This is a genomic window from Streptomyces sp. bgisy130 (assembly GCF_057708345.1).
The window spans coordinates 1-44,974 of sequence record NZ_JBYISA010000050.1; the positions used below are offsets into that span (position 1 = coordinate 1).

Annotated in this window: 32 protein-coding genes; 18 read left to right on the forward strand and 14 right to left on the reverse strand. The window is 72.0% G+C overall.

Annotated elements, in window-relative coordinates:
- Positions 1-338 precede the first annotated feature (338 nt).
- Genes AC3EUV_RS34720 through AC3EUV_RS34740 form a run of 5 tightly spaced genes read right to left on the reverse strand, consistent with a single transcriptional unit; the run spans position 339 to position 6,114 of the window.
- On the reverse strand, positions 339-1,649 hold the full coding sequence (locus AC3EUV_RS34720) for a DUF58 domain-containing protein (protein WP_435604643.1): 1,311 nt from the start codon (positions 1,647-1,649) through the stop codon (positions 339-341).
- A 9-nt stretch (positions 1,650-1,658) separates the two neighbouring features.
- The gene (locus AC3EUV_RS34725) at positions 1,659-2,624 is read right to left on the reverse strand and encodes an AAA family ATPase (RefSeq protein WP_432140946.1); all 966 of its coding nucleotides are present in this window, start codon (positions 2,622-2,624) and stop codon (positions 1,659-1,661) included.
- Positions 2,605-3,834 (reverse strand): DUF4350 domain-containing protein, encoded by a 1,230-nt coding sequence (locus AC3EUV_RS34730; RefSeq protein ID WP_435604644.1) that lies wholly within the window; start codon positions 3,832-3,834, stop codon positions 2,605-2,607. Before AC3EUV_RS34730 ends, AC3EUV_RS34725 begins: the two co-directional genes overlap by 20 nt.
- The gene (locus AC3EUV_RS34735) at positions 3,831-4,523 is read right to left on the reverse strand and encodes a DUF4129 domain-containing protein (protein ID WP_435604645.1); all 693 of its coding nucleotides are present in this window, start codon (positions 4,521-4,523) and stop codon (positions 3,831-3,833) included. The genes AC3EUV_RS34730 and AC3EUV_RS34735 overlap by 4 nt, the downstream gene beginning before the upstream one ends.
- Before the next feature lie 4 nt (positions 4,524-4,527).
- Positions 4,528-6,114, reverse strand: coding sequence for a DUF7847 domain-containing protein (locus AC3EUV_RS34740; RefSeq protein WP_435604646.1), 1,587 nt, complete (start codon positions 6,112-6,114; stop codon positions 4,528-4,530).
- A gap of 152 nt (positions 6,115-6,266) precedes the next feature.
- Here AC3EUV_RS34740 and mtnA point away from each other — a divergent pair, with 152 nt between their 5' ends.
- The 7 genes from mtnA to AC3EUV_RS34775 all read left to right on the forward strand — a co-directional run bounded on the left by mtnA (position 6,267) and on the right by AC3EUV_RS34775 (position 14,971).
- Entirely contained in the window at positions 6,267-7,436 is a 1,170-nt protein-coding gene (gene mtnA / locus AC3EUV_RS34745) for an S-methyl-5-thioribose-1-phosphate isomerase (RefSeq protein ID WP_435604647.1), read from the forward strand.
- Entirely contained in the window at positions 7,433-8,110 is a 678-nt protein-coding gene (gene mtrA, locus AC3EUV_RS34750; protein WP_042155333.1) for a two-component system response regulator MtrA, read from the forward strand. The genes mtnA and mtrA overlap by 4 nt, the downstream gene beginning before the upstream one ends.
- 1 nt (position 8,111) lies before the next feature.
- Positions 8,112-10,226, forward strand: a complete 2,115-nt coding sequence (gene mtrB / locus AC3EUV_RS34755) for an MtrAB system histidine kinase MtrB (RefSeq protein WP_435604648.1) — start codon at positions 8,112-8,114, stop codon at positions 10,224-10,226.
- Positions 10,216-12,099 (forward strand): LpqB family beta-propeller domain-containing protein, encoded by a 1,884-nt coding sequence (locus AC3EUV_RS34760; RefSeq protein ID WP_432140940.1) that lies wholly within the window; start codon positions 10,216-10,218, stop codon positions 12,097-12,099. Before mtrB ends, AC3EUV_RS34760 begins: the two co-directional genes overlap by 11 nt.
- A gap of 166 nt (positions 12,100-12,265) precedes the next feature.
- Positions 12,266-12,994: a ComF family protein gene (locus tag AC3EUV_RS34765; RefSeq protein ID WP_435604649.1), complete on the forward strand. Its 729-nt coding sequence runs from the start codon at positions 12,266-12,268 to the stop codon at positions 12,992-12,994.
- Positions 12,995-13,288: 294 nt separating this feature from the next.
- Complete coding sequence (gene hpf / locus AC3EUV_RS34770) at positions 13,289-13,975, forward strand: ribosome hibernation-promoting factor, HPF/YfiA family (protein ID WP_435604650.1); 687 nt, start codon at positions 13,289-13,291, stop codon at positions 13,973-13,975.
- A gap of 234 nt (positions 13,976-14,209) precedes the next feature.
- The gene (locus tag AC3EUV_RS34775) at positions 14,210-14,971 is read left to right on the forward strand and encodes a response regulator (RefSeq protein ID WP_042155329.1); all 762 of its coding nucleotides are present in this window, start codon (positions 14,210-14,212) and stop codon (positions 14,969-14,971) included.
- Between the two features lie 95 nt (positions 14,972-15,066).
- On the opposite strand, the gene AC3EUV_RS34780 is transcribed toward AC3EUV_RS34775, so the two are convergent.
- Positions 15,067-16,293 carry a winged helix-turn-helix domain-containing protein gene (locus AC3EUV_RS34780; protein WP_432140938.1) on the reverse strand — a complete coding sequence of 409 codons (1,227 nt, stop codon included), beginning with the start codon at positions 16,291-16,293 and terminating at the stop codon, positions 15,067-15,069.
- A 114-nt stretch (positions 16,294-16,407) separates the two neighbouring features.
- Positions 16,408-17,058 (reverse strand): GNAT family N-acetyltransferase, encoded by a 651-nt coding sequence (locus AC3EUV_RS34785; RefSeq protein WP_435604651.1) that lies wholly within the window; start codon positions 17,056-17,058, stop codon positions 16,408-16,410.
- Positions 17,059-17,308: 250 nt separating this feature from the next.
- Between AC3EUV_RS34785 and secA the strand changes: the two genes are divergently transcribed.
- Complete coding sequence (gene secA, locus AC3EUV_RS34790) at positions 17,309-20,140, forward strand: preprotein translocase subunit SecA (protein ID WP_432140936.1); 2,832 nt, start codon at positions 17,309-17,311, stop codon at positions 20,138-20,140.
- 94 nt (positions 20,141-20,234) lie between these two features.
- Here the strand turns inward: secA and AC3EUV_RS34795 are convergent, their stop codons facing one another.
- A complete protein-coding gene (locus AC3EUV_RS34795) occupies positions 20,235-21,005 on the reverse strand; it encodes an Rv3235 family protein (RefSeq protein WP_432140935.1) in 771 nt (256 codons plus the stop codon).
- 40 nt (positions 21,006-21,045) lie between these two features.
- Here AC3EUV_RS34795 and AC3EUV_RS34800 point away from each other — a divergent pair, with 40 nt between their 5' ends.
- The 4 genes from AC3EUV_RS34800 to AC3EUV_RS34815 all read left to right on the forward strand — a co-directional run bounded on the left by AC3EUV_RS34800 (position 21,046) and on the right by AC3EUV_RS34815 (position 28,147).
- A complete protein-coding gene (locus AC3EUV_RS34800) occupies positions 21,046-21,171 on the forward strand; it encodes a hypothetical protein (protein ID WP_432140934.1) in 126 nt (41 codons plus the stop codon).
- Between the two features lie 263 nt (positions 21,172-21,434).
- Positions 21,435-21,941 (forward strand): DUF6912 family protein, encoded by a 507-nt coding sequence (locus AC3EUV_RS34805; RefSeq protein WP_435604652.1) that lies wholly within the window; start codon positions 21,435-21,437, stop codon positions 21,939-21,941.
- Positions 21,942-22,035: 94 nt separating this feature from the next.
- The gene (locus tag AC3EUV_RS34810; RefSeq protein WP_435604657.1) at positions 22,036-22,698 is read left to right on the forward strand and encodes an HAD family hydrolase; all 663 of its coding nucleotides are present in this window, start codon (positions 22,036-22,038) and stop codon (positions 22,696-22,698) included.
- A 487-nt stretch (positions 22,699-23,185) separates the two neighbouring features.
- Positions 23,186-28,147, forward strand: coding sequence for an NAD-glutamate dehydrogenase (locus AC3EUV_RS34815; RefSeq protein WP_432140932.1), 4,962 nt, complete (start codon positions 23,186-23,188; stop codon positions 28,145-28,147).
- Between the two features lie 90 nt (positions 28,148-28,237).
- Here the strand turns inward: AC3EUV_RS34815 and AC3EUV_RS34820 are convergent, their stop codons facing one another.
- Complete coding sequence (locus AC3EUV_RS34820; RefSeq protein WP_432140931.1) at positions 28,238-29,026, reverse strand: ABC transporter ATP-binding protein; 789 nt, start codon at positions 29,024-29,026, stop codon at positions 28,238-28,240.
- On the reverse strand, positions 29,019-29,954 hold the full coding sequence (locus AC3EUV_RS34825) for an ABC transporter permease (RefSeq protein WP_435604653.1): 936 nt from the start codon (positions 29,952-29,954) through the stop codon (positions 29,019-29,021). Before AC3EUV_RS34825 ends, AC3EUV_RS34820 begins: the two co-directional genes overlap by 8 nt.
- A 137-nt stretch (positions 29,955-30,091) precedes the next feature.
- Between AC3EUV_RS34825 and AC3EUV_RS34830 the strand changes: the two genes are divergently transcribed.
- Positions 30,092-30,715, forward strand: a complete 624-nt coding sequence (locus AC3EUV_RS34830) for a TetR/AcrR family transcriptional regulator (protein ID WP_432140929.1) — start codon at positions 30,092-30,094, stop codon at positions 30,713-30,715.
- A 181-nt stretch (positions 30,716-30,896) separates the two neighbouring features.
- On the opposite strand, the gene AC3EUV_RS34835 is transcribed toward AC3EUV_RS34830, so the two are convergent.
- Positions 30,897-33,209 carry a bifunctional glycosyltransferase/CDP-glycerol:glycerophosphate glycerophosphotransferase gene (locus AC3EUV_RS34835; protein WP_435604654.1) on the reverse strand — a complete coding sequence of 771 codons (2,313 nt, stop codon included), beginning with the start codon at positions 33,207-33,209 and terminating at the stop codon, positions 30,897-30,899.
- Between the two features lie 402 nt (positions 33,210-33,611).
- On the opposite strand from AC3EUV_RS34835, the gene AC3EUV_RS34840 reads away from it, so the two are divergent.
- The 4 genes from AC3EUV_RS34840 (at position 33,612) to AC3EUV_RS34855 (ending at position 37,260) form a co-directional block, all read left to right on the forward strand.
- Positions 33,612-35,585: a glycosyltransferase gene (locus tag AC3EUV_RS34840; RefSeq protein WP_435604655.1), complete on the forward strand. Its 1,974-nt coding sequence runs from the start codon at positions 33,612-33,614 to the stop codon at positions 35,583-35,585.
- 185 nt (positions 35,586-35,770) lie between these two features.
- Complete coding sequence (locus tag AC3EUV_RS34845; RefSeq protein ID WP_387245861.1) at positions 35,771-36,151, forward strand: hypothetical protein; 381 nt, start codon at positions 35,771-35,773, stop codon at positions 36,149-36,151.
- A gap of 121 nt (positions 36,152-36,272) precedes the next feature.
- On the forward strand, positions 36,273-36,545 hold the full coding sequence (locus AC3EUV_RS34850; protein WP_018091225.1) for a DUF1876 domain-containing protein: 273 nt from the start codon (positions 36,273-36,275) through the stop codon (positions 36,543-36,545).
- A 55-nt stretch (positions 36,546-36,600) separates the two neighbouring features.
- Positions 36,601-37,260 (forward strand): class I SAM-dependent DNA methyltransferase, encoded by a 660-nt coding sequence (locus AC3EUV_RS34855; RefSeq protein ID WP_432140926.1) that lies wholly within the window; start codon positions 36,601-36,603, stop codon positions 37,258-37,260.
- 87 nt (positions 37,261-37,347) lie between these two features.
- Here the strand turns inward: AC3EUV_RS34855 and galE are convergent, their stop codons facing one another.
- The 3 genes from galE to AC3EUV_RS34870 form a co-directional block, all read right to left on the reverse strand.
- A complete protein-coding gene (gene galE, locus AC3EUV_RS34860) occupies positions 37,348-38,325 on the reverse strand; it encodes a UDP-glucose 4-epimerase GalE (RefSeq protein ID WP_432140925.1) in 978 nt (325 codons plus the stop codon).
- A gap of 52 nt (positions 38,326-38,377) precedes the next feature.
- A complete protein-coding gene (locus AC3EUV_RS34865) occupies positions 38,378-40,030 on the reverse strand; it encodes a glycosyltransferase family 2 protein (protein ID WP_432140924.1) in 1,653 nt (550 codons plus the stop codon).
- Positions 40,031-40,294: 264 nt separating this feature from the next.
- A complete protein-coding gene (locus AC3EUV_RS34870; RefSeq protein ID WP_432140923.1) occupies positions 40,295-43,939 on the reverse strand; it encodes a bifunctional glycosyltransferase/CDP-glycerol:glycerophosphate glycerophosphotransferase in 3,645 nt (1,214 codons plus the stop codon).
- Between the two features lie 249 nt (positions 43,940-44,188).
- Here AC3EUV_RS34870 and AC3EUV_RS34875 point away from each other — a divergent pair, with 249 nt between their 5' ends.
- On the forward strand, positions 44,189-44,875 hold the full coding sequence (locus AC3EUV_RS34875; RefSeq protein WP_435604656.1) for a class I SAM-dependent methyltransferase: 687 nt from the start codon (positions 44,189-44,191) through the stop codon (positions 44,873-44,875).
- Positions 44,876-44,974: the final 99 nt, after the last annotated feature.

The following is a 44,974-nucleotide window of genomic DNA, read 5'->3' on the forward strand; positions in this document are numbered from 1 at the left end:
TCGGGAACGAAAGTTCCCGGGGGGCTTTTTCGCGTTTTCGGCGGCATGGAAATCGGTCGCCTGATGGGTGGGGGTTGCTTGTCGGCCTGGCCTGACCACGCCAAGCAAGGCCAGACTGATCGGTTGCCGGCAAAGAGGCGTGGCTGACGCCCTGTCCCTTGGCATTCCTTAGCAGCGTTCTTCCCAGGCCCGCAGCAGGGCCTTGAGGTTTGCTCGCCCCCAGTAGGGCGTTGTCGCCAACCGTGTGACGGCGTGCCCCGGGAAGCCACGTATCCGGTGGAGGTGCCTGCGGGCTCCTGTCCCTCGGGCATAGGTCGAGGCTGAGGAAGGAGCCGGTTCTACAGACGGCCGGAGGACTTCAGGGTGAGGTAGGCGTCGGCCAGGTCGGGGGCCAGAAGGGACGGGGTGGAGTCGATGACGGTGATGCCGTGGTGGCGGAGGCGGTCTGCGGTGCGGCGGCGGGCGGCGCGGGTTTGTTCCGCGGCGGCGGCTGCGTAGACGGCCTGGGGGGTGTGGCGGCCGGCGGCCATTTCCTCGATGCGGGGGTCGGCCACGGCCGCGACGATGAGTTCGTTGCGTTGGGTGAGGCTGGGAAGGACGGGCAGGAGGGCTTCCTCCACGGGGGCCGCGTCCAGGCCGGTGAAGAGCACGATCAGGGACCGGCGCGGGGTGCGGCGGTGGATGGTGGCGGCCAGGCCGCGGGCATCCGCCTCGACCAGTTCGGATTCGAGGGGAGCCAGGGCGTCGGTCAGGGCCGGGAGGAGGTCGCGGGCCGTGCGGCCCTGGACCGAAGCGCGTATGCGGCGGTCGTAGGCGAGCAGATCCACGCGGTCACCGGCGCGGGCGGCAAGGGCGCCGAGCAGTAGGGCGGCGTCCATGGAGGCATCGAGGCGGGGGATGGCGCCGACGCGGCCCGCCGAGGTACGGCCGGTCTCCAGGACGAGCAGGATGCGGCGGTCGCGCTCAGGGCGCCAGGTGCGGACGGCGAGGTTCTGCCGCCGGGCGGTGGCGCGCCAGTCGATGGAGCGGGTGTCGTCGCCGGGGGTGTAGTCGCGGAGGCTGTCGAATTCGGTGCCCTCGCCGCGGGTCAGGATGCTGGTGCGGCCGTCGAGTTCGCGGAGCCGGGCGAGCTTGGCGGGGAGGTGTTTGCGGCTGGTGAAGGGCGGGAGGACGCGCAGCGTCCAGGGGACGCGGTGGCTTCCCTGCCGGGCTGCCAGGCCGATTGGGCCGTAGGAGCGGACGGTGACGCGGACCGCGTGGTGGTCACCGCGGCGGGTGGGGTGGAGCGTGGTGGTGAGGCGGCGGCGTTCGGCGGCGGGGATGCGCACGGTGTGGCGGGAGGCGGGGATGTCCGTACCGGGGCGGAAGGAGCTCGGGGGCCAGGCGTCACGGATCTGGGCGCGCAGGGTGCGGCGGCTCGGATTGGTGAGCGTGAGGTGTGTGTGGGCTTCGCCTGTTAGTCGAACAGTTGTTTCACCGGTTCGGGTGAAATGGAGCTTTCGCACTGGCGCGGCGAGCGCGAGATCGCACAAGATTGCTACTAGCAAGGCGAGTTGGACGGTGAGGATGCCGAGCCAGCTGGGCAGCACGAAGCCGACGAAGAGGGCTCCGCATGCGGAGATGAGGGCGGTGCGTCCGGTGAGGGCCACGGTGTCGTCTCAGCGGGGGACGGGGAGATGAGCGAGCACGGCGTTGATTACGGAGTCTGCGGTGACTCCCTCCATCTCCGCTTCGGGGCGGAGCTGGACGCGGTGTCGGAGCGTGGGAAGAGCAAGCGCCTTGACGTCGTCGGGGGTGACATAGTCCCGGCCGGTGAGCCAGGCCCAGGCTCGTGAGGTGGAGAGCAGGGCGGTGGCGCCGCGGGGGGAGACGCCGAGAGAGAGCGAGGGGGATTCGCGGGTGGCACGGCAGATATCGACGATATAGCCGGTGACTTCGGGGGAGACGGTGGTCTTGGCGACCGCGTCTCGCGCAGCGTCGAGGTCAGCGGTGGAGGCGACCGGGCGCAGTCCCGCGGCACCGAGGTCGCGGGGGCTGAAGCCGGCCGCGTGCCGGGTGAGGATGTCGATCTCGTCATGGCGGGCGGGGAGCGGCACGGTCAGCTTCAGCAGGAAGCGGTCGAGCTGGGCCTCGGGGAGCGGGTAAGTGCCCTCGTATTCCACGGGGTTCTGGGTGGCGGCCACCAGGAACGGCTCGGGGAGGGGACGGGCTGTGCCGTCGACGGTCACCTGGCGCTCTTCCATCGCTTCGAGCAGGGACGCCTGGGTTTTCGGAGGCGTGCGGTTGATCTCGTCGGCGAGCAGCAGGTTGGTGAAGACGGGGCCCGGCTGGAAGGAGAACTCGGCGCTGCGGGCGTCGTAGACCAGCGAGCCGGTGACATCGCTCGGCATCAGGTCAGGGGTGAACTGGACGCGCTTGGTGTCGAGTTCGAGAGCGGCCGACAGGGCGCGAACGAGCAGGGTCTTGGCGACTCCGGGGGCACCTTCGAGGAGCACGTGACCGCGGCAGAGGAGGGCGACGACCAAGCCGGTGACGGCGGGGTCCTGGCCTACAACGGCCTTGGCTATCTCGGTGCGCAGCTCCTCCAGGGAGGCTCGGGCGCTGTCAGCGGTCGGGGTGCTCACGAGGGGCGTGCCTCTCTTGGGAAACGATCGAGGATTCGAGTGCGTCGAGTTGGTCGGCCAGGTGGACCAAGGCCTTGTCGTCCGTGGGGGCCGCTCCGAAGAGCAGGTGGTGAAGGTCTGCGTCGACGCCGGGGGCGGAGGTCAAGTGGGCGTGAAGGGCCGGGAGAAGGACGTCGGGGGTGTGGGCGTGTGTCGGGGACACGCCGATGAGGGGGGCGAGTCGTGTGCGGGTCGCGGAGCGCAGCACGGCCGAGGCCCGGTCGCGGGCGTTGGCCTGCTCGTAGAGGCGGGCGTGGCCCTCGGTGGTCTCGGCGGCAGGGACGGTGACCGGGAGCCTTTCCGGCACCAGCGGGCCGAGTCGGCGGGCGCGCCACACGGCCGTGAGGACGGCGGCAAAGGTGAGTTGGAGCAGGGCCCAGTACCAGCCGGACGGGATGAGATCGAGGAAGCCGCGCTCGTTGTCCTGAGCAGCGGACGGGTCGCTCATGGAGGGGAGGTACCAGACCAGATGCTTGTGCGTACCGAGGAGTTGAAGGGCCAGCGAGGCGTTGCCGTGCTCGGCGAGGTGGTGGTTGTAGAGAAGGTCGGGGGAGCCGAGGAGCACGGTGTCGCGGCCGGAGCGGGGGGCCGGCAGACGCAGCAGGGTGGGCTGGTCGCGGCTGAGGTAACAGCGATCGGCGCCTTGGACGGACGTGGTGTAACTGCGGCCGCCCAGGGCGGCGTTACCCGCACGTCGGGCCTCCGGGAGGGAACAGGCGGGCCGGCGGGCCGAGAGGCGGGCCGGCGAATCCGTCTGGACGCCAGGCGCGAAGGTTTCGAGGGACGAGGAGTCGGGGGTGAGGAGGACGATGCGACCGGGGGTGTGGGCGGTCGCGGTGTGCAGACCCGTCAGCTGATCTTGCGTCAGCATGTCGGGACGGGTGACGAGGAGTGTGGTGCCGGGGCCGGCCGCCGCCGCGGCTTCCTCGGAGGTGGTCACGACCCGGGTGGATACGCCGTGAGAGGCCAGGAGTTGGGCGAGGGCCCGGCTACCGGTCCGGTCGGCGGAGCGGGGGTCGAGCCGCCCGTGCTGTTCGCCGGACTGAAGGGCCGCGATCACCATGCCGCTGATGACGAGCAGCAGGAGCGCGAGCAGCGGTCCGCGCGACCGGGTCCACAGGCTGCGAACGGTGGGCGGGAGCGCGGAGGCGTCCGGGACTGCCGTGGTCATCCGCGGCTCCTGGTCGGGGTGGTGACCAGGTCGGGCTTGGCGTATTGCAGGTCGCTGTCGAGGCTGGCCAGAAGGGCGTATGCCGGTTCCGTGCCGGGGCGGCCGCCGTATGTGACGTCGTCGAAGGTGCGTGCCGCGGTACGCAGCCGGTCGGCGTACGCGGGGAGTGCCCAACCCGCCTCGGTGGCCGCCTCGTCGGCGGTGCGGCCTGGGCCGGGGGTGAGCAGGGTCCGTTCTTCGAGGGCGAGGACAAGGGCGCGCATGCGGTCCTGGATCGCCTGGTTCCAGTGGCCTTCGGCGGCGTGCCGGTCGGCGGCCGCTCGGTGTGTGGCGGCGGTGCGGGGGGTGTCGGAGAAGAGTGCGCCGCTGGTGGTCGGGGTGCGGCGCACGGCGCCGAGCCGAAGCCGGAGGGCGATCAGGAGCAGCAGGACGAAGGCCGCGATGACGAGAATCCCGATCCAGCCACCCGGTGTGGCGTCGGCGGCCGCGCTGAAGAGGTCGTTGACGCGTTGCCAGAGCCAGTCGAGGGCACGCTGGATCGGGTTGGGGTCGTGCTGGTGGTACCGCGGATCGGACAGCTCGCGTTCGGCCGCCTCCCGGGCGGGAAGGCGCGGAGTCCGCACCGGTATGTCGTCGTCGGGGCGCGCCATGAGTTGTGCGAGCGCGGCCCCGTTCCCCCCTGTGGTCACCGCATCAGCTTCCCGGAGTGGCGTTGTTGGGGTCTTGCCCGGGGCCTTCGGCCGGGGTGGTCTTGGCCGGGGCGTCCTTGGCGGCCGTGGGAGTGGTGCCTGGCTGAGTGGTCTCCGTGCCGGCGCCGCCCGTCTCGGAGCCGTCTGTCGCGGTGTTGTCCGTGGCGGAGCTGTCGGCCGGCGCGCTGTCTGCCCGTGTGTCAGGGGCGGTCGGGGCGGCCGCCGCCGGTGCGTAACCCTCGGCCGGGCCCGTGGCCGCGGGAGTGGGCGGTGCCGGGTGCGCGGTGGGGGCGTCGGCGCCGTAGCCGGGGAGGCCTGCGGCGCGGGCGAGTTCGAGGTCGAGTGCCTCGCGGCGGATGCGCTGGTCCATGTACAGGAGTGCGGTGATGCCGGCGCTGATCGGGAAGGTGATGGTGGAGCTGATGACGGCTCCGACGCCCAGCACGATCAGGAACGACCAACTGGTGGTGCTGCTGGTGCCGCTCGCCCAGTCCATGAGGCTCTCGCCACCGACCAGGAAGGCGACGAGGGTGGCCGGGATCTGGATGATGAACTGGACGATGCCGATCAGGAGGTAGGTGAGGAGCTGGGTACCCAGCACTCGCCACCAGGCGCCCCGTACGAGCTTCGCGGACCGGCGCAGCGCGGTGATGACGCCCTGCTTCTCCAACATCAGCGCGGGGGCGGCGAGGCTGTAGCGGACCCACAGCCAGATGGTCACCACGGTAACGGCCATTCCGCCGAACAGGGTGAGAAGCAGGCCTGCCTTCGCGGAGCCCGAGGCGATGAGGAGGATGCCGGGCGCCACACCGACCGCGAGGATGGTCGTGAGGAGCAGGGGGAGCAGAACGAGCAGGCCGAGCAGGCGCGGAAGCTGGGGGCGTGCGTCGCGCCAGGCATCCCCGGCGGTCACCGAGCGGCCCAGGACGGCACGGCTCACGACCATGGTGAGCAGCCCCGTGACGATGAGGGTGGCGAGCAGACCGATCACCGAGGTGATGCCGGTGGCAGCGAGCGAATTGCCCAGCTGACGCATGGATTCGCGGAGCGGCGGCAGGTTTTCGCGCGACAGGGCGGGCTCGCGGCCGGCGTCCTGGAACCACAGGCCGGTGACCACGGTGACGGCGGTCTGCGCGACCACCGCGACGACCAGCGAGATGCCGAGGACGGTGCGCCAGTGGGCGCGCATGGTGGCGACCGCGCCGTCGAGTATCTCGCCGACGGCGAGCGGGCGCAGCGGGATGACGCCGGGCTTGGCGGCCTGGGGCGCCGGGGCCCAGGCGCCCCAGGGAGGCTGCGTGCCCGGGCCCGGAGCGCCGCCCCAGCGGGGCCCGCCGTAGCCCGGTGCCGTGGCACGGGTGCGGTCGCCGGGCGTGCCCTGCTCAGGCCGTCCGTGCGGGCCGCTCTGAGCGGGGATGCCGGCGGGGGCCGACCACTGGCCGGCGGGCGGCTGTTCCTTGGACCAGTTCGGTGGGGCGGGCTGCCCGGCCGGGCCGGCCGGGTCTGCCTGGGCGGGCTGCTCCTGGGTGCCGCGGGCCGGCTCGTCGGAGGGAGTGGATCCGGGCGAGGCCCAGCCCGGAGAGTTGTTCATCGTCGCTCCTTCTTGCTGCCCGTCCGCCGGGGCGGCGGGGATCCGGGGTCCGCGGTGGCAGTCATCGTGTCATGGCCACCGGTGTTGTGTACCGGGGCCCGGAGTACGAGAGGACCTTCTGTTCGAGGGGCGATCGGCGTCAGACTGAGTGAATGGGCGATCAGTACGAGGTATCCGAGAGGGGCGCCGGGGCGCTCACGATTCCGTCGTTGCGTTGGGAGGAGCCGCCCGAGGGGCCCGTATTGGTTCTGCTTGATCAGACGCGGCTGCCGGCGGAGGAGGTCGAGCTGGTCTGCACGGACGTTCCGGCGCTGGTGCAGGCGATCCGGACGCTGGCCGTGCGCGGGGCGCCGCTGCTGGGCATCGCGGGTGCGTATGGCGTCGCGCTGGCCGCGGCACGCGGCTTCGACGTGGAGGAGGCGGTGGAGGCGCTGGCACAGGCCCGGCCGACCGCGGTCAATCTGGGGTACGGCGTGCGGCGGGCGGCCGGCGCGTACCGCGCGGCGTTCGCCGAGGGCGGGGCTCAGGCCGGCGCGGCCGCGGCGCTGGCCGAGGCGCGGGCCGTGCACGCCGAGGACGCCGAGGCCAGCACCCGGATGGCGCAGCACGGGCTGGCGCTGCTGGGCGAGCTGCTGCCGGGCGGCGGCCACCGGATCCTCACGCACTGCAATACGGGGGCCCTGGTGTCCGGCGGCGAGGGCACCGCCCTGGCCGTGGCGCTGGCGGCACACCGGTCCGGTGAGCTGCGCCGGCTGTGGGTGGACGAGACACGGCCACTGTTGCAGGGCGCGCGACTGACCGCCTACGAGGCGTCGCGGGCGGGTATGGCGTACACCGTGCTCTCGGACGGTGCGGCGGGTTCGCTGTTCGCCGGGGGTGAGGTGGACGCGGTGCTGATCGGTGCGGACCGGATCGCGGCGGATGGGTCGGTGGCCAACAAGGTCGGCAGCTATCCGCTGGCGGTGCTGGCGCGATATCACCACGTTCCGTTCGTGGTGGTGGCACCGACCAGCACGGTGGATCTGGAGACCGAGGAGGGGGCGGATATCGAAGTGGAGCAGCGTCCGGGCCAGGAAGTGACGGAGTTCTCGTTGCCGTTTGTTCAGGGGCCCGGGGCGGAGGCCGGCACCGGCATACCGGTGGCGCCGCTGGGCGCACAGGCCTACAACCCGGCCTTCGACGTCACTCCGCCGGAGCTGGTGACGGCGATCGTCACGGAGGCGGGAGTGGTGTCTCCGGTGACCCGGGACGGGCTGGCAGAGGTGTGTTCCACGTCACGATGGAGTAAGTCACGATCAGGTAATGGGATGATGGCCGAATGAAGGGACGCGTCCTGGTCGTCGACGACGACACCGCACTGGCAGAGATGCTCGGCATCGTGCTGCGCGGCGAAGGTTTTGAGCCGTCGTTCGTGTCGGACGGTGACAAGGCCCTTGCGGCCTTCCGTGAGACCAAGCCCGATCTTGTGCTGCTCGACCTGATGCTGCCCGGACGGGACGGTATCGAGGTCTGCCGGCTGATCCGGGCGGAGTCCGGGGTGCCGATCGTCATGCTGACCGCCAAGAGCGACACCGTGGATGTGGTGGTCGGGCTGGAGTCGGGTGCGGACGACTACATCGTCAAGCCGTTCAAGCCCAAGGAGCTGGTGGCCCGGATCCGGGCGCGGCTGCGGCGTTCGGAGGAGCCCACGCCCGAGCAGCTGGCGATCGGTGACCTGGTCATCGACGTGGCCGGTCACTCGGTGAAGCGGGACGGGCAGTCGATCGCGCTGACCCCGCTGGAGTTCGATCTGCTGGTGGCGCTGGCGCGTAAGCCGTGGCAGGTGTTCACGCGTGAGGTGCTGCTCGAGCAGGTCTGGGGCTATCGGCACGCCGCCGACACCCGGCTGGTCAATGTCCATGTGCAGCGGCTGCGCTCCAAGGTCGAGAAGGACCCGGAGCGGCCGGAGATCGTGGTGACCGTGCGCGGGGTCGGCTACAAGGCCGGGCCCAGCTGAGATGACCCGGGACGGTTCGACCCCGGAGGAAAAGCGGGGGCGCACCGTCGGTCCGGCGGGTGATATATCCTTTTCGGGTCGGTTGTCGGCCTGGTTGCTGCGCGGTGGGCAGTTGCTGCCCGACGGCGCGGTGAGCGGGCCGGTCCACCCCCTGCTGCGGCTCTTCAGCCGCTGGGTGCGGCGGCCGCTGCTGCCCGCCCTGCGGCTGTGGCGCCGCAATATCCAGCTGCGCGTGGTGGCGACCACCCTCCTGATGTCGCTCGCCGTGGTGCTGCTGCTCGGTGTCGTGGTCGTCGGGCAGGTCCGTAACGGCCTGCTCACGGCCAAGGCCCAGGCCGCGCAGAGTCAGGCCGTGGGCGGCTTCAGCGTCGCCCAGAAGATGGCGGACGGCGCCGACGACACCCGGCCCGACGAGGGCACCCGCACCGGCAACCGCGGCACGCAGGATTCCGCGACCTGGCTGACCGGCCTGGTCGAACAGCTCGCCAGTGGTGGCCAGGGCGTCTTCTCCGTCGTGGCGCTCAGCTCCGACTCCGACGAACCGTTCGGCGACTCCAGCCCCGGCACCCGCGGGCCGCGCGCCTCCGGCGATATCGATCCCGAGCGGAGTGTGCCCGCCGACCTGCGGCGGAAGCTGGACACGAAGGCCGGGACCTTCCGCCAGTACACCCAGATCAAGCGCATCGGGTCGGACGACGGCAGGTCGGCGCTCATCATCGGCAAGCGGCTCAACGACGCGAACAGCAATCAGTACCAGCTCTACTACCTCTTCCCGTTCACCCAGGAGGAGGAGTCGCTCAAGCTCGTGACGGGGACCCTCGCGACCGCCGGGGTGTTCGTCGTGATCCTGCTCGGCGCGATTGCCTGGCTGGTGGTGCGGCAGGTCGTCACGCCCGTACGGATGGCCGCGGGGATCTCCGAGCGGCTGGCCGCCGGGCTGCTCCAGGAACGGATGAAGGTCACCGGCGAGGACGACATCGCCCGGCTCGGTGAGTCCTTCAACAAGATGGCGCAGAACCTCCAGGTCAAGATCCAGCAGCTGGAGGAGCTGTCCCGGATGCAGCGCCGCTTCGTCTCCGACGTCTCGCACGAGCTGCGGACGCCGCTGACGACCGTACGGATGGCGGCCGATGTCATCCATGACGCGCGGGACGAGTTCGATCCGGCCACCGCGCGCTCCGCCGAGCTGCTGCGCGGCCAGCTCGACCGCTTCGAATCGCTGCTCGCGGAGCTGCTGGAGATCAGCCGCTTCGACGCCGGCGCGGCCGCGCTGGAGGCCGAACCGGTCGATCTGCGCGATGTGGTGCATCGCGTCATCGAGGGCGCCGAGCCGCTCGCCGAGCGCAAGGGCACCCGCATCCTGGTGCGCGGCGCCGAGCAGCCCGTCATCGCCGAGGCCGACCCCCGCCGCGTGGAGCGGGTGCTGCGCAATCTCGTCGTCAACGCCGTCGAGCACGGCGAGGGCCGCGATGTGATCGTGCGGCTGGCGTCCGCGGGCGGCAAGAGCGGCGGCGCGGTGGCCGTCGCGGTACGTGACTACGGTGTCGGCCTCAAGCCCGGCGAGGCCACCCGGGTCTTCAACCGTTTCTGGCGCGCGGATCCGGCCCGGGCCCGTACGACCGGCGGTACCGGACTCGGCCTGTCGATCGCCGTCGAGGACGCCCGGCTGCACGGCGGCTGGCTCCAGGCATGGGGCGAGCCGGGCGGTGGCTCCCAGTTCCGGCTGACGCTGCCGCGGACGGCCGGCGAGACGCTGCGCGGATCCCCGATCCCGTTGGAGCCGGAGGACTCGCGGCGCCACCGCGGACTGGACGAGACCGGGCAGCCGCGCGCCGGATCGGCCCGCAAGGCGTCCACGATCCCGGTGCAGACACGTGCCACGCAGGCAGGTGACGCGGCCTCCCCCGTACCGGAGCCGAAGGTGGCCCGCCCGGAGGCCGATCCGACGGCGCTGCCCGGCAGTGGTGCCCGGGTGGTGCCGCAGACCGGGGGCGTACGGAGCGAAACGGCGGCGCGTGGCGACAGCGCGCGCACCGACGAGCCGGCCCGCGAGAGCGGGGCCGAGCCGGAAGCCGGACAGGGCGTGGAGCGGGAAGGCGGGCTGCGTGGACACTGAGCGCGGAGGCGAGCGCGGGGAGGGCACCGGATCCCGCCCCCGTGCGCGCAGGGGAGCCGGACCGGCGCGGAAGTTTCTGCTGCTCGGCTGTGCGGCGGTGCTGCTGGCCGGCTGCGCGTCGATGCCGGACGGCGGGGAGGTCACCTCGGTCGACCAGTCGCCGCGCTCCGAAGGGGAGTCGCAGGTCCGGGTCTACGGTGTGCCCCCGCAGGACGGTGCCCAGCCGACCAACATCGTGCGCAGCTTCCTCGACGCGACCACCAGCGACGAGGCAGATTTCCGTACGGCCACCCAGTATCTGGCCAAGTCGGCGAAGCGGACATGGCGGCCCTTCCAGGCCACCAATGTGCTCCAGGAGCGCCCGAAGGCCGAGCCGAAGACGCAGCCCAACCGCGAGGACGCCAACGGCTACACGGTCACGCTCTCCGGCAGCCAGGTGGCGACGGTGGACGACAGCCACGCCTATACCCCGGAGGAGAAGCCGTACCGCCGGACGATTCACCTCATCAAGGAGGGCGGGCAGTGGCGTATCGACCGGCTGCCCAATGGGCTGGTGCTCGGGCTGTCCGACTTCCAGCGCATCTACCGTTCGGTCAACAAGTACTACTTCGCGTCCTACCACTCGGAGTCGCAGGAGCCGAAGGCGAGCCGGAACGTGCTCGTCGCGGACCCGGTCTATCTGCGGCAGCGGATAAAGCCGATCACGGCCAGTGTGGAGGCGCTGCTGTCCGGGCCCACCGACTGGCTGAATCAGGTGACGACTTCGGCGTTCCCGTCCGGCACCCGGCTCGCCGCAAGTGATCTGGCGCTGGACGACTCCAACGCGCTGCGGGTCAAGCTCAGCAAGCAGGCGGTGAGCACGGACACCGCCCAGTGCAAGCGGATGGCGGCTCAACTCTTCTTCACCGTCCAGGACATGACGCGGGCTTCGAAGGTCAGCGAGGTGGAGCTCCAGGACAACAGCGGCAACTCGCTGTGTGAGCTGTCCCAGGAGCAGGCCGTGGGCGACTTCGCGCCGTCCCCCGGCACCGGAGGCGGCGCCAGGGAGTACTTCATCGACGCCGATAACAAGGTCGTCGCCATGTCGGACTCCGCGACCGAACCGACGCCGGTGCGCGGACCGTTCGGAACGGGCCACACCCCGCTGCGTTCGATCGCCGTCTCGCGCGGTGAGGACACCGCGGCCGGGGTGTCGAGCGACGGCCGGTCGCTGTATGTGGCCGCTATGGAGGACGAGGTCAAACGCGGTGAGCCGCTGCTGACCAGCTCCGGCCCGGCCAAGGGCGCCGACGGGGGCCTGACCGCGCCGAGCTGGGACGGGCTGGGCGATCTGTGGATCGCGGACGGCGCCGCGCACGGCTCACGGCTGCTGCGGATGCGCGAGGGCAAGGGCGACCCCGAAGAGGTGGCGGTGCCCGGCCTCGACAGGCGGCGGATCAAGGCGATCAAGGTGGCCGCGGACGGGATCCGGATCGCGCTCCTGGTGGAGGACAAGGGGCGCACGACGCTCCAGCTCGGCCGGGTGGAGCGGGGCGGAAGTTCGGCGCATCCGGAGCTTTCCGTGCAGGAACTGCGGCCGATCGCGCCGCAGTTGGAGGATGTGGTGGCCGCGTCCTGGGCGGGCGGCAGCCGGCTGGTGGTGGTCGGACGGGAGTCCGGCGGGGTACAGCAGATGCAGTTCATGGAGACCGACGGTTCGGCGTCCAACGCGCAGACGCTGCCCGGCGTCAACGGTGTCAAGTCGGTGGCCGCCTCGGAGGACGAGACCAGGCCACTGATCGCCGACGCCACGGAGGGCATCGTGCGGCTGCCGCCGGACGCGAACTGGAAGACCGTGGCGAAGGACGGGACGGCGCCGGTCTATCCCGGGTGACGCCGGAGAGCGCGGGCCCCGGGTACGGCGCGGACGAGGTGAGCGCGGGCCGGGAGTGCGGCGGGCCCGGCCTGCCATGAGGCCCCCGTGCGCCTGATCGACGTGTCCGCGGCCGCGGTTATCCACAGGGGTGGTGGCCGGGCGGGAACGGCGGGACAGTGGAGTCATGCAGGGGGTGTGGCGCGAACTGGCCGGTCTGGTGCTGCCGGTCGACTGTGCGGGGTGTGGTCGGCCGCGTACGGAACTGTGTGCCGAATGCCGTCGGGTACTGGCGCGGGACGGGCGCGGGGCGCGGCGGGTGCGACCGTGGCCGGAACCCGTGGGACTGCCCCGGGTGTGGGCGGGGACGCCGTACGCCGACGAGGCGCGAGCGGTGCTGCTGGCCCATAAGGAGCGGGGCGCCCTGCGGCTGGCCGGGCCGCTGGGGGCGGTGCTGGCCGGGGCCGTGCGGGGGCTGCGGGCCGGCGGTGGACCGCTGCTCCTGGTGCCCGTGCCGTCGGCGCGAAGATCGGTGGCGGGGCGCGGGCACGACCCGGTGCGCAGGATGGCGCTGGCGGCGGCCGGGGAGCTGCGGCGGGCGGGACGGGGTGCCCGGGTGCTGGCGGTGCTGCGGCAGCGTCGCACGGTGGCCGACCAGGCGGGGCTGAGCGCCCGGCAGCGGCTGGCGAATGTCGCCGGTGCACTGGAGGTGCGGGCCGGGGTGGGGAGGCTGCTGGCGGCGCAGCCAGCGGTGCTGGTGGACGACCTGGTGACGACGGGGGCCACGCTCGCCGAGGCGGCGCGGGCGGTCACGGCGGCCGGCGGGCGGGTGGCCGGAGCCGCGGTGGTGGCGGCGCCGGGCGGTGCTTTCGAGTTCAACGGCGCGCGAAGCGAGGCATTACCACGTCGCCTGTAGCCGGGAAGGAAAAGTCACCCAAATGGAGCCGACGGCTCCGAGGGGGTGCCGACATCCGTCCGGGAGAGCTATGTTCGGTTGTGAGGACTTGGCGAGTGTTTTGCCTCGAATGTCGCGATCAATGCGTTCAGGGGCTTTTTCGGCGACCCTGAAAACGGGGGGAGTGGAGAGCTTGTCGTCGGGGGAGGAGGAGGTGAAAGTCGCCAAGTCCGAGGCTTCGGCAACCACCGGAGCCTGGTGCAAGAAGGAATTGCTCCGCTTGAAGAGCGGAGCGATCCGGGAACGGAGTTCTGCGTGGACATCGTCGTCAAGGGCCGCAAGACCGAGGTGCCCGAGCGGTTCCGCAAGCACGTGGCCGAGAAGCTGAAGCTGGACAAAGTCCAGAAGCTCGACGCCAAGGTGATCAGCCTGGACGTCGAGGTGTCCAAGGAGCCCAACCCGCGGCAGGCCGACCGTTCCGACCGAGTGGAGATCACCCTCCGCTCCCGTGGCCCGGTGGTCCGGGCCGAGGCGGCCGCAGCCGACCCGTACGCCGCGCTGGATCTGGCAACCGCCAAGCTCGAGGCGCGCCTGCGGAAGCAGCACGACAAGCGCTACTCGCGTCGCGGCAACGGCCGCATTCCGGCGAGTGAAGTCGCGGTCACCGTGCCCGACGCCGCAAGCCTGAACACCAACGGCGAACTCGCCTCCGAGGCCGAGCAGAAGGTGCCGACCACCAGGATGGGGTCGATCGACGTCCAGGGTGAAGGCCCCCTGATCGTCCGCGAGAAGACCCACTCGGCCGCGCCGATGCATCTCGACCAGGCGCTCAACGAGATGGAGTTGGTCGGACACGACTTCTACCTCTTCGTCGACGCCGACACCAAGCTGCCGAGCGTCGTCTACCGGCGGCACGCATACGACTACGGAGTCATCCACTTGAACCCCGACTTGTTCGGGGAGGAGGAGCCCGGCGGCGCAGGCGGCGCGCTGGGCGGCTGAACCCCACCCGCTCGGTGTCCCCGGCGTACACCGGGGGCACCACCGTGCCCGGAGAGAGCAGGAGTTGAAGCCGTATAGTGTTTGTGCCTGGCCAGGGAGTATGGGGACGCGAAACGGCGACGAGCCGGGGAGACAGTCGTATGGCATTGATCGGGCCGGCCGCAGGGGGCTGTTGTCAACCAGCCTTATTTCCAAGCTCCGGCCTCTCGGCCGAGTAGTTGACGGGGAGGAACAATGGGGGACAGTTTCGGGCCCGTGCGCGACGACGCGGATGATGACCACAGCGGTGCCGGGGGCGATGACGGGGCCGGCCGGGCCGTGAGCGTGCCGCGCAAGGAGCCGATCCGGGTCCTGGTCGTGGACGATCACGCACTCTTCCGGCGGGGCCTGGAGATCGTGCTCGCCCAGGAGGAGGACATCCAGGTCGTCGGCGAGGCGGGGGACGGCGCGGAGGCGGTCGACAAGGCCGCGGATCTGCTGCCCGACATCGTGCTGATGGATGTCCGGATGCCCAAGCGCGGCGGCATCGAGGCGTGCACCTCCATCAAGGAAGTGGCCCCCAGCGCCAAGATCATCATGCTCACGATCAGCGACGAAGAGGCCGATCTCTACGACGCGATCAAGGCCGGCGCCACCGGCTACCTCCTCAAGGAGATCTCCACCGACGAGGTGGCGACCGCGATCCGCGCCGTGGCGGACGGCCAGTCGCAGATCAGCCCGTCGATGGCGTCCAAGCTCCTGACGGAGTTCAAGTCGATGATCCAGCGTACGGATGAGCGCAGGCTGGTGCCCGCGCCCCGGCTCACCGACCGTGAGCTGGAGGTCCTCAAGCTGGTCGCCACGGGCATGAACAACCGCGATATCGCCAAGGAACTCTTCATCTCCGAGAACACGGTGAAGAACCACGTCCGCAACATCCTGGAGAAGCTTCAGCTGCACTCCCGGATGGAGGCGGTGGTCTACGCGATGCGGGAGAAGATCCTCGAGATCCGGTGAGCGGGCCCGCCGGGTGAGTGATCCGGCGCCGGGCTGTCCGGTGTGCCGGGTGGCCGGGGGCGGTGTGCGCCCCCGGAGCTGTCGGCCGGCGGTATCTAGTCGCTCATGTGGGTGAGTTCTGAGCGCAGGGCGGCGGCCAGCTTCCCGTCGTCGCAGCGGTCGACGCGTACGGAGTCACAGCCGACCCAGTCCGCGGCCTCCCGGAGGGCCCGGGCCATCGGGGCGACCGCCTTGGGGCCCTGCATCGAGACCTGGCGGGCCACGAGGGTGGTGCCCTCGCGGGCCGGGTCCACCCGGCCCATCAGCCGGCCGCCCGCCAGCAGGGGCATCGCGAAGTAGCCGTGTATCCGCCGGGGGCGCGGGACGTACGCCTCCAGGCGGTGGGTGAAACCGAAGATCCGTTCCGTGCGCGGCCGGTCCCAGATCAGGGAGTCGAAGGGTGAGAGCAGGGTCGTGCGGTGCCGGCCGCGGGGCGGGGCGGCCAGTGCGGCGGGGTCGGCCCAGGCGGGCTTTCCCCAGCCCTCGACCTCGACCGGGACCAGTCCGGAGTCCGCGACGACGGCATCGACTTGCTCGGCCTTGAGGCGGTGGTAGTCCGCGAGGTCGGCGCGGGTGGCGACGCCCATGGCGGCCCCGGCCTGGGCGACCAGGCGGCGCAGGCACTCGGTGTCGTCCAGATCGTCGTGCAGCAGGGCATCCGGGACGGCGCGCTCGGCGAGGTCGTAGACGCGCTTCCAGGCGCGGCGTTCCGTACAGACCACCTGGCCGGTGTCGAGCAGCCACTCCACCGCGATCTTGGTCTCGGACCAGTCCCACCACTCCCCGCCGTTCCGCCCGCCGCCCAGCTCCGAGGTGGTCAGCGGGCCGTCGGCCGTCAGGCGGTCCAGGACGGCGGCGCAGGAGCGCTCGGAGTCCGCCATGACATGCCAGCGGTGGCCCTTGGCCCGCCGGGCACGGCGGCGGAAGGCGAAGTGCGGCCACTCCTCGATGGGCAGGATGCAGGCGGCGTGCGACCAGTACTCGAAGCTGTGGGGCCGTGCCGCGGACGCGCCGGAAGGAGCCGTGGTCCAGTAGGCGGCCTCGACGGCGGGGCGGCTTACGGCGCCGAGCCGGGCGTACGGCACCAGCTCATGGGAGCGGGCCAGCACCGAGATCGTGTCGAGCTGCACCGCGCCCAGATGCCGCAGCACCCCGCGCACCCCCGCCCGGCGGTCCGGGGCGCCGAGCAGTCCCTGGGCCCGCAGCGCCATACGCCGGGCGTCGTCGCGGGACAGGGCGGTCACGGGCGGGGGCTGCGGTGCTCGCTGCGTCACGGCGGTCATGCGGGAAAGCGTAGGGGCGGGCACTGACAACGGGGCCTGGCCTGCGAGAACTGCTGGTGGTGCGGGTGGATGGGCACGGCCGGAGAGGGCGCGGTGCGGCCCGTGCGGCCGTGCTCAGCCCGGGTACGGCAGATACGGCGTCGTGTCCCGGGCGGCCGGAACCCGGGAGCCGGACGGGCCGGTCTCCCCGGCCAGGTCGGCCAGGTCGGCCAGGTCAACCAGGTCGGACGGCAGCAGGGCGCCGATCCAGACGTCCCGGCGGGTGCCCCGGTGCACCCGTTTGGCGCGCAGGGTGCCCTCCATACGGAAGCCGAGCTTGCGGGCCACGGCCCGGGAGCCCTCGTTGCCGGCCTCCGCATGCCACTCCAGCCGCTCCACGCCCAGATCACGGAAGGCCCAGCGCAGCACCGCGTGGGCCGCCTCGACGGTGTACCCCTGGCGGCGCCGCTCCTGCGCGGTCCAGAAGCCCAGCTCGGCCTGCCGCTCGGGGGTCCGCAGCCGGGCCAGGCTCACCAGGCCCATCGCGCCGACCAGCGCGCCGTCCGCCCGGGTGACGACGGCGAAGTCGTAGGCGGTGTCGTTGCGCCAGCCCTCGGGGACGGCCGTGCCGGTGAACTGCTCGGCGTCCGCCAACCCATAGGGTGAGGGGACGCCCGTCCAGCGCTGGATATCGGGCACCTGGCACGCGGCGTGCACCGCGGGCGCGTCAGAGAGCTCGAAGGGGCGCAGCATGAGGCGCTCGGTGGTGAGGGTGACGGGCTCCATGACGTGAGTCTGCAAGCTCGCCGAAAGCATGGCGACGGGTTTTCGGCGTGATTCCGGCACCCGTCCGGCACCTTCTCGCGGCGTCGTGCGTTCACGTGAGGAGGGGACGGCGGGGTTCGCTGCGGCGTACCTCCCGGCCCGGCAGCGTCCTCCTTTACGATGGCCGTTGCGGCGGGGCCTGCCCCCTTGGAAAAATGCCGCGCCCGCGCACTCGACCGTGCAGGCCCGACCGGCAAGGAGACCAGCCCAAGTGTCCGTCTTGACGAAGATCATGCGTGCAGGCGAAGGAAAGATCCTGCGCAAACTGCACCGCATCGCGGGCCAGGTCAACTCCATCGAGGAGGACTTCGCGGCGCTCTCCGACGCGGAGCTGCGTGCCCTTACGGATGAGTACAAGGAGCGCTACGCCGACGGCGAGAGCCTCGACGACCTGATGCCCGAGGCGTTCGCCACGGTCCGTGAGGCCGCCAAGCGCGTGCTCGGCCAGCGGCACTACGACGTCCAGCTGATGGGTGGCGCGGCCCTCCACATGGGGTACGTCGCCGAGATGAAGACCGGTGAGGGCAAGACCCTGGTCGGTACCCTCCCGACGTATCTGAACGCGCTGTCCGGCAAGGGCGTCCACCTGATCACGGTCAACGACTACCTGGCCGAGCGCGACTCCGAGATGATGGGCCGGGTCCACAAGTTCCTGGGCCTGACCGTCGGTTGCATCCTCGCCGACATGACGCCGGCCCAGCGCCGCGAGCAGTACAACTGCGACATCACCTACGGCACGAACAACGAGTTCGGCTTCGACTACCTGCGCGACAACATGGCCTGGTCGCAGGACGAACTCGTCCAGCGGGGCCACAACTTCGCGGTCGTCGACGAGGTCGACTCGATCCTCGTCGACGAGGCCCGTACGCCGCTGATCATCTCCGGCCCCGCCGACTCCGCCACCAAGTGGTACGGCGACTTCGCCAAGTTGGTGAAGCGCCTGAAGCGGGGCGAGGCCGCCAACCCGCAGCGCGGTATCGAGGAGACCGGCGACTACGACGTCGACGAGAAGAAGCGCACCGTCGGCATCCATGAGTCCGGTGTCAGCAAGGTCGAGGACTGGCTCGGTATCGACAACCTGTACGAGTCGGTGAACACCCCGCTCGTCGGGTACCTCAACAACGCGATCAAGGCCAAGGAGCTCTTCAAGAACGACAAGGACTATGTCGTCATCGACGGCGAAGTCATGATCGTCGACGAGCACACCGGCCGTATCCTCGCCGGCCGCCGCTACAACGAGGGCATGCACCAGGCCATCGAGGCGAAGGAAGGGGTGGAGATCAAGGACGAGAACCAGACGCTCGCCACGATCACCCTCCAGAACTTCTTCCGTCTCTACGACAAGCTCTCCGGCATGACCGGTACGGCCATGACCGAGGCCGCCGAGTTCCACCAGATCTACAAGCTCGGTGTCGTCCCGATCCCGACGAACCGCCCGATGGTCCGTATGGACCAGGCGGACCTGATCTACCGCACCGAGACCGCGAAGTTCGACGCGGTCGTCGAGGACATCGTCGAGAAGCACGGCAAGGGCCAGCCGATCCTGGTCGGCACCACCTCGGTCGAGAAGTCCGAGTACCTCTCCCAGCAGCTCAACAAGCGCGGTGTCGCCCATGAGGTGCTCAACGCCAAGCAGCACGACCGTGAGGCGCCGATCATCGCGCAGGCCGGCCGCAAGGGCGCGGTGACGGTCGCCACGAACATGGCCGGCCGTGGTACGGACATCAAGCTCGGCGGCAACCCCGACGACCTGGCCGAGGCGGAGCTGCGCCAGCGCGGCATGGACCCGGTCGAGCACGTCGAGGAGTGGGCGGCCGCGCTGCCCGCCGCCCTGGAGCGCGCCGAGGCCGCGGTCAAGGCGGAGTTCGAGGAGGTCAAGGAGCTCGGCGGGCTCTACGTCCTGGGCACCGAGCGGCATGAGTCGCGGCGGATCGACAACCAGCTGCGCGGTCGTTCCGGCCGTCAGGGTGACCCCGGCGAGTCGCGGTTCTACCTGTCCCTGGGCGACGACCTGATGCGGCTGTTCAAGGCGCAGATGGTCGAGCGGGTCATGGCGATGGCCAACGTCCCCGACGATGTGCCGATCGAGAACAAGATGGTGACCCGGGCGATCGCCTCCGCCCAGTCGCAGGTCGAGCAGCAGAACTTCGAGACGCGGAAGAACGTCCTGAAGTACGACGAGGTGCTCAACCGCCAGCGTGAGGTCATCTACGGCGAGCGCCGCCGTGTCCTGGAGGGCGAGGACTTGCAGGAGCAGGTCACGCACTTCATGGAGGACACCATCGACGCCTACATCCACGCGGAGACCGTCGAGGGCTTCGCCGAGGAGTGGGACCTGGACCGCCTGTGGGGCGCGTTCAAGCAGCTCTACCCGGTCAAGGTGACCATCGAGGAGCTGGAGGAGGAGGCCGGCGACCGTGCCGGTATCACCTCCGAGTTCATCGCCGAGGCCGTCAAGGACGACATCCACGAGCAGTACGCCGCCCGTGAGGAGCAGCTCAGCTCGGATGTGATGCGGGAGCTGGAGCGCCGGGTGGTGCTGTCCGTCCTGGACCGCAAGTGGCGTGAGCACCTCTACGAGATGGACTACCTCCAGGAGGGCATCGGCCTGCGGGCGATGGCCCAGAAGGACCCGCTGGTCGAGTACCAGCGCGAGGGCTTCGACATGTTCACCGCGATGATGGAGGGCATCAAGGAGGAGTCCGTCGGCTACCTGTTCAACCTGGAGGTCCAGGTCGAGCAGCAGGTCGAGGAGGTCCCGGTGCAGGCAGCGGTGGAGACGACCTCGCTGGACAAGGGCGTTGCCGAGGGCGTGCCCGCCGCCGCGGTACGGCCGGAGATCCACGCAAAGGGCCTGGAGGCTCCGCAGCGTCCGGACCGGCTGCACTTCACCGCGCCCAAGGTGGACGGCGACGGCAGTGTCATCGAGGGCGACTTCATCAGCGACGAGGAGGCGGGCCCGGCCCGTTCCGAGGCGGACGGTCTGACCCGCGCCGAGCGGCGCAAGGCGCAGAAGAGCGCCGGGCGCCGCCGCAAGAAGTAGCGGAGCGCTGACGCGGCTTGGGCACGGGGTGCCGGAGCCGCGGCGCGGAGGGCGCCCCGGCCGGAGGACGGCCGGGCGCCCTTCTGTGTGCCGGTCATGAGGCCGCGCATCGGACGGCCGGGGCCGGACCGATGTCGAGGGCGGCGCAGCGCCAGCGGGAGTCGGCGCCCAGCTCCAGCCGGAAGGCCAGCGCCCGCAGCCGTTCGCCCGCCGCGATCCTGGCGAAGGCCTCGATGACACCGCGGCGCGGCCGGCACAGCCCGCAGTCGCGCACCGTGGGGGCCGGACCGCGCCGGCCGGTCGCGGTGGCGGGCCGCAGCGGTGCCTGTGGGGCGAGCTCCGCCAGCCGGTCGTAGGCGGCGGGCAATGCATGCCCCAGCAGGGCGTGGACGGGGCGCTGACCGCTGAGCGCGAGCACCAGCTGCTGGGCGAACCAGTGGTGCGGCCGGCTCTCGTGGGCCCGTTGCCGTGCGCCGGCGGACGGCAGGGGGGCACCAGCCGCGTTGACGGGGGTGCCGGTGCGGATCCGGCGGCTCTCGGCGGCGGCCGCGGCGGGGTGGGCGAGGCGTGCGGTGGTCCGGGTGGGGCCACGGCCGGCGTGGCCGGGGCCCCGGCCGCCCGAGCCGACACGGCCGGCGGGGCCTTGGCCGGCGAGGCCGCTCCGGCCGGACGGTCCGGGGCCGTGTCCGGACGGTCCCGGGCCGCTGCCGGCCGGGCCGAGGGGGCGGCGGTCGGCGGGGGCCCGTCGCGGCCGGGGAACGGCCGGGAGCGTGCCCGGGGCGACGGCGGGACGGGTGCGCGGGCCGCCACCGGCCGTGGTGCCGCCGGATGCCGGGGGTGTGGCGGGCCGGGTGGTGCGCTCCATGACGGCAGGTCGAAGGACGCGCCCCGTGACCGTGGGTCGCATGACGCGCCCCGTGACGGTGCCGGCGGTGGGTGTGGTGGGTGCTGTGGTGAGTGCCGTCGTGAGTGCCGTGGAGTGTTCGCTGCCGGTCATGCTGGTGATCGCCCCCGTGGTGCCGGGCCCGTGAATTACTGGGCGGTAGCTTTTTGTGGTGGGGATCTTCTATCGGCGGGGCCGGGACGGCAGCAAGGCGCGGACGGGCCGGAACCAGGGGTGCGAAGAGTTCACCCGTCCGTGGCGCGGGCCCGGGATCAAGCCGTGGGAGCGGGGCGGTGGAGGGCCCCCGGGCGGGCGGCGCGGGGGGCGCGGGGGCGCCACGATGGGGGACGCACGCCCGTATGCTGGCGGGACAATCTTCGGAGTCGAGTGAATCGAGCGGAAGCGGCTGCCATGCGCGTCTATGTCCCCCTGACCCTTTCCGGTCTCGCAGAGGCGCACAAGAACGGTGAGCTGGGCCCCGGGGCCCTCGGTGCGTACGCCGTCACCCCGGCGCTGCGCGAGTGGTACGTCTCGGACGACATCGAGGAGCTGGAGTACGCGGCGCTCAGCCGCGCCGCCCAGGCATCGCTGCGCCTGCTCGCCGGGCACCCCGAGGCCGCGCGGCGGCGGGTCGTGGTGGCCGTGGACGTGCCGGACGGCGCCGCGGTGGCCGACCCGGACCGCGGGCTGGACCCGTCGGCGCTGGGCGAGGTGCGGGTCGCCGGGCCGGTGCCGCTGTCGAAGGCCGCGGCGGTGCATGTGGACGCCGACGACGCGGAGGCGGACATCACGGCGGCCGCGGCGGCGCTCGGCGCGGCGGACCTGGGCGATGACGACGCCCGGTTCACGGTGGACGGTGCGGAGGACCACGACCTGATGTGGTTCGGGGTGCAGGAGATCCCGCAGCTGCTCGGCTGAACGGCGGGACGCGGGCCGGTCCGGACGCGTTGTCGGTGGGTGCGGGTACTTTTTCTTCATGGGGAAGCGCACCGGCACCGATCTGGGGGACCGCATGGGGAAGCACGCCACGCACATCGTCTGGGACTGGAACGGCACGCTGTTCCACGACATCGACGCCGTCATCGGCGCGACGAACTCCGCCTTCGCGGAGATCGGGCTGGACCCGATCACGCTGGAGACGTACCGGGAGCTGTACTGCGTGCCCGTGCCGCGGTTCTACGAGCGGCTGATGGGGCGGCTGCCGACCGACGCGGAGTGGCTGGTGATGGACGAGGCGTTCCACCGCCACTACAGCACGCACCGGCTGGGCTGTGAGCTCGCCGAGGGGGTGCATGCGCTGCTGGAGGGGTGGCAGTCGGCCGGGCGCAGCCAGTCGATCCTCAGCATGTACGGGCACGACGAGCTGATACCCATCGTCCGCGACTTCGGGATCGAGTCGCGGTTCGTGCGGGTGGACGGCCGGACCGGCCCGTCCGGGGGCACCAAGAGCGCGCACATGGTGCGGCATCTGGCGGCGATGGAAAGCGTCGATCCGGGCCGTACGGTCGTGATCGGTGACGCCGTGGACGATGCGGTGGCGGCACAGGACGCGGGTGCGTACGCGGTGCTCTACACGGGCGGCTCGCACAGCCGCGGGAGCCTGGAGACCGCCGGAGTGCCGGTGGTGGACACGCTCGCCGAGGCCGTCGGGCTGGCGGGAGAGATCGTCCTCTAGGGCGAGAGCGCCCCGGCCCGTCCGGGGCGGAAGGCGCCCCGGGCCGTTGGGCGTCTCCTGGGCACGGTGTCCCCACCCACCGGTGGTCCGGTGGTTCGCCGGGCATCCGGGCGCTGTGACGGCACGCACACCGCACCCCGGCGTTTCGTTGTCCAGAAGGTCTAAGTTCGGGCCGAGGATTTGTTCCCCCACGGCCCATGACGGCACCCATGTGGGGAGCGATAGCCTTGCACCGTGATCAGCGCGATAACCCGCGGGGGCATCGAGGCCCCTGCCGTGCGCCCGGGGCACCACCGTGACCGGGCGGTCGCTGGTCTTTGCGGCCACCCACGGTCGGCATTGTCAAAGATTGCCGATAACGGCACGGCCTTCTCTCCACGCGGCATAGCGTCGACAGCGACAGGACACCCCGCGTCGCGGCGTTGTGCTTCTTCCACCACGTTCTTCCACAACGTCACGCAACGGCGCGCGACAGGAGCCAGAGGACATGCAGACCAAGCTGGACGAAGCCAAAACCGAGCTGCTCGCCAGGGCCGCCCGGGTCGTTGAAAGCAGCCAGGCCGGGGGCAAGCACCCCGGACGCGGCCTTGACCCGGACACCCTTTCGGGATACCTCCAGCGCTACTACCTGCACACCGCCCCAGAGGACCTCACCGACCGTGACCCGGTGGATGTCGTCGGCGCCGCGCTCTCGCACTACCGCCTCGCGGAAATGCGCCCCCAGGGCACCGCGAACGTCCGGGTGCACACCCCGACCGTCGAGGAGAACGGCTGGACGTGCAGCCACTCCGTCGTCGAGGTCGTCACCGACGACATGCCGTTCCTGGTCGACTCGGTCACCAATGAGCTCTCCCGGCAGGGCCGCGGCATCCATGTCGTGATCCACCCGCAGGTGATCGTCCGCCGTGATGTGACCGGCAAGCTCATCGAGGTCTTCGACTCCAACTGCGACGCCCACGGCAAGACCGGCAAGGGCAAGGGCACCAAGCTGCCGCACGACGCGGTGACCGAGTCCTGGATCCATGTCGAGATGGACCGCGAGACCGACCGCGAGGACCTCCAGCAGATCACCGCCGATCTGCTGCGGGTGCTGTCCGACGTCCGTGAGGCCGTCGAGGACTGGGAGAAGATGCGGGCCGCCGCCGGCCGCATCGCCGAGGAGCTGCCCGCCGAGCCGGTCGCCGGTGACCTGGGCGACCGGGAGATCGAGGAGGCCCAGGAGCTGCTGCGGTGGCTGTCCGCGGACCACTTCACCTTCCTCGGCTACCGCGAGTACGAGCTGACCACCGCGCCCGGTGAGGGCGGCATCGACGAGGACGTGCTGAGCGCCGTGCCCGGCACCGGGCTGGGCATACTGCGCGCCGACCCGCCGCACCGCGAGACCGCCGACGGCCACCCCGTCTCGCCGTCCTTCAACCGGCTGCCCGCCGACGCCCGCGCCAAGGCCCGTGAGCACAAGCTGCTCATCCTGACCAAGGCCAACAGCCGCGCCACCGTCCACCGCCCCTCCTACCTCGACTACGTCGGCGTCAAGAAGTTCGACGCCAAGGGCAATGTCGTCGGTGAGCGGCGCTTCCTGGGCCTGTTCTCCTCGGCCGCGTACACCGAGTCCGTGCGCCGGGTGCCGGTCATCCGCCGCAAGGTCGCCGAGGTCCTGGAAGGCGCGGGCTTCAGCCCCGACAGCCATGACGGCCGCGACCTGCTCCAGATCCTGGAGACCTACCCGCGCGACGAGCTGTTCCAGACGCCGGTCGACGAACTGCGGTCCATCGCCACCAGCGTCCTCTACCTGCAAGAGCGCCGCCGGCTGCGGCTCTACCTCCGGCAGGACGAGTACGGCCGCTACTACTCCGCGCTGGTCTACCTCCCGCGCGACCGCTACACCACCGGTGTGCGGCTGCGCCTGATCGACATCCTCAAGGAGGAACTGGGCGGCACCAGCGTCGACTTCACCGCCTGGAACACCGAGTCGATCCTCTCCCGGCTGCACTTCGTCATCCGCGTCGAGCCCGGCGCCAGCCTGCCGGAGCTCACCGACGCCGACGCGGACCGCCTGGAGAGCCGGCTGGTGGAGGCCGCCCGCTCCTGGGCCGACGGCTTCTCCGAGGCGCTGAACGCCGAGGTCGGCGAGGAGCGCGCCGCCGAGCTGCTGCGCCGTTACGGCCATGCCTTCCCCGAGGGCTACAAGGCCGACAACAGCCCGCGCAGCGCCGTCGCCGACGTCCAGCACCTGGAGAAGCTCACCGGCGAGCCCGGCCACGACTTCTCCGTCAGCCTCTACGAGCCGGTCGACGCGGGCCCCGGCGAGCGCCGCTTCAAGATCTACCGCAGGGGCGAGCCGGTCTCGCTGTCCCGGGTGCTGCCCGGCCTGAACCGCCTGGGCGTCGAGGTCGTCGACGAGCGCCCGCACGAGCTGCGCTGCGCCGACTCCACCATCGCCTGGGTCTACGACTTCGGGCTGCGGATGCCCGAGCACATCAAGGGCGACGACGCCCGCGAGCGCTTCCAGGACGCCTTCACCGCGGTGTGGACCGGCGCCGCCGAGAGCGACGGCTTCAACACCCTGGTGCTGCGGGCCGGCCTCAACTGGCGCCAGGCGATGGTGCTGCGGGCCTACGCCAAGTACCTGCGGCAGGCCGGCTCGACCTTCAGCCAGACGTACATGGAGGACACCCTCTCCAACAACGTCCACACCACCCGGCTGCTGGTCTCCCTCTTCGAGGCACGGATGTCCCCCGACCGGCAGCGGGCCGGCACGGAGCTGACCGACGGGCTGCTGGAGGAACTGGACGGCGCGCTGGACCAGGTCGCCTCCCTGGACGAGGACCGGATCCTGCGGTCCTTCCTCACGGTCATCAAGGCGACGCTGCGCACCAACCACTACCAGAAGAACAGCCAGGGCAGCCCGCACGGCTACCTGTCCATGAAGCTGGACCCGCAGGCCATCCCCGACTTGCCCGCGCCCCGCCCGGCGTACGAGATCTGGGTGTACTCCCCGCAGGTCGAGGGCGTCCACCTGCGGTTCGGCAAGGTCGCGCGCGGTGGTCTGCGCTGGTCGGACCGCCGGGAGGACTTCCGTACGGAGATCCTCGGCCTGGTCAAGGCGCAGATGGTCAAGAACACCGTCATCGTGCCGGTCGGCGCGAAGGGCGGCTTCGTCGGCAAGCAGCTGCCGGACCCGTCGCAGGACCGCGACGCCTGGCTCGCCGAGGGCATCGCCTGCTACAAGACGTTCATCTCCGGTCTGCTGGACATCACCGACAACCTGGTCGGCGGCGAGGTCGAGCACCCCAAGGACGTCGTCCGGCACGACGAGGACGACACCTACCTCGTCGTCGCCGCCGACAAGGGCACCGCGACCTTCTCCGACATCGCCAACGAGGTCGCCGAGTCGTACGGCTTCTGGCTGGGCGACGCCTTCGCCTCCGGCGGCAGCGCCGGCTACGACCACAAGGGCATGGGCATCACCGCCCGCGGCGCCTGGGAGTCGGTCAAGCGGCACTTCCGCGAGCTGGGCGTGGACACCCAGTCCGAGGACTTCACCGTCGTCGGCGTCGGCGACATGTCCGGTGACGTCTTCGGCAACGGCATGCTGCTCAGCGAGCACATCCGGCTGGTCGCCGCCTTCGACCACCGGCACATCTTCCTCGACCCGACCCCGGACGCGGCGACCTCGTACGCCGAGCGCCGCCGCCTCTTCGAGCTGAACCGCTCGTCCTGGGCGGACTACAACACCGAGCTGCTCTCGCAGGGCGGCGGCATCCACCCGCGCTCGGCCAAGTCCATCCAGATCACCGCGCAGGTGCGGGCCGCCCTCGGCATCGAGGCCGGGGTGAAGAAGATGACGCCCGCCGATCTGATGCAGGCCATCCTCAAGGCGCCGGTCGACCTGCTGTGGAACGGCGGCATCGGGACGTATGTGAAGTCCTCGGCGGAGTCCAACGCCGATGTGGGCGACAAGTCCAACGACGCCATCCGGGTCAGCGGCGAGGACCTGCGGGTCAAGGTCGTCGGCGAGGGCGGCAACCTGGGCCTGACCCAGCTGGGCCGGATCGAGTTCGCCACCGCCGGCGGGAAGATCAACACCGATGCGATCGACAACAGCGCCGGTGTGGACACCTCCGACCACGAGGTGAACATCAAGATCCTGCTCAACTCCGTGGTCGCGGACGGCGACATGACGGTCAAGCAGCGCAACAAGCTGCTGGCCCAGATGACCGACGAGGTCGGCGCGCTGGTGCTGCGCAACAACTACGCGCAGAACACCGCGCTCGCGCTGGCCCTCGCCCAGTCCTCCAGCATGCTCAACGCCCAGCAGCGCTTCATGCGCCGGCTGGTGCGCGACGGCGATCTCGACCGGGCGCTGGAGTTCCTGCCCACCGACCGGCAGATCCGCGAGCGGCTGAACGCCGGCCGCGGGCTGACCCAGCCCGAGACCGCGGTGCTCCTCGCGTACACCAAGATCACGGTCTCCGAGGCGCTGATCCAGACCGGACTGCCGGACGACGCCTACCTCCAGCGGCTGCTGCACGCCTACTTCCCCTCGGCGCTGCACGACCGGTTCCCCGAGCAGGTCGACGGGCATGCGCTGCGCCGCGAGATCGTCACGACGGTGCTGGTCAACGACACCGTCAACACCGGCGGTACGAGCTTCCTGCACCGCATGCGGGAGGAGACCGGCGCCTCCCTCGAAGAGGTCGTCCGGGCACAGACCGCGGCCCGCGCCATCTTCCGGCTGGGCCAGGTCTGGGACGACGTCGAGGCGCTCGACAATGTCGTCGCGGCCGACGTCCAGACCCGGATCCGGCTGCACTCGCGCCGGCTGGTCGAGCGCGGCACCCGCTGGCTGCTCAACAACCGCCCGCAGCCGCTGGAGCTGTCGGAGACCATCGACTTCTTCGCGGACCGGGTCGCCCAGGTGTGGTCGGAGCTGCCGAAGCTGCTCCAGGGCGGCGACCTGGAATGGTTCCAGGCGATCCTGGAGGAGCTGACCGACGCCGGCGTGCCCGAGCAGCTGGCCGTCCAGGTGTCCGGCTTCTCCTCGGTCTTCCCGGCGCTGGACATCGTCGCGGTCGCCGACCGGCTGGACAAGGAACCGCTGGATGTCGCCGAGGTCTACTACGACCTGGGTGACCGGCTGCGGATCAACCAGCTCCTCGACCGCATCCTGGAGCTGCCGCGCAACGACCGCTGGCAGTCGATGGCCCGCGCCTCGATCCGTGAGGACCTCTTCGCCGCCCATGCGGCGCTGACCTCGGACGTGCTGTCGGTGGGCAACGGCTCCTCGACGCCGGAGCAGCGGTTCAAGGCCTGGGAGCAGGCCAACGCGGCGATCCTCAGCCGCGCCCGCGCGACGCTGGAGGAGATCCACGGGTCGGAAGGCTTCGACCTGGCGAACCTGTCCGTGGCCATGCGGACCATGCGTACGCTGCTGCGCACGCACAACTGACGGAGCCGGGCCGCCGCGTGGCCCGGCTTCCGGTACGGCAAAGGGGTGCACCCGTCGCGGGTGCGCCCCTCCGTCGTGTCCGGCGCGGCGTCAGCGGTGCGCCTCGTACGCCTTGACGACCTCGTCCGTCGGGCCGTCCATGATCAGCTCGCCGCGCTCCAGCCACAGGACGCGCTCGCAGGTGTTGCGGATGGACTTGTTGTTGTGGCTGACGAGGAAGACCGTGCCGGCTTCCTTGCGCAGTTCGCGGATGCGGGCCTCGGAGCGCTTCTGGAAACTGCGGTCACCGGTGGCCAGCGCCTCGTCGATCATCAGCACGTCGTGGTCCTTGGCCGCGGCGATGGAGAACTTCAGCCGGGCCGACATGCCGGAGGAGTAGGTGCGCATCGGCAGCGAGATGAAGTCGCCCTTCTCGTTGATGCCGGAGAAGTCGACGATGCCCTCGTAGCGCTCACGGACCTGCTCGCGGGACATGCCCATCGCCAGCCCGCCGAGAAGGACGTTCTTCTCGCCGGTCAGGTCGTTCATCAGGGCCGCGTTGACGCCCAGCAGCGAGGGCTGGCCGTGCGTGTAGACCTTGCCGCGCTCCGCGGGCAGCAGCCCGGCCACCGCCTTGAGCAGCGTCGACTTGCCTGAGCCGTTGGAGCCGATCAGCCCGATCGACTCACCCCGGTAGGCGGTGAAGGAGACACCCTTGACCGCGTGCACCTCACGCACGCCCGAGGACGGCTTGCGGCGCGCGATGCGGTTGAGGGCGGCGGTGGCGCTGCCCTTGCCCGCCCCGGTGCCGTAGACGCGGTAGACGATGTGCAGATCGTCCGCGATCACCGTCGGGATCCGGGCCTCGGCCGGCCGGCCGCCGTTGTTCTGCTCAGCCACGTCCGTACCGCTCCTCAGACTTCCAGAAGTACACAAAGCCCACGACGCCCATCACCAGCGCCCAGCCCCCGGCGAGCGCCCACACATGCGGCGGCAGCTGCTTCCCGAGGAAGCTGTCGATCAGCGCGAACCGCATCAGGTCGATGTAGACGGCCGCCGGATTGAGGTCCAGGAGGAGCTGGACGACGGCGGGCACATGCTTGCCCGCGGTGACCGCGCTCATGCTGTACATGACGCCGGAGGCATACATCCACGTCCGCATGATGAACGGCATCAGCTGCGCCAGGTCCGGGGTCTTCGAACCCAGCCGCGCCATCACCATCGCCAGCCCCGTGTTGAACACGAACTGGAGCACCAGCGCCGGCACGACCAGCAGCCACGACCACGTCGGCAGCTGTCCGGACGCCAGCAGGATGGCGATGAGTACGCCCATCGACATCAGCAGCTGCTGGAGCTGCATCAGGCAGAACGAGATCGGCAGACAGGCCCGCGGGAAGTGCAGCGCCCGCACCAGGCCGAGGTTGCCGGAGATCGCCCGCGTACCGGCCATCACCGAGCTCTGCGTGAAGGTGAAGATGAAGACGCCGGTGACCAGGAACGGGATGTAGTCGTCCACGTTCCGGTTGGTGCCGATCAGCAGGCCGAAGATCAAGTAGTAGACCAGCGCATTGAGCAGCGGGGTCACCACCTGCCACAACTGGCCCAGCTTCGCCTGGCTGTACTGCGCGGTGAGCTTGGCGCCGGCGAACGACCTGATGAAGTGCCGCCGCTGCCACAGCCGGCGGACGTACTCGGGAAGCGAGGGGCGGGCGCCGCTCACCGTGAGTCCATGGCGCTCGGCCAGGGCGCGCAGCTCCGGGTCGGGGGCCGCGCCGGGGGTGGACGCCCCGGTGGGCGCCGGGGCCGGGGGAGCGAGGGTCTGGGGCATGGAGCCGCTTTCGCTTGCGTGACGGGGGAAGCGGAACGGAGCGCGACGACGGGACGGGTCCGTATCGTCGCGACGTCGACACTAAAGGGAGCTTGCGTCGAAACGCAACCGTAGCGTCGTAACGGTAGGCTCCAGCCATGGCACAAGACGGCAGCGGGAGCGAACCCGCGGCGGCGCGCCGGGCCCCGGCGGGCGCCGCCGTATTGCGCGAGGACAAGACCGAGGCGATCCGTGCCGCGGTCTTCGAGGAGCTGGCGGCGGCGGGCTTCGCCCGGATGTCGATCGAGGGCATCGCGCGGCGGGCGGGCGTCGGCAAGACCGCCGTCTACCGGCGGTGGCGCTCCAAGCTGCACCTCGTCCTGGACGTGGTGTCCGCGGTGGCCGCGGCGGGGATGCCGACGCCGGACACCGGGTCGCTGGCCGGCGACGTACGGATGCTGCTGGAGGTCGCGGCGCGGGCGCTGCGGCACCCGATGGCCTCGCAGATCATCCCGGACCTGCTGGCGGAGGCGGCCCGCAGCCCCGAGCTGGCACAGGCGCTGAAGGCGGCGCTGCACGACAGCCAGGAGGGTGTCGCGGCCGCGGTGGTGGCCCGGGCGGTGGAACGCGGCGAGCTGCCGCCGGACGTGGACGCCCGCCTCGCCCTGGACCTGCTGACCGGGCCGCTGTACTGGCGGCTGCTGGTCGCCCGCGACGAACTGCCCAAGGGGTACCTCGACGCACTGTCGCGCTCGGTGGTGGCGGCGCTCGGGGTGGAGTGAGGCGGGGCGGCCCCTAGGGAGGGGCGAACGGATCCCGTAAGGGGTGCGAGGGCCCCCTGCGAGGCCACAACGGGTGGGGTGGGGCGGGGTATTCCGGGGGGGCGGACAGATATGGCCTCCGCCCCCCACCGCCCCCGCCGGAATCCCGCCGGCGGCGGCAAGGCGCGCAGCAACCGACCGATCAGCCCGCCATCTCCACGTCCGAGGGGCGCGTGTCCACGCCCGCTGCCGCTGCCACCTCCGCTGCCGCAGCGCGCGGGCTCGGGGCGACCGTGCGCGCCTCCAGCGGCAACGGCTCCGGGGTGGCCTCCTGGCCGAGGAAGACCCGGCGTACCACGCGTTCGGCCGCGTGGCCGTCGTCCCAGGGGCAGAAGCGGGCGCGGAAGGCGGCGCGCAGGGCGGTGGACCGTTCGTCGTCCCAGCGGCCGCTGCGGAACGCCTCGATCAGCTCGTCCTCCGTGGTGGTGAGCACGCCGGGGGCGTCGCCGGGCAGGCCGGAGAGCAGGTCGAAGGTGACGCCGCGGGAGCGGACGTAGGTGTCCCAGTCGTCGGCGTAGGTGATGATCGGGCGGTCGAGGTTGGCGTAGTCGAACATGATCGACGAATAGTCGGTGACCAGGGCGTCGGCGGCCAGGCACAGCTCCTCGACGACCGGGTGGCCGGACACGTCGATCAGCGCACCGCGCTCCTGGAGCTGCTGGAGGCCGGGGTCCCGGTCGTAGAAGTAGTGGGTGCGCACCAGCAGGACGAAGTTCTCGCCCAGGGCGCGGGAGATCCGCTCCAGGTCGAGCCGCGGGACATAGCCGACCTGGTAGTCGCGCATCGTCGGCGCGTACAGAACGGCCGTCCTGCCGGGGGCGATGCCGAGACGCTCGCGGATGTCCAGGACGTCCTGGGCGGTGGCCCGGTAGTAGACGTCGTTACGGGGGTAACCGGCGTCCACCGACGCGAAGTCGCAGGGGTAGACGCGTTCCCACTGCTCGGTGGTGTGCCGGTTGGCGGACAGCGAGAAGTCCCAGCGGTCGGCGCGGGCCAGCAGCTTGCGGAAGCTCATGCCCTTGGCGGCGGCCGGGTAGCGCTTCTGGTCGGTGCCCATCGACTTCAGCGGGGTGCCGTGGTGGGTCTGGAGATGGATCTGGCCCTCGCGCTTGACCACGTTGTCGGCGAAGTTGACGTTGTTGACGAGGTACTTGGCGCGGGCCACCACCTCCCAGTAGCGCGGCGAGTTCAGCACGACATGGTCGATGCCGGCCGGGACGGCGTCGGCGAGCTGCTTCTTGACGACCCAGACGCCGTGCACGTCCGGCGCCAGCTCTTTGGCCTTCTCGTAGACCGCCAGCGGGTTGCAGGACGGCAGCCGGTTCCAGTACGCGGAGTAGACCGCGAGGTTCTCGTCCAGCGGCTGCCGCAGCAGCGCCTGGTAACGCAGGTCCATGGCCTTGCGCTTGGCCTGCCGGATCCGCTTGCCGGCGTGCTTGCGCACCGTGCGCCGCACCGTGCCGGCGACCTTCAGACCGGCCAGTGCCGGGTAGGCGTCCCTGGCGAGCAGCGCGTACTTGCCGCCCGCCACACCGGAGGGGCGGACGAAGCCGGCCGGGCGGCGCAGGCGGTAGTCGCGGGCGGCGCGGTGGAAGAACTCGGCCCGGTCGTGGCGCGGCAGCCGGCCGGGCTTGTCCAGGACGGTCAGATAGTGGTCGGTCATCTTGCGGAACATGTGCGGGCGCCAGCGCGCCAGTTCGGGGTGCGCGTCGAGGTGGTCGAAGATCCGGGCGTACTGGTCGAAGACGTCGAAGTGCCGGCGGCTGGTGGTGCGCAGGATGTTGCCGCCCTGCCGGCGCTGGCGGTAGTGCAGACAGACCCGGTCGAGGACCGCGATCCGCGGTGCGGTGATCAGCGTGCAGAACGTCCAGGGGGCGTCCTCGTAGTAGCCCACCGGGAAGGTGAAGCCGTGCTCCTCGACGAAGTCGCGGCGGTAGGCCTTGTTCCAGACGATCTGGAGCAGATCGAGGAGCTGGGGCCGTTCGGCGAGCGGGAAGGACGGTGCGCCGGACTCGTCGAGCAGCGCGGACAGGGTGTTGCGGCGGGTGGCGCCGTCCCAGTACGTCCGGGCGTAGTCGAAGATCAGGATCTCGGGGTGCGCGGTGGCGGCCAGCCGTCCGTCGAGGGCGCCGAGCGCGCCGGGCGCGAGGGTGTCGTCGCTGTCGAGGAAGAGGAGGTAGTCGCCGCGGGCCCGCTCCAGGCCGGCGTTGCGGGCGGGGCCCAGACCGGCGTTCTCCGGGAGGTGCAGGACCTGGACGCGGTCGTCGCGCGCGGCGTACTCGTCCAGGATGGCGCCGCTGCCGTCGGGCGAGCAGTCGTCGACGGCGAGCAGCTCGAAGTCCGGGAAATCCTGCGCCAGTACCGAGTCGATGCACGCGCGCAGAAAGCCCTGCACCCGGAACACGGGCACGATGATGCTGAAGCGGGGTCCGGCGCCGGGGCCTGTCTCGGACATGTGGTGCTACTCCTCGTGGCGAGCTGAGTACAGAACACAAAAGGGCCCAAAGGGGCCTCCTGTGGCGTCAGCTATCTGACCACTGTTCACCCGAAAAGGTTGTTGTGCGCTCATCGAAAATGTCTGTGTGGCTCATCACAGATGCCGACAAGTAGTGAATTTTCGGGCGGCGCTCTCCACTGAGGTACGGATGCCGCCGGTGCCGCGCGGTCGCGGAAAGGGGCGAGCGGAAGCGCAACCTCCGGGAGCCGGACCGCCTCTAGGGGAGTGGCGGGCCGGAGCCACCGGCAGTCCGCCGCCACGACCGGCGAACGTTCACCCCGCGTTGTATGTCTGAGGAGTCCCCTCCGCCCCGCCGGGGCGCCGGGCGGTTCGGGGGACTGCCGAAAGAACGGAGGCACGGTGCCCGTCCCCGACGACCCCGCGGCCGCGGTCCCCACCGGACCCCGCGCCCCGGCGCCGACCGTCTCCGTGATCGTGCCGGTGCACAACACCCGGCGCTACCTCGACCGCAGCCTCGGCTCCGTCTTCGCCCAGACGCTGGACCGGCGCCACATCGAGGTGATCGCGGTCGACGACGGCTCCACCGACGGCAGCGCCGAATGGCTGGCCGAACAGGCCCGCCGCCACCCCCACCTGACGGTGCTGCGCCAGGCGGCCTCCGGCGGCGCCGGCAAGCCGCGCAACGCCGGGCTGGCCCGCGCCACCGGCGACTACGTCTTCTTCCTCGACTCCGACGACCGCCTCGACCCCGAGGCGCTGTTCTGGCTCACCCGGACGGCCCAGAAGTGCCGCTCGGACATCGTCTACGGCCGGATCGCCGGCGCCGACGGCCGCGCCGCCCCCGTCGACCTGCGCACCACCAGCGAACGGGTCTCCGTCTTCGACTCCCCGGTCTACTGGTCCCTGGCCGCCTACAAACTCTTCCGCAGGTCCTTCGTCGAACGCCACCGGCTGCGCTTCGTCGAGGGCCGGCTGCTCGCCGAGGACCTGCCGTTCGGCATCACCGCCCTGCTGCGCGCCGACGTCGTCTCCGTCTTCGCCGACCGCACCTGCTACTACCTGCACGGACGCGAGGACAACAGCAACGCCAGCCGCCAGGACACCGACTGGTGCGAATACCTCGGCTACATCGGCACCGTCCTCGACGGGGTCGCGGCCGCGGTCCCGCCCGGCGCGAACCGCGACAAGCTGATGGTCCGGCACTTCCACGGCGAGATACTCATGCCCTTCGGGGCCCCCTACCTCGCCCGCGACCCGGCGGGCCGCACCGCGATGGCGGCCGCCGCCCGCCCGCTCGTGGCGCGCCACCTCACCGACCGGGTACTGACCGCCCTGCCGCCCGGCCTCCGGCTGCGCGCCCACTGCCTGCGCGCCGGCCTCGACGACGAGCTGACCGCCGTCGTCCGCGCCGACACCGGGACCCGCCCGGACCCGCCGCACCTCGACGACGACGGCCGCGTCTACGCCGGCTACCCGTACTTCCGCGACCCCCGCAGCGCCCTCCCCGACGCCTGCTACGACCTCACCGACCGCGTGGTGCTGCGCCAGCGGCTGCTCCGGCAGCACTGGGTGGGCGGCGTACTGCACCTGCGGGGCACCGCCGCCCTCCCCGGCCTCACCGGCGACACCGTCGAGATCCTGCTGCGCCGCGACGGCACCACCCACCGCATCCCCGCCCGGTACGCGGACGGAGCCTGGCGCGCCGCCGTCGACCCGGCGACCGCGGCCGGCGGCGGGCCGCCGGCCGACGGCGTCTGGGGCCTGAAGGTCGCGGTCACCGCGTACGGCCCGGGCGGCGCCGCGGGGCCCGCCCTGCGCCGCGAGGCGTGGCTGGTCCCGGAGGACGACGGGGAGGACCCGGGTGACCCCGGCTTCGTGCCGCGGATCGTCGGCCGGGGCCCGGCCGGCCCGGCCGTCGCCGCCCTCTTCCGCTCCCGGCCGCACGGCCACTTGAACCTCGACCTGGACCGCGACGGCGCGCGCCGGCCCCTCGGCGGCGATCTGCGCGGCACGGCGGACCGCACCCGCACCGGACGGACCACCGTCACCGCCCGGCTCACCCTCCCCGGCTGCCCCGTGGACGCCGGACTGCGGCTGATCCTCCACGACGGGACCCGCACGGTGGCGCTGCGCACCACGGTCGAGCGGGCCGCCGGCGACCGCCACACCGTGCGCGCCCTGCTGCGCGGCGGCCCGCCGGGCACCTGGCAGGTGGCGCTGCGGGTGACCGCGGGCCCGTTCCGCCACGAGCTGCCGGTCCACACGGCCGGCCGCGGGGACGGCGGGCCCACACCGCTGACCCTCACCGTGCCGGGCGGCTCCCGGGCGGGTCTGCTGCGCCGGGTGCGTCTGCTGCGCCGGGCGCGCCGCTGACACCGCCGTACGCCCCCGCTTCCGCCCCGCGGCACCGACTCCCGGCCCCGCGAGCCCCTTTCGGCAATAGCCGAATGCCGTTGCCCGCCCCGCCCCCGCTGCCACAGGCTGACCGACTATCAGGCACCGGCAACGGTGCACCCGCGAGCGAGGACCTCGCGGGGCCTATGACAGGGGGAACACCTATGTCCGTCATCAAGCGCGCCGGCATAGCGGCCGCGGCCGTCGCGGCGCTCATCGTCCCGGCCGGCACGGTCGTCGCCACCGCCGGACCCGCCGCCGCCAAGGCCGCCACCACCCAGGGCTGCCCCTACGGCGCGGTCTGCATCTACCCGCAGAACGCCGGCTGGAACGGCGGCCACCCGTCGCACTTCTACTACAGCTACGGGGCCCACAACCTCAGCAACATGGTCGGGGTGCACCGCATCTACAACAACCAGTCCGGGGGCGCCACCATGCGGACCTGCACGGGCTACAACGGCACCGGCTGCCAGGGCTACCTGCCGGCCAACAACTACATCGACAAGGACATGACGCCGATCAACTCGATCACCCTCCAGCCGTAGCGGCGCGGCACCGCTGAGGGCGCCGGGGCCGGGTCTCCCGAGGGAGGCCCGGCCCCCGCACACCGTGCGGCGGACGGCAAGCGGGCGCACCCTGGTAGCAGCGGCTCCGGAGGTGATCGTCATGTTGCAGACCGCTGTCGGATGGCATGTCGAGCTGGAATTCGAGGAGGACAACCACCGCACTCGCGCCGCCGCCCTGGTACGGCTCCCCGACGGGACCGAGGTGCGGTCCCACGGCTACGCCAGCCGCCACCCCGTCGACTCCAACCAGCCGAGGGTCGGCGAAGAGGTCGCGGGAGCCAGAGCGCTCAACGAACTGGCGATGAAACTGCTGACCAAGGCACACGACGAGATCGACGAGGCGTCCGGCCGGACGTCCCACCCGCTGACCTGAGCGGCACCCGGCGCGCCCCGCCAACGGCCCGGGGCGCGGAGTAGGGTGCCCGTCCGTGACCGAACCGGACTTCCTGAAGACCACCCGGGCGTTCTACGACGCCGTGGCCGCCGACTACGACGCCCACTTCCGCGACCATCTCGCGGACCGGCCGATGGACCGGGCGGTGCTCGCCGGGTTCGCCGAACTCGTGCGGGCCGCGGACGCCGGCCCGGTCGCCGACCTCGGCTGCGGGCCCGGCCGGGTGACGGCTCGGCTGGCCGGCCTGGGCCTGTCCGTCTTCGGCGTCGATCTGTCGCCGCAGATGGTGGCGCTGGCCCGGCGGATCCATCCGCAGCTCCGCTTCGAGGTGGGGGCGATGACCGGCCTGGAACTGCCGGACGGCGCGCTCGGCGGCATCGTGTCCTGGTACTCGATCATCCACACCCCGCAGGAACAACTGCCGGAGCTGTTCGCCGCGTTCCACCGGCTGCTGGCCCCGGGGGGCCTGCTGCTGCTCGCCTTCCAGACCGGGGACGAGCCGCTGCACGTGGCGCAGCCGTTCGGGCACCCCGTGGCGCTCGACTTCCGGCGCCGCCGCCCGGACCGGATCGCCGGCCTGCTGACCGCGGCCGGTCTGGAGGTACGGACCCAGATGCTGCGGGAGCCGGACGAGGAGCTGGGGGAGTCCACCCCGCAGGCACTCGTCATCGCCCGCAAACCGGCCGGGGGCTGAGGCTCCCCCCACCGGGGGCCCGCACGACGCGGCCGCCGGTACCGCTGAGCACGGTGCCGGCGGCCGTACGCGGGGTACGTGGCCCGCTCAGCCCTGCGGGTGGTGGTGCTGCCAGCCCTCCCAGGCCGAGGTGATCATGTCGCGGACGTCGTGCCGGGCCTTCCAGCCCAGCTCGTCGGCGATCCGGTCGGCGGCCGCCACCACCCGGGCCGGGTCGCCCGCCCGCCGCGGGGTGACCTCGGGAGTGACGTCCTGATGCCCGGTGATCCCGGCGATCAGATCGACCAACTCGCGCACCGACACCCCCTCGCCCCGCCCGATGTTCAGCGTCAGATCGCGCACCGGACCCGGCTCGGCCAGCTTCCGGGCGGCCGCCACATGGGCCTCGGCGAGATCGGCGACATGGATGTAGTCGCGGATGCAGGTGCCGTCCGGAGTGTCGTAGTCATCGCCGAAGATCCGCGGCGCGGCGCCCGCGGTGAGCCGCTCGAAGACCATCGGGACGATGTTGAACACCCCGGTGTCGGCCAGCTCCGGCGTGGCCGCCCCGGCGACGTTGAAGTAGCGCAGGCAGGCGGTGCTGATGCCGTGCGCCCGGCCGGCCGCCCGGGCCATCCACTCGCCGACCAGCTTGGTCTCGCCGTACGGATTGATCGGCGTGCAGGGCGTGTCCTCGGTGACCAGATCGACATCCGGCATGCCGTAGACCGCGGCCGAGGAGGAGAACACCAGCCGGCCGACCCCGCCCGCGGCCATCGCCTCCAGCAGCGTCTGAAGGCCGTGCACATTCTCCCGGTAGTAGAGCAGCGGCATCTCGACGGACTCGCCGACCTGCTTCTTGGCCGCGAGATGGATGACATCGGTGATGCCGTGCTCGGCGAAGGTGGAGTCGAGCAGCGCACGGTTGAGCGTGGAGCCGACGACCAGCGGGACGTCCTCCGGGACCCGGGCGGGCACGCCCGTCGTCAGATCGTCGAGCACGACGACCGTCTCGCCCGCCTGGCGCAGGGCCCGTACGACATGGGAGCCGATGTAGCCGGCACCACCCGTGATCAAGTAAGACATGGCATCAATCCTAGGCTCGGGGACGAAGCGGAGGGGGAACGGCCCGGGGCGGTCAGCCGCGCAGCCGCCGGGCGGCGATCCGCCAGACGCTGCGCAGCCCCGACGCGACCCGCAGTGACAGCGCGCCGCCGGTCGTCGCATACGGCTGCACCAGCAGCAGGACATGGCGGCGGCTGGGCAGCACCCGGCGGCGCAGCCCCGGCCCGATGGCCCGCAGCGCGGCCCGGAAACCGGCCCCGTCCGCGCAGCTGACCCGCGCCATCAGATCCCACGGCTCGGGATCGGCACGGTGCGCGCCGTCCCGTTCGACCAGCGCACCGAGATCCAGCACGATCTCCGCGGTCCAGCAGGTCTCCGAGCCGCCGGTGGACGGGGCCGGGGTGAGCGCGGCGGTGTGCACCGGGCCGCGCCGGTCGTCCCGGCGGCGCCGCAGCTCGATGTCGATGCTCTCCGGGCCGGCCGCGGCCAGCCGCCCGTACAGATCGTGCACCCGCAGCCGCAGCACACCGGGGCTGCTGACGGCGGGCTCCGCGTCTATGGTCACCGGCAGCCGGTGCATCGGCTTGGTGCCGATCGCGTCCAGTTCCACCTCGGGCAGGTCCCCCGACCACACCGCCCGGCCGTCGGCCTCCGCGTACGGCGGCAGCAGCCGGCCGGGCCGGGCCGCCAGCTGCGTCAGCCGCCCCAGGTCCCGCGGGGCCGGCGAGGCCAGCACCACCCGCGCCAGCCAGCGCGCCGGGGCACGCGCCGCACGCAGATCGGGTTCCTCGAAACCGGCCAGATACTTCCGGGTCAGCCGCCACCACTCGGCGCGGTAGTCGGCGCCGCGGGTGTGCAGCTCACGGACGTACATCCGCAGATCGTGGTCGAGGAACTTGGTGCGCGCCGCATGCGCCAGCGCCCGGTGCCCGGCCTCCTGGAAGATCTGCACACTGGCCCGGTGCGCCGCGATCCGCGCCTGCCAGTTGGCGACGTCCGTGCGGTCCAGCGAGATGGACTGCCGGGCGGCCGAGCGGCGCACATGCCAGATATAGACCCGCTCGGGAATGGTGGCGATCCGCGGTGCGGCGGCCAGCACCCGCGCGGTGAACACGAAGTCCTCGTAGGTGAAACGGCCTTCGGGAAAGGCAATCGCGTGCTTGTCGAGAAACGCCCGCTCGTAGAGCTTGTTGACGCAGAGGGTGTCCCGCACCAGCTGGGGGCTGCTCTCGGGCGAGTCATGGACGGCCGGCTCGCGGTAGAGGCCGGGCTGCCAGGGGACATCGCGGTGCGCGGGCAGCTCACGGCGGACACAGGCCCCGGCCACCACCGGGGAGTCATGCTCCAGCGCCGCGGCCAGCAGCGCGCCGGCCGCACCCGGCGGCAGCACATCGTCGCTGTCGAGGAACATCACGAACCGCCCGGTAGCGGCGCGCAGTCCGTCATTGCGCGGGGTGCCGCAGCCGCCGCTGTTCTCGTCGCGGTGGATGACCGTCAGCCGCGGCTCGGTACGGGCCAGGGCGTCCAGGGCGGCGCCGGTGCCGTCGGTGGACGCGTCGTTCACCGCGATCACTTCGGTGACCGTTTCGCCGGGCTTCCCCTGCGCGAGTGCGGAGCGCACCGCCTCGCCGACATGGCCGACATCGTTGAAGGCGATGACGACGATGCTGACCTGCGCGGATGGCGTGATGGTGGGCCCCGGCAGTGGCTCAAGGGCTTCTTTCACAGTCACTGAAATCTACATTTCGTGTCGACAGCATCTCTTGGCGCGAGCGGGAATTCCGAACCCATTTCCGATGATTCAGAGGGGGAAATCCGTCGCACGGTTGCACCCGTCGCTCCGCTTTTCCGCCCTCTTGCCGTTTCTGCCGGGCGGGAGCCGGGCTCGGGGTGCGCCGGGGCCCGTGAGGGCACCTGCACATGCTGTAACGACGCGGGTGCCGCAGGATGCCGATCCAGCCACCCTCATCTTGCGGCGGACCGGCCCCGGTCACCGCTCCATCAGGTCCGCGACCCGGCCCGCCGCACCGCCGTCGTCCCGGTGGCAGAAGGCCGCCCGGAAATCCGCGTACGCGTCCGCGCCCGCCGCGGCGATCGCCGTCAAGTCGCCCAGCGCGTCGATCAGTTCACCGGTCGAGCCGAGCAGCGGCCCCGGCACCCGGGCCTCGAAGTCCAGGGTGAAGCCCCGCAGCGTGTCCCGGTAGTGCGGCAGATCGGGCGTCAGGAACAGCATCGGGCGGCCCGTGTTGGCGAAGTCGACGGCCAGCGACGAATAGTCGGTGACCAGCACATCCGCCGCCAGCAGCAGCTCGGTGGCGTCCGGGTGCGCGGACACATCGCGGGCGAACGGCGCATGGTGCGCCGGCAGCCGGTCGGCCACCATCGGATGGCCCCGGACCAGCAGCACATGGTCGTCGGCCAGCTCCCGCCGCGCCAGCTCCAGATCGAGCGGCAGATGCAGCCGGTGATGCCCCGCGTCGTAGGCCAGATCGTCCCGCGGCGTCGGCGCGTACAGCACGACCTTCCGGCCCGTCTCGATCCCCAGCCGCTCCCGCACCGCGGCCGCCGTCAGCTCGCGGTCGGGCGCGAACAGGGCGTCGGTACGCGGCAGTCCGGTCTCCACCAGCCGGCCGGAGTAGCCCAGCGCGGACCGCAGCACCGGAGTGCTGTGCGCGTTGGGCGACAGCAGCACACTCCACTGCCGGCTCACCCGCGGCCGCGGCGCCAGATGCGCCAGGCCCGCGCACAGCGTGCCCGCCAGATCGGCGCCGATCCGCTTGAGCGGGGTGCCGTGCCACGTCTGGATGATCCGCTGACCGCCCCGGCGGGTGAACCACCGCGGCAGATGCGTGTTGGTGACCACCCAGCGGCTGTGCGCCAGCGCCCCGTGCCACTCGGCGCTGCCCACCAGCACCGCACGGGCCGTCGCCGGCACCGCGCTCTGCGCGTCCCGCACCGCCCACAGATGCTCCACCTCCATGCCCCGGCGCACCAGCTCCTCGTGCACCGCCCGCGGCGAATCCCCGTACGCGCGGCCGCCGAAGCTGCTGTAGAGGACGGTGTCGCGCAGCGGACGGGAGCGGTGCAGCGAGTAGTGCTGCTCGCGCAGCATCCGGCGCCGGTAGGGGCCGCGGTCGGTGGCCGGCAGCGCGGGCCCCGCCACCACGAGCGCCTCGTCGTGCCGGTGCCGGTCGAGGCCGAACGGCTTGCCGCGCACCGTACGGGTCGCCGGCAGCCCGTCGAGGACCGACGGCGCACAGCGCACCGGGACGTCCAACGGGGAGCCGGGCGCGCCCCGTTCACGCAGATGCAGCGTCCAGCGGCCCTCGCGCAGCGGCACCGCCCCGGCCAGCGAGGGCAGCCCGCCCAGCGGCAGCGTGCCGTGGAACCGGCCCTCGTCATGAGTGGTGGGGAAGGCCAGCTCGGTGGCGTGCGCCCCGTGCTTGAGGACCAGTTCGGTGGCGTGCGGCGCGGCGGCCGGCAGCCCGCCCGACAGGAGCAGGGTGCCGTCCGCGCGCCACAACAGCCGGTCCAGGTACGGCTGCGGGACGCGGTCGTGCAGCACGAGCTGCCCGGCCGGGGTGGCGGCCACCACCAGCTCACGGCCGTGCGGCAGCGGATACGGCACCGGCGTCAGCCCGGGCTCGCAGGCGATCGGGTCGGTGCCGCCGCCCGGCAGCACCAGCTCCGGCGCCCAGCTGTCGGTGTGCGCGGGCGGCACGGCCCGGGGCGCGCCGTCCCGGGTGGGGCGGGCGGCGGCCAGGGCGTCGAGCCGGATGCGGAAGGTGTACGGCGACAGCGGGCCGCCGGGCGCACCGCCGGACACCTCGCCCGCCGCCCCGGACCCCGCCTCCGCGGCACCCGCCTCCCCGGGCGGCACCGCCTCCACCGGGAACGACACCACCGTGCCCGTCCCCTGGTGGGTCAGCCGCAGCGCGGCGGGCCGCGGGCCGGGCGCGCTGACGGTCAGATCCAGGTCACCGGCCGCCGCGGCACCGTGCCCGGCCAGCCGCCGGGTGCGCCGGTGCACCGACAGCCGCAGCCGCCCGCCCGCATACCAGGGCGTGATCCGCAGCCCGTCGTCCGCGCCGTCCCCGGCCACGTCATGGGTGCGCGGCGCGGCCCCCGACCCGGCATCCGGCGCGGACAGCGCCCCGGCCCGCACCACCCCCGCCGACGCCAGCAGCACCCCGACGGTCCAGTCGCCCTCCTCCCAGCGGCCCCCCTTGCGCAGCCGGGCCGGATCGAGCCGCAGCTCGAAGCCCGACCAGTCGTAACAGTGCAGCTCCTGACCGGACTCGGCGGTCGCCTCCGGCATCGGGACCGGACGCAGCGGCAGCAGCACCCGGCGCCGCCCGCACGACAGCACGGCCGTCCGCAGATAGCGGTGCCGGGCCGCGGCATCCAGATTCCGGAGATAGGCGTAGCCGCGCAGCACCAGCACACCGTCCCGCCACACCGCCTCCCGCACCCGCGCCACGACCGGGAAGTCGGCCCGGTCCAGCCGGGTCACGCCCGGCGGCAGCTCCAGCGGCGGGGTCAGCGGCAGCACCGCACGCTTGCGCAGCGGCGGCCCGGCCACCGTGAACCCGGCCGGATTACGGGCCTCATGGGTGAGCAGCGCCAGCAGATCGGCCAGCCGCCCGGCGCGGATCAGATACCAGCGCATCCGCAGCTCCACGGGCAGCGTGGGGAACAGCCGCGGCTCCACACCGGACAGGAAGCCGCGGGCGCAGTCCAGGAATGCGGTCCGGCACTCCGGCGCGGCCCCCGGCAGCGCCTCCACCAGGTCGAGCAGCCCCTCGGTGAGCTGCGCGCGGTCATAGTCGTTCCGGTGGCCGCTCAGCCCCGCCCGCGCCGGATCGGCGAGGAATCGCCGGATACCGGCCACCGCCGCGAACCGGTCCCGTACGCCCCGGGCATCGAGCCGCCGGTGCCGGCCGGGCCCCTCCGGCAGCCGCCGGTAACAGACGTGCTCGTGCAGCACATCGACCGCTTCCGCGAGAAAGAACGCGGGCAGCGTCACCGCCGCGTCATGGCACCACTCACCCTCGGGGAAGGCCAGGGCGTGCCGGTCCCAGAAGGCGCGGCGGAAGACCTTGTTGCGCGCGACATGGTCGGACAGCAGCGTCAGGTCGTCGCCGATCCGGGTGCGCAGCGCGGTCTCCCGGCCCGCCGGATGATGCGCGGACTGACTGCGGCCGGCCGCGCCGAGCCGGTAGACATTGCCGGTCGCGAGATCCGACCCGGACCGGTCCAGCAGACCGACGAGATCCTCGTACGCCCGCGGCAGCAGCACATCCTCCCCGGCGTCGAGGAAGGCGAGGTAGTCGGTGTGCGGATAGGCGTGCCGGGCACCGGTGTTGCGGGCCGCGCCACAGCCGGCGGCCGGGCCGCCCTCCTGGTGGTGGACGATCCGGAACCGCGGGTCACGGGCGGCGAACCGCCGGGCAACAGCGGCCGGGCCGGCCTCCGCGGCCGGGTCCCCGGGCCCCGCCCCCGGTGGGCCGTCCACCAGCACCACATCCAGCTCGGTCAGCGTCTGGGCCGCGACCGACTCCAGGCACTCCTCCACATTCCGCTCGGACCCCTCGCTGCGATGGACCGGGACGACGACGGTGAGCCGTGGCTTCATACGCGGACCAAGCCTTTCCGGACTGGCGATGCACAAGACCGGTCCGTTCAACTCGCCCACGGCGGCACGGTCACCGGATCTGCGCTGAAAGGGTGAGACACATCATCGACACCGCGTGTTCACATGATTACGCTCAGTGCGCGAAGTCGGCGCGCCGTAGCGCCGGGCCGCGTCCGATGCCGTAGACCCGTTGCACAGCTTTACGGCGCCCTGTGCGCCCTGTTCCCCAGGGAAGGTGACCGCGTCCCGATGCCCGGCCGAACCGACAGCTCCGCCGCCACCGACAGCCCCGACGCCGGGCCGCCCGGCAGCGACGTCCGGACCGCTCGGCCCGCGCCCCCCGCGGGCACCGCCCCGTCCGCCTCCACCGCGCGGCTGCCGGCCGAGCGCGGACGCCGCGGACCGGCCCGGCTGCTGCCCGCCCGGTCCCCGTTCCGCAGCCAGCTGCGGCGGATCGGCGGCGGACGGGTCCTGGAGATCGGCTGCGGCACCGGCGACACCCTCGCCGGCTGCGCGCCCGGCAGCGTCGGCGTGGACCACGACCCGCGGTCCGTGGCGCGCTGCCGGGAGCGCGGACTGACCGCCTACACGGCCGACACCTTCCTCGCGAGCCCGCACGCCCGCCCCGGCGCGTTCGACGCGCTGCTGACCGCACACGTCCTGGAGCACCTGGACGACGAACAGGTCGAGGGCCTGCTGCGGGCGTATGTGCCGTACGTACGGCTCGGCGGCGGGGTGCTGCTGATCACCGCGCAGGAGGCCGGGCACCGGGCCGGCCCCGCCCCGGTGCGCTTCACCGACTTCCCGCTGCTGCGCGCCTTCGCCGAATCCGCGGGGCTCGCGGTACGGCGGACGTACTCCCATCCGCTGCCCCGCCCGGCCGGGATGCTGCTGCGCGCCAATGTGTTCGTTCTGGTGGGGCAGGTGCCGCGCTAGGCGGGCCGGGGCGCGTCAGGTGCCGCGCAGGGCGGGCCGGTGGGGGGGGGGGGGGGGGGGGGGGGGGGGGGGGGGGGGGGGGGGGGGGGGGGGGGGGGG

Excerpts from the sequence above, each read along its gene's own strand:
- mtnA (WP_435604647.1), top strand. The coding sequence starts at position 6,267 with ATGGGCGATCAGTACGAGGTATCCGAGAGGGGCGCCGGGGCGCTCACG.
- mtrA (WP_042155333.1), top strand. The coding sequence starts at position 7,433 with ATGAAGGGACGCGTCCTGGTCGTCGACGACGACACCGCACTGGCAGAG.
- AC3EUV_RS34765 (WP_435604649.1), top strand. The coding sequence starts at position 12,266 with ATGCAGGGGGTGTGGCGCGAACTGGCCGGTCTGGTGCTGCCGGTCGAC.
- AC3EUV_RS34850 (WP_018091225.1), top strand. The coding sequence starts at position 36,273 with ATGTTGCAGACCGCTGTCGGATGGCATGTCGAGCTGGAATTCGAGGAG.
- AC3EUV_RS34815 (WP_432140932.1), top strand. The coding sequence starts at position 23,186 with ATGCAGACCAAGCTGGACGAAGCCAAAACCGAGCTGCTCGCCAGGGCC.
- AC3EUV_RS34795 (WP_432140935.1), bottom strand. The coding sequence starts at position 21,005 with ATGGAGCGCACCACCCGGCCCGCCACACCCCCGGCATCCGGCGGCACC.
- AC3EUV_RS34800 (WP_432140934.1), top strand. The coding sequence starts at position 21,046 with ATGACGCGCCCCGTGACGGTGCCGGCGGTGGGTGTGGTGGGTGCTGTG.
- AC3EUV_RS34825 (WP_435604653.1), bottom strand. The coding sequence starts at position 29,954 with ATGCCCCAGACCCTCGCTCCCCCGGCCCCGGCGCCCACCGGGGCGTCC.
- AC3EUV_RS34775 (WP_042155329.1), top strand. The coding sequence starts at position 14,210 with ATGGGGGACAGTTTCGGGCCCGTGCGCGACGACGCGGATGATGACCAC.
- AC3EUV_RS34730 (WP_435604644.1), bottom strand. The coding sequence starts at position 3,834 with ATGACCACGGCAGTCCCGGACGCCTCCGCGCTCCCGCCCACCGTTCGC.
- AC3EUV_RS34810 (WP_435604657.1), top strand. The coding sequence starts at position 22,036 with ATGGGGAAGCACGCCACGCACATCGTCTGGGACTGGAACGGCACGCTG.
- AC3EUV_RS34870 (WP_432140923.1), bottom strand. The coding sequence starts at position 43,939 with ATGAAGCCACGGCTCACCGTCGTCGTCCCGGTCCATCGCAGCGAGGGG.
- AC3EUV_RS34830 (WP_432140929.1), top strand. The coding sequence starts at position 30,092 with ATGGCACAAGACGGCAGCGGGAGCGAACCCGCGGCGGCGCGCCGGGCC.
- AC3EUV_RS34785 (WP_435604651.1), bottom strand. The coding sequence starts at position 17,058 with ATGGAGCCCGTCACCCTCACCACCGAGCGCCTCATGCTGCGCCCCTTC.
- AC3EUV_RS34875 (WP_435604656.1), top strand. The coding sequence starts at position 44,189 with ATGCCCGGCCGAACCGACAGCTCCGCCGCCACCGACAGCCCCGACGCC.
- galE (WP_432140925.1), bottom strand. The coding sequence starts at position 38,325 with ATGTCTTACTTGATCACGGGTGGTGCCGGCTACATCGGCTCCCATGTC.
- AC3EUV_RS34805 (WP_435604652.1), top strand. The coding sequence starts at position 21,435 with ATGCGCGTCTATGTCCCCCTGACCCTTTCCGGTCTCGCAGAGGCGCAC.
- AC3EUV_RS34845 (WP_387245861.1), top strand. The coding sequence starts at position 35,771 with ATGTCCGTCATCAAGCGCGCCGGCATAGCGGCCGCGGCCGTCGCGGCG.
- AC3EUV_RS34835 (WP_435604654.1), bottom strand. The coding sequence starts at position 33,209 with ATGTCCGAGACAGGCCCCGGCGCCGGACCCCGCTTCAGCATCATCGTG.
- mtrB (WP_435604648.1), top strand. The coding sequence starts at position 8,112 with ATGACCCGGGACGGTTCGACCCCGGAGGAAAAGCGGGGGCGCACCGTC.
- AC3EUV_RS34740 (WP_435604646.1), bottom strand. The coding sequence starts at position 6,114 with ATGAACAACTCTCCGGGCTGGGCCTCGCCCGGATCCACTCCCTCCGAC.
- AC3EUV_RS34780 (WP_432140938.1), bottom strand. The coding sequence starts at position 16,293 with ATGACCGCCGTGACGCAGCGAGCACCGCAGCCCCCGCCCGTGACCGCC.